Source organism: uncultured Eudoraea sp., assembly GCF_947258925.1.
In the GTDB taxonomy this organism is placed as follows: domain Bacteria; phylum Bacteroidota; class Bacteroidia; order Flavobacteriales; family Flavobacteriaceae; genus Eudoraea.
In genome coordinates, this window is sequence record NZ_CAMYKG010000028.1 from 1 (window position 1) to 54,569 (window position 54,569).

Below are 54,569 nucleotides of genomic sequence, written 5' to 3' on the forward strand. Positions count from 1 at the left end.
GAGAATATATTAATAATAGGCCCCGTGGCGCAACTGAATAGCGCATCAGATTTCGGCTCTGAGGGTTGGGGGTTTGAATCCCTCCGGGGTCACGAATAAATAAAAATCCCAAACGGCAAATCAAGCTCGCTTGAATTTGTATGTTTGGGATTTTTATTTTCAAGGCGGAGCCTTGTAGGGAAGAACGCCAGTTAATCCCGTTCTATTTTCAAGGCGGAGCCTTGCAAGGAAAAACGCTCGTTGATCCTGCTTATTTTTTGGGATTCTTCAATTTCAATTTACGGTTAAAAACAGATGTCGGCAATAGTCTTATTAATTTGCTTTAAGCAAAGAAATTAATTCTGGTAGTGAGAGAATGCTTCAGAAAAAAAACTTACACCAGCATTTTTGTCCACTCCTGTTGCAGGCAGGATGGCTCCATTAAACCCATTTACTCCCCAGTTTCCATGGGATAAGGGTTTGAATTCTAAAATATTTACTTCATCATTCCCTTGATAACCACTTATATAAAAATAGTGGTCGCTACAAATAGAATCGGGAACGGCAAGACCTAATCCCACAGCCCGACCGGAATTGTCATTAAAATTAGCATAGGCACCCGTATCAAAATGATGTGGCCATATCCGTATTTCCGAAGTTAAACCATGGTCTTTTAAAAATTTTTCTAAAATTAGTTGAGCTGATATGCGGAGTTTTAATAATTCCCGGAGTCTTTGGGTATCTAAGAGGCGGAATATATAGTTATCATCTATTTCGTAGGGAAATTCATAATGAAAGGAATACTTATATGGTGACCTAAGACCTGCCTTGGTTGCCATTCTTTCGATCCATTCCAGAATTTCGGAATGACTAATGCCTTCTAAGCGCAATGGAACGGATACGTTATTCGAATTCCAGTGCAACTCAAATTTTTTATAGCTGACAGATAATGTATCCCCGTTTTTATTTAAAGGTCCGGAATAAAGACTTTCATTTTCGATTGAAAAGGTAAGATTTGTATGGCTGTCATCATCTTTTTTAGGCAAAAAACTGATTCCGGTTGCCGCAAGATACTGTGCAAGCAGATACATCTTTTCTTCCATATTGCAGGTTTACCTTTTATGTTCCGGGCTATCAAATCCTGCTTTGCAACCAGCGGCCCACTCATCCGGTTGGTTACCATGAGCAGGAATACCTCCCTTATCCTTTAACATTCTGGCTAAGTGTAAACAATTCCAGACCAGGAAAGTTGTGTTTCTATTAGTAAAGTCATTCTCAGGACCTCCGGATCCTTCATCCCTGTAAGAGGGTCCCGGGCCTGCTTCACCCATCCAGCCGGCATCGGCTTGTGGAGGTACAGTATAGCCAATATGAGAAAGCGAAAACAGTATATTCATGGCGCAATGTTTTACGCCATCTTCGTTTCCTGTAATCAAGGTTGCACCCACTTTTCCATAATCCCTGTATTGACCTTTTTCATTAAACATATGCGTATACCCATACATACGCTCTAAAACCCGGTTACACACAGAAGATTTCTCTCCCAACCAGACAGAAGTACATACGATAAGAATATCACAGGCGTCCACTTCCTTTTGAAGCATGGGCCAGTCATCTTTCTCCCATTCCGGGGTTTTAGACATATCCAACCCCAGTCCGGCAGGAATCTCATAATCCACGGGCCTGATTACTTTGGTAGCCACGCCATTGGCTTCAAAAATTCGCTGTGCTACACCAATTAATCCTTCCGTATGAGACAGAACCGGAGTTCTGTTTAGTGTACAATTGAGGAATAATACTTTTAAATCATCATACTTAGCAGGGGGATTGGAACAATGTTGTTCCGTCATTTTTGAAAGTTGTTTTGACATTATTGATTGTTTAGATTTTCGGTTAGAATTATTCTTTAAAGGATATTTTACAAGTAGGACATTCCGTGCCATGGACAGCACTTTTTAGTTTTATACCGTCTAAGTTGGTGACGACAAAATCCTGAATAAATGCGTACTTGCTTTCTTTATTATTTACTTTAATCTGAGTATCCTTATATTTTTCGCGGATAACATTGCCATATTCCTGGTCACCCCAGCAATTTGGACAAACACCCTTAGGTACAATGTCAAATTCATCTGATCTTTTCTTTTTGAAAAGTTTACTGAAAAAATTATTCATGAGTGTACTTTTTTATGAATAGAATTCTATTGCGTTCTCTATCTAAGAGTCTGCTTTTTCTTAGAATACTTACAGTTTGACTAAATATTTGATTTACTCAAATTATGAGCATGCACAAATGATTGTCTAACAACAAATAGTAGTTCGCAAAGGGGTTTAAGTACATCCTTAAATTAATTCACCCCTGGCTTCTTTGTCTTTAAAATGCTTTACCAGATCTAGTGCGTCTGGCACCACATCGCTACATAGCACAATAAGGGAACCTTTTTCAGCATGTGTCACCGCGTGTGTAATGGCTTCTTTTTCTGAAGGAATGATGGTCGTTTTTTTATTGGGATCGTGTTTTTTAATACCCGCATCCAGCATGTTAATAAGTTCATTCTCCGATTTTCCGCGAAGGTTTTTATCCTGTCTGATAATAATTTCATCAAACATTTCTGCTGCAATACTGCCCATCTCAGTGTTATCCTCTTCCCTTCTGTCGCCAATTCCTGCAATAATCCCAACTTTTACTGTTGCATCAAGATTGTCTGTAAACTTTTGGAGTGCACGCATTCCGGCGGGGTTGTGTGCATAGTCCAATAAGATATTAAAATCATTAAACTTAAACAGGTTTAAACGGCCTGGGGTACTTGAAGCTGATGGGATGAAAGTCTCTAAGGCTGCTTTAGTATCCTCAATACTTATTCCCTGTACATTGGCAGCAATAATAGCTGGAAGAATATTCTGAATCATGAAAAGTGCCTTACCACCATAAGTGAGGGGTATATTTTCGGCTTTCATCAATCGCATTTTCCACTCACCTCTGCATAAGGTAACATAGCCATTTTCATAAATGGCCGTTATTCCACCTATTCTTTGTAAGGCCTGAATCCTGGGATTATTTTCATCCATAGAGAAAAGTGCGAGATTACAATTTATGTTTCTGCGCATTTCGTAAACTAAGTCGTCATCCGCATTTAAGATAGCATAACCATCAGGCAATACAGTTTCAGGAATAACCGCCTTAACCCTGGCAAGTTTTTCTATAGTATGGATGCCTTTTAAACCTAAATGATCTGCTGAGACGTTGGTGACAATGGCAACGTCACATTTCTTAAATCCCAATCCTGCTCTTAACAAACCTCCTCTTGCACATTCCAGAACGGCAAAATTTACAGTAGGATCTTTTAGTACAAACTCTGCACTTGCCGGTCCGGTGCAATCTCCTTTCATCAACATTCTATTTTGGATATAAACGCCATCACTGGTTGTATAACCAACCCTTTGTCCATGCATTTTGGCTATATGGGCAATTAGCCTGCTCGTGGTAGTTTTACCATTTGTTCCTGTAATGGCAATAATGGGTATTCTACCCGTATCACCTTTCTGAGGGAATAGTTTATCTACTACCGGAGCAGCAACATTTCTGGGTAATCCTGTGGTGGGAGCCAGGTGCATCCTAAACCCGGGACCTGCATTTACTTCCAGAACCGCACCACCTGTATCTGAAAGTGGCTGGCTAATATCACTGGTCATTACATCAATACCACAAATATCGAGGTCAATGATCTTTGAAATCCGCTCTGCCATTGATACATTGGCCGGATGAATAATATCCGTAACATCTTCTGCAGTGCCTCCCGTACTTAAGTTGGCCGTATCCTTTAAAATTAATCGTTCCCCATCTTTTAAGACGGAGTCTACTGTATAGCCTGCATCGGCAATAATCGTCTTAGTTAAATCGTTTATGGTAATCGCTGTAAGAACTTTCTCGTGGCCATAACCCCTTCGTGGATCTTTGTTCACTTCCTCAACCAATTCCTGTATGGTAGATTTTCCATCACCAACAACATTGGCCGGGGTACGTTTTGCTGCAGCAACGAAATTATGATTAATGACTAAAAGGCGATAATCCTCACCTGTAATATATTTCTCTACAATGACTCTCCTTGATACTTCTTTTGCTACTTTGAAGGCCTCAAGCGCATCTTCATAAGAATTAATATCTACTGTAATTCCTCTACCGTGATTACCATCTATAGGTTTAATTACAAGTGGATACCCCACATAATGGCAAGCATCTTCTAAGCTGCTTTCACGACTGATTATGTCGCCACGGGGGACTTCAACTTCAGCCTGTTCCAATAAATATTTAGTATCTTCCTTATCACATGCTAATTCAACTCCTATACTACTGGTCTCACTGGTTACGGTGGCTTGTATTCTTTTCTGATTAGCACCATAGCCAAGTTGCACAAGCGAATACTTATTTAATCGAATCCACGGTATTCCGCGACTTTGCGCTTCCTGAACTATGGACCCTGTACTTGGTCCAAGTCGTTCAGATTCTCGAAGTTCGCGCATCCTCTGAATGTCATCTTCCATATCATAAGGCTCAGCCGCAATCAGGGCTTCACAAATACGAACAGCAGCTTTGGCAGCATATCTCCCTACAGATTCTTCAATATAGGAGAAAACAACATTGTATACCCCTTTCTCCCCATATCCACGGGTTCTTCCAAATCCGGTATCCATATCAGCCAATGTTTGGATTTCTAATGCAATATGCTCAATTACATGACCCATCCACGTGCCTTCATCCACCCGCATAAAAAAACCTCCTTCGCATCCTTCTGAACATCTATGCGAATACATACTGGGAAACATCTCTCGGATACGATCTGCAAAACCATCTATTTTATTGGTCGGTAATTCTTCCATTTCTTCCAAATCGAGTACCATCACGATAAGTTTGTGACGCCGAATTGACCAGAAATTCGGTCCCCTCATTGCATTTATTTCTCTTATTTTCATGACCTTAAGTTTTTATGGTTCTCAATCCTCGATTTGTCGTCTGACAAGGAGTTTCAGAGTGCTATTTTAGCTGTTAAAATGAGTTTAATAAGTTATGGGTAATTTCATAAATATATGACATTTTTTACAACATTAGCTGTATTTTTGCCTCCTAGACAATAAAAATTATGACGGAAAAGGGAACCTTGATTCCAATAGGGGGAAATGAAGATAAAGGGATAGAAACAGGCGAGCAATATCACCTCGAATTTATTCAGGAGAGTATCCTCTCCAGAGTAGTAAGCGAGAGCGGGGGCAAAGAGGCCCAAATTGTTGTTATCCCAACAGCCTCCAGTATACCAAAAGAAGTAAGTGATAGTTATCTTAAGGCCTTTGCTAAATTAGGATGCAGTAAGGTCCATATAATGGATATTCGAGATAAAAAAGAATCTGAAGATCCAAAGAATATTGAATGGATTGGAAAGGCACAATGTGTTATGTTTTCAGGAGGAAACCAATCTAAGATTACAAAAGAAATCAGGAGTACCAGTTTACATAAAGTTCTGATGGAACGGTACAAAAAAGATTCATTGGTAGTAGCCGGTACAAGTGCGGGAGCGATGTGTATGTCGAGTGAAATGATCGCAGGTGGCAGCAGCACTGAATCTTTTATTAAGGGAGCAGTAAAAATGGATATGGGAATGGGTTTCATTTCCAATTTAATCATAGACTCCCATTTTATTCGTAGAGGTCGTTTTGGCCGACTTGCGGAAGCTGTGGCTAAATACCCTGAAATGATGGGCATTGGACTTGCAGAAGATACTGGACTGGTTATCAAAAATAGTAGTACTTTCGAAGTAATAGGTTCCGGAATGGTTATCATGTTTGATCCAAGAAAACTAAAGCATAACAATGAAAAGATTTTAGAAAAAGGAACTCCAATGTCTCTGATTAATCTAAAAACTCACGTGCTCGCAAATGGGGATCGATTTAATTTAAAAAGAGGAAAGGTGAAAGTATTACCTCTTAATGCTCCCTTTCTGACCTCCTAATCCTTATAAATGGCGGTATAACCTGGAACATCAGATGATTTACAGGCCCTGTACATCCCCTCTGTGTTAAAAGGCATTGCAATATTACATTGGGCGTCGACAGCAATTATGCCACCATCTCCTCCAATTTTCAATAAGCGATTTTGGATTACTTCCTCTGCAGCATCCTGAAGCGATAGATTTTTGTATTCCATTAGACACGATATGTCATAGGCCACAACACCTTTTATAAAAAATTCACCACTTCCTGTGCATGAAACTGCACATGTTTTATTGTTAGCATAATTCCCCACTCCAATCATTGGGCTGTCTCCAACTCTCCCATATTTTTTGTTTGTCATACCGCCGGTAGAAGTTGCAGCTGCCAAATTTCCAAATCTATCACAGGCTACAGCGCCAACAGTTCCAAATTTTGAATCTTTATTTACAGAATGATCTAGCTGAAAACTATCGGTATCTTTGATCTCTTGCCACTGCCGGAAACGTAATTCGTCATAGAAATATTTTTCGTCCTCCAGTTGGTATTTCATTTTTTCAGCAAATTCCATAGCGCCCTTAGAAGCAAGGAATACGTGATCACTTTTATCCATAACATCCCTGGCAAGGCATATAGGATTTTTTATTCCATGCACTAAGGATACTGCTCCTGCATTTAGTGTTTTTCCATCCATAATGGATGCATCCATTTCGTGTTTCCCTTCAGAAGTGAAAACACTTCCTTTTCCGGCATTGAACAAAGGTGAATCTTCAAGTTCCTTAACAGATAGCTCCACTGCCTCAACAGCCGATGATCCCAACTCCAAAGATTGATACCCTTTCTTTAAGGCCCTATTTAAAGCAGCTTTGTAAGCACTTTCTTTTTCCGGGGTCATCATTCCTTTAACAAGCGTTCCGGCACCTCCATGTATGGCAAGGGCTATTTTTTTCATTAGTGGCTAAAGCTCTTATTTAGTAGTTATAGATTTGTTTTTCCTTAAAATATCATTGATAATGATCTTAGCATGGATACGAGAATTTTCAATAAACCATTTATGTGTTTCCATACCTCCGCAAATTACACCTGCGAGGTAAACTCCTTTTACATTAGTTTCCATAGTTTCTGGGTTATAATGGGGTAATTTTTTGTCATCTTTCGATAGTTCAATTCCAATGTTCTCCAGAAATTCAAAATTTGGGGTATATCCTGTTAAGGCCAGGACAAAATCATTTTCCAGAATAACTTTTCCTTCCGCGGTTTCCAATACAATTTCCTTTTCTCTAATCTCTTTTACAGTTGAGTTATAGTATGCTTTTATACTCCCTTCTTCAATTCTGTTCATAATATCTGGTCTTACCCAGTATTTGACTCTCTTGCCTACTTCAGGTCCTCTGATAATCAGGGTTACTTCCGCACCTTTTCGCCAGCACTCAAGTGCAGCGTCGATGGCGGAATTACTTGCACCAACAACAGCCAGCTTTTGACCGGCATAGAAATGAGGGTCTTTATAATAATGAGATACTTTTGGAAGATCTTCTCCCGGAACTTCAAGGAGGTTTGGAAGGTCATAAAATCCTGTAGCTATAGTAACATTATTGGCATAATAGGTATTTTTACTGCTAACCACTTCAAAATCATTTATTCTTTTGACTATAGTCTCCACTTTTTCGAAAAGGCGAATATTTAGCTTGTTGGACGTAACAATCCTCCTGTAATATTCTAAAGACTCATTGCGCTTGGGCTTTGCCTCATTACTTATAAAGGGAATATCATCTATTTCCAGTCGTTCAGATGAGGAGAAAAACTGCATATTCACCGGATAGTTAAATAAGGAATTAACTATTGGGCCCTTTTCTAAAATCAGGTAGCTCAATCCCCTTTTTTGAGCTTCTAGTCCGCAGGCTATGCCAATTGGTCCGCCACCAACAATCAAAAGATCCAATTTATCCATGTGTATTTTAATAATTGAAGTAAAATATTATGCCTATTCTGGTAGGGGCAAAGCTATGTAATTTATTCCTAAAGTAATAAATGAAGCTTAATCAAACTTGTGGTATCAATTGAATTAAGTAGCGGATAGTGGACATAGAATAAGCAATTGAAATTTAATCTTGTAGTAACATGACTTTTATCATTCTTTTTGTTTTTGATAAAACTGATCTTTATTTAATAATATTTAAATCGATAGTCATGAATGTGCAGATTGAACTACCCGTTTCCAGTATAATGACCACTAACCTTATAACCCTTGATGTAAAGGAAGGCCTCGAAAGAGCTGAACATTTATTGAAAAAATATAAAATAAGACACATCCCGGTAATTGATAAAGGCAAGATAGTTGGTATGATAAGTTTGAATGACATACTTCGTATCAGTTTTGCAGATGGTGCTTACAGGGAAGAGGATAATATAGCTTCCTCTATTTATGAAATGTTCACTATCCGGCAAATGATGATAAGTAACTTAGAAACAGTTAGACCGGATACAACAATTAAAGAAGTTGCAGAACTACTTATAAAAAGGGAGTATCATTCATTACCCGTTGTTGAAGATGGTATTCTAAAAGGGATGGTCACTACCACAGATTTAATTCAGTACCTTCTTAAGCAGTGTTAAGTATTTGCAAGTTTAGAAATATTTGAAATTGTAGCAGTAGGATCCTGAGCGTTGAATACAAAACTTCCTGCAACCAATACATCTGCACCCGCCTCAACAAGAGCTTTGGTATTATCTGCATTTACGCCCCCATCAATTTCTATAAGGGTGCTGGCTTTCTTATCCACAATCAAAGCTTTTAAAGCACGCACTTTTGAAAATGTATTTTTAATAAACTTCTGACCTCCATAACCTGGATTTACACTCATAATACAAACCAAATCTATATCCGATATGCTGTCTTCCAGCAGGCTGATACTGGTGTGCGGATTAAGAGCAACACCTGCCATCATACCTTCTGCTTTAATAGCTTGAATTGTCCTGTTTAAATGCGTGCAGGCCTCATAATGTACAGTAAGGACATTTGCTCCCAGGGAAGCAAAAGTTTTTATGTACCTATCCGGATCAATAATCATGAGGTGAACATCGAGCGGTTTGCTTGCGTGGGCAGCAATACTTTTAATCACAGGCATTCCAAATGAGATATTGGGCACAAATACACCGTCCATGACATCAATATGGTGCCAGTCTGCCTGACTTGAATTAACTAGCTCAACGTCTCTTTGTAAGTTTCCAAAATCGGCCGCAAGCAGAGAGGGTGCTATTTTTATATTGTTCATTATATGATCCCGGATTATAGTTTATTGCAAAAATAAGTATTCATTATGGTTTTGTCAGGCGCTGCTGCCCATTACTTTACGGTTTATTATAAAGTTCATGAGTTCCATCGGCCCCGCTCAGCAGATAGGTAAAAAGATCTGCTATTTCTTTCTCGTTTAGTCTGTTTAATAATCCGGATGGCATTGGCGAAACAGGAGAAAGTTCTTTTTTTATTACCGCGGATTTCGCTAGTTGCACGGTATATGAAGTATTAAGTGGATTCGGCATGATTTGTATGGAGTCTGAAGTTTCCGAAAGAATTCTTCCCGCTATTTTTTTATCATTTTCCAGATGGAAAAGTGTGAATGCATATTGATCCGAAATGTCATCATTTGGGCTGTAAATGGAGTATAGCAAATCGTATTTGCCAAATTTTGTACCTATCTGGGTCAAGTCTGGCCCGGTAGCCCCTCCTTCACCCCTCATTCGGTGACAGAGGATACACAATGCTGCTTCATATGCACGTTTACCATCCGATATTGAGCCTTGATAATCATTCATTTTATCACCCCACAAAAACTGGTTTATCGTACTTCCGGAATAATTTGCACCTGGTCCAATAGGTTGAGGTAGATCTTCCACTACTGTATTTGGTGAGTAAATACCTGAAAGTTCTTCAAAATAGGCTTTTTCCTCATCGGGTACATGAGTCATGGCCTGTAGCCTTACATTTTCCATATAAGCTTTAAAACTCATACCACCTTTAGCGCTTAAGACATCATAGAACCAAAGAAAATATTTTTCTCGTAATTCTTTATTCCAACCTTCTGTGGCATAGCTCAACAGCATCCCATAGTAGATGGCTTCGCTAGGGGGCATTTTAGCGATTACCTCCCTAATTAATGGCCCATACTGTTCACTTCTTAATGTAGTTTCCTCCGAAAGCATGGGGCCTGAGGTATTGGTCCTTTCTTTCGTATGTTTTTCCAACAAATCACAAAGAATTTTAACGGTTCCATCTGCATTTAAAAACAGCATGATTGGAGCTAACTCCCTGTTTATTACATTGCTTGAATTGGGGAAATAAGGTTTTAACTTTTGAACAATCGATTCTCGCATTGGCCATTCTGGTTCTCCCATACGAATAAACAGCAGAGTATAGGTTCTTAAAAGATCTATTTGCTGTGATTCATCAAGATCTTCCCAGATAATTTTATTTAATTTATCCAAAATGTCTGTTTGTGCCCTTTTATCACCTTGCCTTGCCATTGCGATACCCGCCCCAATAATTTTTGTTGGAGCTATTTCGGAATAATACATTTGCTCCCATTCCTTCGCAGGAATATTTTCAAGGGCAATACGAGACGTATAGCGAATAAACCTGTCCTGATGATCAAGATTCTTCCAGGCCTTCGATAGCGCTCCTTCTGAAGTAACAACCGAATAGCTTTCTAGTTCATGTCTGAGTTTCCTTAATTCTTTTCCACTTTCATTAGGCATATTCTCTGATTCAGTAACTTCACCATTATAGCTCAGCCTAAAGATTTGCGAATCCAGGCCTCTGCCACCTGTTGCAAAATATAAATTACCATCAGAACCGGCTATCATATCAGTCAGTGGTAACGGAGTTCCTGATAAAAATTCTTCTCTTTTTGCGGTATAACTGCTTCCCTTTGGTATTAGGTCTACGTAGTAGATAGTCCCAAAACTCCAATCCATGATAAAAAGCCCGTCGTGAAATTTTGTTGGAAACTTTAACTTTGCCCCGGATAATATTGCAGTGGGTGAACCTTGCTCCAGATTATGGACGGCAGGCAGATTATCCGGATAATACTCGGGCCATTTGCCTGATCCTGTTCTCCAGCCATATTCGCTTCCCGGTGTAACATGGCATATTCGTGTAGGCCTGTACCAGGGCATTCCAATATCCCATTCCATATCCGCATCATAAGTAAACAATTCACCGTCACCATTAAAAGCCAGATCAAACGGATTTCTATAGCCAGCAGAAATAAGTTCCCAATTTTCCCCTGTTGCGTCAAATTTGGCTACCCATCCGCCCGGTGCTTTTATATCATTGGCATGTCCACGTGCATCTAAATAAGGAGGGAACAAATTATCTTCTCCCCAGTTTGTGGGTAGCCGGCTATTTTTTTTCAATCGCTCAGGAATAAGGACATGATTTCCCGCAATAAAATAAATAGTTTCTCCATCGGGACTCAAAACAAAACTGTGAGGCCCGTGTTCACCAGACCCTTCCAATCTTAAAAGCATGTTTACATCATTTAGGCGTCCATCACCATTGGAATCTGTAATTCTATAGATTCCACTTCCTGTTGTGGTTTCATCTTCTTCATCCCATTCTTTATTTACAGCCACATAAAGACTATTAAAGGCCCATAACAGGCCGTGGGCTTCTCCAATATTTAGATCAAGGCTGTCTATTTCTGCCCTCTTTACCATACCTCCTTTTACAGGCATTTTGAAGTAATAAATCTTGCCACGTTGGTCGCACCCATAAATTGTTTTGTCTGGACCTTCTGCAAGGGCAACCCACGAACCTTGATTGTTAGCACTGGGATGGTATATTTTTTCAAGTTCAAAGTTTTCGGGTAAATTGAATTTTATTTCAGAAATGATACCTGTTTCATCGGGAGATTTATTCTGATTACATGAAACCATTAAGAAAATAAGTCCAACGCAGATAATCCTGGTGTTCAATGAGGAAAGGGTTTTCATATAATAAAAATTAATTGATTATTGATTTTAGGAGGTTGTATACTATAAATATACTGAATTGATTTGGCTAAATTATTCAATAGTGAAAAGTAACCAATTGTTGCTTTGGAAAATAGGACGAATTAGGAATCCTGATGAGATATTCATCTATGAGAAATTTGAAATAATAATGGGGTTATTTTTTCTGAAGAATTGTTCAAAAATGAAAAACTCCGGTAATCAGCCGGAGTTTATTCATCAATCAAAAAACGAACAGTCATGATAAACTGTTGTTGCTGTCACAAATTACAATTTTTATCCTATAATTCCAATTTACGGAACAATTGGCTTGTAATTGGTCCCGGTTATTTATCCGAGATATGTCTTTAAAATTTTACTTCTTGAAGTATGTTTTAATCTTCTTATAGCCTTTTCTTTTATCTGGCGTACCCTTTCTCTTGTTAGGTCAAAAGTCTCTCCAATTTCTTCAAGGGTCATGGAGTGTTGTCCTGCCAAACCAAAATACAATCGAATAACATCAGCTTCCCTGGGAGTAAGGGTTTCTAAAGCCCTCTCAATTTCTGTGCGCAAGGATTCATGTAATAATTCCTTATCCGGATTTGGTGATTCTCCACTTCTAAGTACATCATAAAGGTTAGAATCTTCCCCATCAATTAAAGGAGCATCCATAGATACATGACGCCCTGAATTCTTCAGGGATTGCTTAACATCTTCAACGGTCATATCCAGTTCCTTGGCGATTTCCTCAGCTGAAGGCACTCTCTCATGAGCTTGCTCTAGAAATGCAAAAGTCTTATTAATCTTATTTATAGAACCAATTTTATTGAGGGGTAACCTCACAATACGGGACTGTTCTGCTAAAGCTTGCAAAATGGACTGACGAATCCACCATACAGCATAGGAGATAAATTTAAAACCCCTGGTTTCGTCAAAACGCTGAGCGGCTTTTATAAGACCAAGATTACCTTCATTAATTAAATCGGGAAGTGTAAGACCCTGGTTTTGATATTGCTTCGCCACGGATACTACGAATCGAAGATTAGCTTTCGTAAGTTTTTCCAAAGCTAATTGATCTCCCGCTTTTATGCGCTGGGCTAATTCTACTTCCTCATCGGCAGTAATTAGATCTACTTTACCAATTTCCTGTAAATATTTATCTAAGGAAGCTGTTTCCCTGTTAGTAACCTGTTTTGTAATCTTTAGCTGTCTCATCCAAGTTTTGCTTTATATGTTAAGTTCAAAGTACATGGGCTGCATATACTTATACGTAAAAAACACATAAATGTTACAATAAGGATATAGAAATTTAACTTTTTGGTAATATTCCATTAAAAAACCCCTTAAAATAAGGGGTTTTGAAATATCATAGAACTAAAAATAAAATTAGTCTCTCCTCGGTTTACGATCTCTATTTCTATCGTTTCTTCCTCTGCCGCGATCGCGATTTTCCCTTGGAGGTCTTTCTTTATATCCTTCAGGTTTTTGCAATAAAGCTTTACGAGATACTTTTTCCTTTCTCGTTCTGGGATCCGTGCCAAAATATTTTACATCAAATACGTCGCCCATGTTCACAACATCGGTAACTTTTTCGGTTCGTTCCCAGGCTATTTCAGAGACATGAAGTAAGACTTCATTTCCAGGCGCTTCAACATATTCCACAACAGCACCAAAATCTAAAATCTTTATTACTTTGACTTCATAAACACTACCAACTTCCGGTTTAAACGTAATGGAGTCTATTTTAGCCAATACAGCGTCAATACCTGATTGATCTGTTCCAAGGATCTCTACCAGGCCTTCTTCAGTCACCGGATCTTCATTTATCACAATAGTGGTGCCTGTTGTTTTCTGTAATTCCTGTATCACTTTTCCACCCGGACCTATAAGTGCGCCAATAAAATCTCCCGGTATTGTCGTTGTAACCATTTTTGGTGCATGGGCTTTTACACTTTCATTAGGACTGGCAATTGTATCGGTTAATTTTCCAAGAATGTGGAGTCTCCCATCTTTTGCCTGCATTAATGCTTTTACCAGTATTTCATATGATAGCCCTTTAACTTTAATGTCCATCTGACAGGCTGTTATCCCATCTGAAGTTCCTGTAACTTTAAAGTCCATGTCTCCCAGGTGATCTTCATCACCAAGAATATCAGATAAAACGGCATAATTACCAGTCTCAGCATCCGATATTAATCCCATAGCAATTCCGGAAACCGGTTTTTTCAATAATACACCAGCGTCCATTAATGCCATTGTACCAGAACATACAGTTGCCATAGATGAGGAACCATTACTTTCCAATACTTCGGAAACAACCCGTACAGTATATGGGCAGTCTTCCGGGATCATCCCTTTTATTGCTCTTTGCGCTAAATTTCCATGACCTATTTCTCTTCGTGAAGTTCCTCTTATAGGTCTTGCCTCACCGGTAGAGAACGGAGGAAAATTATAATGTAAATAGAATGTTTCTTCGCCTTCATAAGACGGCATATCTATTTGATTCGCTTCCCTTGAAGTTCCAAGGGTAACTGTCGCCAATGCCTGTGTTTCTCCTCTTGTAAATATAGCTGAACCATGGGTTGAAGGTAAATAATCTACTTCGCACCAAATTGGTCGTATTTCATCGGTCTTTCTTCCATCAAGCCTTAGGCCTTCATTGAGTGTTAGGTCCCTAACCGCAGCCTTTTCAGCTTTATAGTAATATTTGCTGATCAGGTCACCAATTTCTTCAAGTTCCTCTTCAGAGTATGCAGCTTTAATCTCTTCTTTTATCTCTGAAAATGCCGCACTGCGTTCATGTTTGGAGGAACCTGCCTTAGCTACTTCATATACTTTATCATAAGCCAGGTCGTGAATTTTTTTCATCAATGCTTCGTCTTCGGCTTCCGAATCGTACTCACGTACTTCTTTTTTACCGAATGCTTTGGCTAATTTGATCTGGGCTGCACATTGAACTTTAACGGCATCGTGAGCAAACTTAATCGCTTCAACCATTTCTTCTTCAGAAATTTCATCCATTTCACCTTCCACCATCATTACGGAATCTTCAGATGCCCCAATAACCATATCAATATCAGATTCAAGTAGTTGCGCCCGAGTAGGATTAATGACAAATTCACCATTTACCCTGCCTACACGAACTTCCGAAATTGCACATTCAAATGGAAAGTCGGACAGTTGAATGGCTGCAGATGCAGCAAGACCTGCCATTGCATCTGGCATAACATTATCGTCATGAGACATTAACTGTATCATTACCTGTGTTTCAGCATGGTAGTCCTTTGGGAATAATGGCCTTAAAACGCGATCTACTAATCGCATAGTCAGGACCTCACCATCACTTGGCCTGGCCTCCCTTTTAAAAAATCCTCCGGGATAACGTCCTGAAGCTGCAAATTTCTCCCTGTAATCTACTGTTAAGGGAAGAAAATCCACATCACTTTGTTTGTAGTTGGAAACTACTGTACATAGTAACATACAGTTTCCAGATTGCACAACGACCGAACCATGGGCCTGTTTTGCAAGTTTTCCGGTTTCGATAGAAATCTCTCTACCATCACCAAGGTCAATAACCTCTTTAAATGTTTTTGGAATCATAAATTTTAATTAGAACCTGAATTTTTATCAGGCTGTTAAACAATGGTCGACCATCTTACATAGATGGTCTGAGTTGTGTTGTTGTGTTGTTGACCAATGAAAAACTATGTGTAAGCTTTTTGTGTTCTCCCCGGAATCGAGGATTTTGTTTAAAAAAAAGGGGAAGCAATGCCTCCCCAATATATTATTTTCTAATATTCAGTTCTTTAATAAGGATTCTATATTTTTCTATATCCTTTTTCTTCAAGTAATCGAGCAAACTTCTTCTTTTACCAACAAGTCTTACCAGGGATCTCTCTGTATTATAATCCTTTTGGTTATTTTTTAAATGACCTGTCAAATGATTGATTCGGTGTGTGAACAACGCAATCTGGCCTTCAGTGGACCCGGTATTACCTGCTGAACCACCGTGTTTTTTGAAGATTTCTTCTTTAACTTCTTTTGTTAAATACATTCCAATATTATTTTAAATGATTTTTATGTATCTGATTGATTTTCAATCGAGCGCAAAGATAGTAATAAATTTAAAGTAATAAATTTAAATAATGCGGCGGTCATTTATTTTTTTTGATAGGCAATTAAACCTTTCTGAAGTAAAAGGGTCAAAGGAGGGTAATATTAAAAAATAATAGTATGAAAAATTATTTAAAGAATTTGAATTTAACAGGAGCCTTGCTTTTGGGAATTGTATTAATAGTTTCCTGCAACAAAGAAGATTCTCCTGAATTTAATGAGACAGAAACTTTCGATGTAGCAGAACTTAGGGCCAGCGATGAATCGGAATTAATTTCTGAAGAAATCATTGGTATTGGAGAAGATGTTTATTCAACGGATGAAATCCAGACTACCTCAAAAGGTTTTTACGCCTCTGATTATTTGCCGGATTGTGTTACAATAACCACTGTGGTGACTAGTACCAGTAAGGAAAAGACTATTGATTTTGGCGAAGGATGTGAATTACCCAACGGGAATGTTTTAAGTGGAATTATTATGTTGAGCTATCTCAAGGACATGGAAATGGCTACAAAAATGCTTAGTCTTTCGCTTGAAAACTTTACGTTTAATGGAGTGTCAGTAGAGGGAAGCGCTGAAGTAGAGCGTGTGCGTTCTAATGAAAATGGAAATCCTCAGTCAGATGCGGTAGCAAATTTTTCAGGGGAATGGCCCGATGGGAGTACCGCCAGTTTTTCCGGGAATAGAACCAGGGAATGGATTGAAGGCTATGGAAGTGGCTTCTGGGGTGATAATGTTTATCTCATCTCAGGAATGGGTACCTATACCGGGAAGTTTGATAATGTTTTTGTAAAAGAAACAATAAGTCCGCTTAGAAGAGAATTATCTTGTAGATTCCTGGTAAGTGGAATACTCGAAATTTCACGCAATGATACGACGGTGAGCCTTGATTTTGGAGATGGCAGTTGTGATGCTACAGGTATTCTGACCTATCCAAATGGAGATACAGAAGAAATATTTTTGAGAAGGTTTAAGAATTGATGAACCTTTCAGTGAAGGTATTAGGCCCTGACTTTTAAAATTCAGGGCTTTTTATTTTCTAACAGGAGTGTTCTGGATTAGATCTATATAGAGATTAATATTCTTTTTTAGATCTCTTCTATGAGAGATAAAATCTAAAAATCCATTTTCCAAAACAAATTCTGATGTTTGAAAACCTTTGGGCAAATCTTTTCCTGTTGCTTCTTTAACAACTCTCGGCCCTGCAAAACCAATTAATGCGCCAGGTTCAGAAATATTAATATCACCCAGCATGGCATAAGAAGCCGTCGTACCGCCAGTTGTTGGATCTGTGCAAAGGGAAATATATGGGATTTTTGCTTCAGCTAGCTGTGCCAATTTTGCGGAAGTTTTGGCCAGTTGCATTAATGACAAGGCCGCTTCCATCATTCTTGCACCACCGGATTTTGAGATCATAACGAAAGGAATGCCTTTTTTAATGGAGTAATCTATTCCCCTTGCAATTTTTTCACCAACCACACTTCCCATTGAACCGCCAATAAAGCTAAAATCCATACAGCAAACTACCAGGGTTTTCCCCATTGATTTACCGACTGCTGTTTTAACGGCATCTTTTAACCCCGTCTTTTTTTGAGCTGCTTTTAACCGGTCAGAATATTTTTTAGTATCCTCAAATTTTAAAGGATCCTTGGAAGTCAATTTAGGATCCAATTCCTGGAATTTGTTGTCGTCAAACAGAATTTCAAAATATTCTTTGCTACCAATTCTAACATGATAATCATCTTCTGGACTAACGTAGAAGTTTTTAGCCAGTTCTTCAGATTCAACAATCTTCCCGGTAGGTGATTTATACCATAAGCCTTTCGGTGTATCTTTTTTCTGCTCTGTTGCAGTTTGTATTCCTTTTTCTGTTCTTTTGAACCAAGCTGTCATTGAAATGGAATTTAATTCTAAAAGTTACCTACAAGGTATTAATATTGTTTAGATCCTCAAAGGCTTTTTTCAACCTTTCAACAAAAGTCTTTTCTCCTTCACGAAGCCAAACTCTTGGGTCGTAGTGTTTTTTATTAGGCTGGTCCTCTCCATCAGGATTTCCAATCTGAGATTGTAAATAAGCCGATTTTTCCTGGAAGTAATCACGGACACCGGCCATGAATGCATATTGTAAATCGGTATCAATATTCATTTTTATTACCCCATACCCAATTGCTTCACGTATTTCCTCAACAGTTGATCCTGAACCACCATGGAATACAAAATCAATATGATTATGCTCAACCCCGTATTTTTTAGTCACATACTCCTGTGAATTCCTAAGAATTTTAGGAGTTAACTTAACATTACCTGGTTTATAAACGCCATGAACATTTCCAAACGCAGCTGCAATAGTGAACCTGGGGCTGATTTTGGATAGTTCTTCATATGCATAAGCTACTTCTTCTGGCTGGGTATAAAGTTTTGAATCATCAACATCAGTATTATCCACGCCATCTTCCTCACCTCCTGTTATTCCCAGTTCAATTTCCAGGGTCATATCCATTTTGCTCATCCTTTCAAGATATCCTTTACAAATAGAAATATTTTCTTCTATAGGTTCTTCTGATAAATCTATCATATGGGAACTAAAGAGTGATTTTCCGGTTTCTTCAAAATGCTTTTCACTGGCATCCAAAAGACCATCTATCCATGGCAATAACTTCTTTGCGCAATGATCTGTATGAAGAATAACGGTGGCCCCATAAGCTTCAGCTAGCTGGTTAACATGTTTGGCCCCGGCAACTGCACCTTGTATTGCTGCAAGCTGTCCTTCATTAGACAAACCTTTTCCTGCATTAAATTGGGCTCCCCCATTGGAAAATTGAATTATTACCGGTGAATTTAAAGCGGCCGCTGTTTCCAGTACACCGTTTATGGTATCTGAGCCTGTTACATTAACGGCTGGAAGTGCAAATCCTTTTTCCTTGGCGTATTTAAAAATTTCCTGTACTTCGCTGCCTGTTGCTACTCCTGGTTTAATTGAATGGGACATAATATTTTGGTCTAGTGTTTTTAATTAAGATGTCGCAAATGTAGTAAAATAATTATAGGCTTAAAAAGGATAGTTTATACCAATCTGTACAACTGCATTTCCAAAATTATAATCCCTAAACCATCTTTTGCTGGGTATTTCTGCCGGATTATAGGTTTTGAAACCCACATCAAGACGAAAAACGAAATAGGTAAAATCGTATCGGACACCAAATCCCGTGCCCAGGGCAATTTCTGATAAGGACTCAAAACCTTCAAAAACGGCATCCGGATTTTGCACATTATCCCAGACATTCCAAATATTACCTGCATCTGCAAAAATAGCGCCCTTAAAATTTCCGACAATAGGAAAACGATATTCTAAGTTTAGCGCTATTTTCATATTTGCCTCATTAAAATCATTAACATTATCAGTTTTACCCGGGCCTAAAGAATAAGGAAACCAGGCTCTGTTGTCATTAGAACCACCGCCAAAATAACTTCGGACAAATGGAACACTATTAGAGTTGCCGTAGGGGACGGCAATACCGAAAAAACTTCTGAATGCAAGTACGTTCGATCTGGACAGATCCCAATGCTTTATGTAATCAAATTCTGTTTTTATATATTGGGAAAAAGGGACGTTGAAGACTGTGCGATCTCCATTTTCGTTTTTATCAAAGGTTATGATGTTAGAAATTGCGGATAATATAATTCCGGCACTTTCGACTTTGAATTTAAAGGAATAAAAACTATTGTCATTTATATTCGTCCTGTTGTTTTTATTAAAAGTGTAATTACTTGCAAAAATTAGATTATTTTCCGTTAACCTAATTCTTCGTTCTTCAATACTGGACACATCTTCAAAATCTTCTGGGGCAGAAGGTACTTGCATATCCAAAATGGCATTCGTAAAACCGGTCGTACCATCAGGTATTAGTAGTTGTGGGCCATCAGGGCTTTCAGGCATAACATAAAAGTCTTCCAAGGCTGGATCATTGGAATATATCTCATCTGAAGCAATATCATTTAATTGTTCATAGGTACTTTGATATACATTATAAAAACGGTCTGGGTTAAGATTATTAACAAATTGAATGTTCAATAATTCTACATTATTCTTATTTAAATTATTTGTTGACCAGTTATATCCCAATATGGTATTAAAAGTTTGTTTATTAAGTCCTATATTTCTCTGAAAACTGGTACCCACCGAAACTCTTGACTGTGGTAGTTTATAGTATGGAATTATCTTTTCCCATTTAACAAATGGAAACCATATTCGCGGGAAGGTAATTGCTACATCCGCGCCTATTTCCGAAAAGAAATCTTCCGTAGAGCTATCATCACTTAACAACCCGAAGGTTCCCCCAACAGAAAGGCTGAGTGTCTCCGCACCCCGAAAAATATTTCGTGAAATCAAGGAAGTACTAAATCCAATTCCTATGGTCTGAATATTAGAATGTGTAATATCAAAGTCAAAAGCCCATGAAAATTTAGGCCTGGTTGCTAAAAAAATGTCTGCAGTAAGCTTCGTTTGGGTGCTATCTTCAACGAATAATATATTGGGATACTTAAAGGTATTCAAATTGGTAATTTGTCTGTAAGTACGAAGTTTATCAATGTCTCTGTATAGGCTATCCTTTTCAAGGAAAATGGCACTCGTTAATGCCTTTGGTTTATAGCGAAGTTTATCTTTATAGTAAATGGTATAGTTATCATATTCAACAGATTTTAGGGTCGACGCATCATCATCAAAACCATAATCTGCATAAATATTGATTTTATCAAAATGATAAACTCTATATTTTGCTGTTGTGATGGCTGTATCTCCACGTTTTCTAAGATTACCAATACTTAGTTCTACATTCATTTTTTGATCATCATTGACTCTTGATGTATCCCGCAGAATATTATAAGCTATAGAGCTTTCCTGAAAATTATATACCCCGGTATTTCTAAAAAGTTTTGTAAGTCTTTCCCTTTCATTGTTAAAGTCAACCAAATCAAATTGTTTATTCGGTTGTATAAATGATTGAGCCTCATTTAGTCTGTAAATGGAATCGATGCTCGCCGAACCTATTTGTCTTGAAATAGAATCTATTATAAACGGTTTCCCCAGGGCTACCGCATAATTGATTTCGGCTCGTTGTTTTCTTTTTGTACTATCTATGGTATAAGATGTAGTATTGTTAAAGTATCCTTTACTTCCATAATAGATACTTAAGCGCTCCAATGATTTCTCTGTAATTAGACTATCTACTATCGAAGGAGGTTCACCAATTTTTTTAAGCCACTCACTATATCCTTTTACTACAAAGGATTCCCCCAATCTGTTGACTTGTTTTTGAGATAAAAAATTGGCTAGCTTTTCTTCTCTGTTTTCTTTCTTATTAAGCCATACCTGATATGATGAATCAGGATCTTTCTTAGCTAAGTTGTAGAGGTTGAGCCTCAAGGGAAAACCTAGTAAAGTGCTGTTAGGTTCCTGTAAAAGAAGATCTTTAATATCTTCGGCCTTGACTTTTTCACTGTTTACGAAGATGTTGTTTTTTGTTAATAAAAGTTCGTCATCTTCAACCCTTTTTAGGGTATTACACGAAGTGAATGCAATTACAAACAAGAATAAACCTATTTTTGCAACACTCTTTTCGTAATTCCAAAGGGTCTTCATAGAAGCCAAAAATACATTATTTGAATGGTTGTTAAAAGTCAATTAAAATTTATAAAAAGCTTATATCAAAAAAAGTACCGAATTGAAAACGGACTTTTTATTGCAGAGGGGAAAAAGATGGTTTCTGAGCTTTTAAGGTCAAAAATCAAATCTCACAGTATCTATACAACAGATTCTGAATTCACTACTAAAAAGGAGACTGCTATATACTATATAACGGAAAAAGACCTTCTGCGAATAAGTGCTCAAAAAAGTCCAAATAAGATGTTGGGCATTTTTGAGATTCCTTCTCCTGAAGCCATAGACTATTCAGATTGGGTAGTTGTACTTGATGCAATTCAGGATCCCGGAAATTTAGGAACCATTATAAGGTTGTGTGACTGGTTTGGGATAGAGCATTTAATATGTTCCAGGGATACAGCAGATTGTTATAATTCTAAGGCACTGCAGTCTACAATGGGTTCCATAGCAAGGGTAAATATTGTATATGCCGATATTGCCGAAGTCCTCAAAAAAAATACAACCCCTGTTTTTGGCACATACATGAATGGTAGTTCTGTATATACGGAGAGCCTTCCGGAAAAAGGGATTTTAATATTGGGAAATGAAGGTCGTGGTATATCGGAAAAAGTGGGAAACTTAATAGCCTATGAAAACAGATTAGGAATCCCTCAGTATGGTAAGAGGGCCACAGAAAGTTTAAATGTAGCCACTGCGACGGCCATTTTTTTGAGTGAAATAAGACGACAACAGCGAACTAATTAAAAATCCATAGGTATAGATTCTGAAGGATAGGCTGTAACTTTTTGGATTATTCAAAAGTAAAATTCACAAAAATACCCCTTGTTTTCATGGCATCAATATTTCCTGTCCAGGGACTATCTGGATCCATATCAGGTATAATTTCATCACTGATTGCGAAAATACCACGTATGGAAGGGGAAAATTTAAAATATTCTGTGTAGAAATCAATACCGAATCCAATTTCCCAATTAAAGACCGTTTTCGTCATACGAAAAGTACCACTGCTATTATCATCGAGGCTATCTTCATTACTGCCCAAATTTAAGGAAGCGGATGCTCCCCCTATAATGAAGGGTTTCCAGTTGCCCAATCTTCGGGCGCTTATTTTTAAAAGCAAAGGAAAGTTGATATAAGTAGATTTTACCTCTCTGATCGCATCACTTTCATTGGCAAAACCTTTATAACCCAGTGTCCTGTTGGTGTAGAACAAACCAGGTTCAAAGCGAAGGTCCAAAAATTCGTTAATCCTTAATTCACCAATCAAACCAACATTAAAGCCAATAGACTTATCTACCAGGACATCATCCAGGTCGTTCTTATATTCAAATTTGAAGTCATATTGATTAAATCCAAGAAAGTACCCCCAGTTTAATAATGCCTTATCTTCATTTTCAAGATTTAGAATTGGCTTTTCTTTGAACTGAGCATGAATTGGACAAGTGATAAACAGCACGAAACCTATCAATAAAACTAAGATATATTTCATTCTTCTATTTTGTAGCTATATATATAGATGCCACCCCAAATGTCTGTGGCTTGTTCTCCATAGCTATAAACCCAATTTTTCCTAAAATATTGTTGAATGCCCGGCCATATGGAAAAACTGCAGCAGATTCTGAAAGATAGGTATATGCAGAGCGGTCTTTAGAGAAAAGTTTACCAATAAGCGGCAGGATGTTTTTGGTATAAAACCAGTAGCCCTGTTTAAAAGGAGATTTTGTAGGTACAGAAGTCTCCAGCACTACAAAAGTTCCGGAAGGTTTTAACACACGATAGATCTCTGACAATCCTTTTTCAAGATTTTCAAAATTTCGAACCCCAAATGCCACAGTAACGGCATCAAAACTATTGTCCTCAAAAGGAAGGTTCTCACTGTCTCCTACTATCATTTCGATAGTCTTATCTAACCCTTTGCCTGCAATCTTCTTTTTCCCTACCTCGAGCATTCCATGAGATATATCCAAACCTATAATCTGTTCTGCTCCGGTTTTTACTAAATTTATTGCTAAATCCCCTGTGCCCGTTGCGATATCCAGAATATTTGTTGGATTCTTCTTTTTTAAAATAGCAACTACCCTATTTCTCCATTTTATATCTATGCCAAATGATATCACCCTATTTAAACCGTCATAACTACCGGAAATGGCGTCAAACATTTGTGTGACTTGCTCTTTTTTTCCCAGCTTTGATGTCTTGTAGGGTTTGACTTTTTTAGACATAAGTTAAATTTTCCGGCAAAGATAGATAAAGCTGGCTTTAGAAGGGGGTCCTAAAGCAGATTATCTGAATTCATACAACGCCTGCTTTGCATGTTGAGTTGGATACCAATCAAAATAAATTTCCTTAATTTTGCCACTGCAAACTTTGCAAACTAATTGTACATGAGCTTTATTGGCTTACATTATTTAAAAACAGCTCCTTTGCAGAACATTTGGACTCCAGATAATTTTTAAATATTAAAGATGAGAATACTTATTGCGGGGGCTGGCGAAGTAGGGTTTCATTTAGCAAAGCTATTGTCTTATGAATCCCAAAACATAACCTTGATTGATTCGAACAAGGAAAGTTTAACTTATGCAGCCACTCATTTAGACATAAAAGTACTCAAGGGTGATGCTACTTCAATAGCTGTTTTACGAGATGCCAAAGTTGAAAGCACAGACCTCGTAATTGGGGTAACTTCTTCTGAAACAACAAATATTACACTTTGTTTATTAGCCAAACAAATGGGCTGTAAGAGAACCATTGCAAGAATTTCAAATATTGAATTCGTTGAAAACAGGGAGCAGATTAAATTTTCGGAATTAGGTATCGACGAGTTAATTTCCCCTGAAGAGCTGGCTGCTGCGGAAATTGAACTTTTATTAAATAAATCAGCTTTTTTTGACACCTATGAATTTGAGGAAGGTGCCTTAATCATGGTTGGGGTGATCTTACCCAAAGGTGCTCCATTTATAGGTAAATCGGTTAAAGATGCTGCCGGAATATTTCCGGGATTGCATTTCATGCCTATTGCGATGCAGCGGGCCGGCACTCATTATACCCTTATACCAAGGGGGGATATTATATTTAAGGTCAATGATCAGGTATATTTTGTAACCGACAAAGAAGGAGTTGATGAGCTTTATAAGCTTACGGGCAAGAAGAAGGAGGAGATAAAAAATGTCATGATTTTAGGTGGTAGTAAAGTTGGTTTTAACACTGCGAGGGCCCTTTGCGCTAAAAAGTTCAACGTTAAGCTTATTGAAAAAAACAAAGAAAAAGCGTTTGATATAGCCGATAGCCTCCCTAATGCTCTGGTAATTAATGGTGATGGAAGGAATGTGGAGCTCCTGGTAGAGGAAAGTTTGGAATCCATGGACGCATTTATTGCAGTTACCGGAAATTCGGAAACGAATATTATGTCTTGCCTTATGGCCAGATCCAAGAATATCAAAAAAACCATCGCTTTAGTTGAAAATATGGACTACTTTCAACTATCACAATCCATTGGCGTTGATACGCTAATAAATAAAAAGTTGCTTGCAGCAAATAATATCTTTAGATATATCAGAAGGGGTGAAGTGGTTGCTCTGACTCGATTAAATAACCTCAACGCTGAAATCCTGGAATTTGAAGTAAAAGCTACCTCCAAGGTTAACGGGCAAATTATTCGTGAAATAGAATTTCCAAGAGCGGCAATCATCGGTGGAATTGTAAGAGAAGGTAAGGGAAATATAGCACTTGGAGATTTTAGGATTCAGGAAGGGGATAGGGTAGTGGTATGTTGCCTGCCCGATTCCATTTCAAAAATTGAAAGGCTTTTTATATAATGACCGGGTTAAATTATAGAATTATTATCCATTTGATGGGATCACTGTTATTATTTAATGGGGGTTTCATGCTAATTGCAGCTTTAGTAAGTGGTATATACGATGATGGCGCTACCCTTGATATTACATTAGCCGCAATATGCACTTTGTTGCTGGGTATTCTGGCTATGTTTTATACAAGAGGCCATTCAAAAGAAGTACAACGGAGAGAAGGTTATATTATAGTTACACTTGGTTGGCTGGTAATGTCACTTTCAGGCGTAATGCCTTATATTTTTTCCGGGGCAATTCCCGGTATGACAAATGCCTTTTTTGAAACTATTTCAGGTTATACGACCACGGGGGCCTCAATTCTGGATGATATTGAAGTGCTTCCCAAAGGAATTCTATTCTGGCGCAGTCTGACGCATTGGATTGGCGGGATGGGTATTATCGTTCTTGCAATAGCCATTCTTCCTTTATTGGGAATTGGAGGAATGCAATTATTTTCTGCCGAAGCTCCCGGGCCTAATACTGATAAACTCCATCCGAGGATTACAGATACTGCCAAAAGACTTTGGCTAATTTATTTTGGATATACTGCGGCAGAAACGCTCCTCCTAAGTATAGCCGGAATGTCTTTTTTTGACGCCATAAATCATTCAATGGCAACCTTATCTACGGGCGGTTTTTCTACCAAAAATGCCAGTCTTGCGTATTGGAGTAACCAACCCCTTATTCAATATATTGTTATTTTCTTTATGTTCCTGGCGGGGAGCAATTTCGTCTTGAGCTATTTTGCCTTCAAAGGCAAGATTCAAAGGGTGCTAAGAGATGAAGAATTTAAATTCTACGGAATTATCATGGTTATTTTCACATTGGCTACGGCATTAGTAGTCTATTTTATGGCCAATTTTGAAATTTCAGATTATTATCCCATGCCTTTTGGCTTAGCCGAAAGTTCTTTCAGGCACGCATTATTTCAGGTAGTTGCGGTGATTACTACGACAGGATTTGTCACGGCAGACTTCACGGCCTGGACCCCTTTTTTAACAGTTTTCTTTTTTGGGTTGATGTTTATTGGCGGTTCAGCAGGTTCCACTGCCGGTGGCATTAAAGTAATGAGACATATATTGATCATTAAAAATGGACTGTTGGAATTTAAAAGGACCTTGCATCCCAGTGCTATAATTCCTGTAAGATTTAATAATAAAACTGTAAGTGAACATATTGTGTATAACATAATTGCCTTCTTTGTTCTTTACATGTTACTGTTCATCATTGGCTCTTTGGTGCTTAGTTTTCTGGGCTTAGATTTTGTTTCTGCTATTGGTGGAGCGGCATCTTCACTAGGAAATGTTGGACCCGCCCTGGGTGATTTAAACCCGGTGAGTAATTACAATAGTTTACCAATGATGGGAAAATGGTGGTGTAGTTTTCTTATGCTGGCAGGTAGATTGGAATTATTTACTGTGTTGATACTTTTTAATCCATATTTCTGGAAAAAGGTATGATACCGCAGCAATTGAGAAGCAATAGAAAAGAAGACTTAAACCACGGCTTTTATTCTTTTTACAGCTTCCCTTAATTCGTCTTCAGAGGCAGCGTAGGAAATTCGAATACAGTTAGGGTTCCCAAAGGCTTCGCCCGTTACCGTGGCCACATTGGCATTTTCCAAAAGGTACAAAGCAAAATCAGAAGCATTTTGGATGGTTGTTCCATTCAGTGTTTTACCGAAGAAACCGGATATATCCGGAAATACATAGAAAGCTCCTTCCGGTACATTTAAATTAAAACCATTTATTTCACCTAAAAGCTGTAATAAAATATCACGTCGTTCATGAAATTCATCAATCATGAATTGAATTTTACTAACCGGGGCATTTAAAGCTTCAATAGTGGCACGTTGTGCAATTGCGTTGGCACCGCTGGTAATTTGTCCTTGAAATTTGGTACAGGCTTTCGCAATCCATTCGGGTGCTCCAATATAGCCTATTCTCCAGCCTGTCATTGCAAATGCTTTAGAAACACCGTTTACAGTAATGGTTCTATCATACATTCCGTTTATAGTTGCGATGCTTTCATGCTTACTCCTGAAATTAATATGTTCATAGATTTCATCAGACACCACCAGTATACCCGGATAGTTTTTTAATACCCCTGCAAGTCCTTCTAATTCTTCTTTACTGTAAACAGATCCACTGGGATTACAAGGCGAGCTGAACCATATCATTTTTGTTTTGGGAGTAATCGCAGCTTCTAATTGCTCAGGGGTCATTTTAAAATCTGTTTCTATACTTGTGGGCACCTCTACGGGGACGCCTTCAGCTAGTTTAACAATATCACTATAGCTCACCCAAAATGGAGCAGGTAAAATAACCTCATCCCCTTTATTTATAATAACCATTGCCACGTTGGCAAGTGATTGTTTTGCGCCTGTTGACACCACAATTTGGCTTAAACTATAGTCCAGATTATTATCGCGCTTAAATTTGTTGGCTATGGCCTGTTTAAGCTCGGCATACCCATCAACCGGAGAATAACTGCTATAGTTTTCATCCACAGCTCTCTTTGCCGCTTCTTTAATAAAATCAGGAATATTGAAATCAGGTTCTCCTAAACTCAGGCCTATGATATCTTTCCCCTGAGTTCTTAATTCTCTTGCTTTTGCTGCCATAGCCAGGGTGGCCGAAGTAGACATGTTATTGATTCTATCGGATAAAAGGTTGCTCATGCTAAGATAAATTTATTGGTATTGCAATGCAGGCTTTTTGCCTAATTCTTTTAAATGCCTGAAATGCGAAATTATGGCTTTTCTTGTAGTTCTATATTCATTGTAGGGCAAATTAAATTCCTTAGCTGTCTGTTTAACAATTTTGGAGATTTTTGTGTAATGAATATGGCTGATATTTGGAAAAATATGATGTTCCACCTGATGGTTTAAACCTCCGGTAAACCAATTTACTATTTTATTTTTGGTGCCAAAGTTCACCGTAGTTAATAATTGATGAATTGCCCAGGTATTTTTCATGGTGCCGTCTTTTTCGGGTAAGGGAGTTTCAGCTTCATCCACTACATGAGCTAACTGGAACACAACACTAAGAATCACTCCGGCTACATAATGCATAATAAAAAACCCAAGTAAAATTTTCCACCAGGCTATGTCCAAAATTAGCATAGGTAAAACGATCCATATCGTTATGTAAATCATTTTTGTAGCCACTAATACACTCCAGTTCAAGAATGGATTTGGAAATTTACCATAAGATAATTTTCTTTTTGTGTAACGGTACATTTGCATGAAATCTGTTGTTATGGCCCAGTTAAAGGTTAATAAACCATATAAGAACACAGAATAGTAATGCTGAAATTTATGAAATTTGTGCCACTTGGCATGCTTTGAAAAACGTAATATTCTTCCTGCTTCAAGATCTTCGTCATGGGTATGAATATTGGTATAGGTATGATGCAGTACATTGTGTTGAACCTGCCAGTTATAAACATTTCCAGCCAGGATGTATATGCTACTCCCCATTAGTTTGTTTACCCATCTTTTAGTAGAGTAAGAGCCATGATTTCCATCGTGCATCACATTCATACCCACTCCTGCCATACCCACTCCCATGGTAATGGTAAGCAATAAATTGGCCCAGTTAGGCAAATTCAAAGTCAATATTAAAAAATAAGGAGCCAGAAAAAGACCAAACATTATGCCTGTTTTGACATATAAGCGCCAGTTACCGGTTTTTTTGATTTCATTTTCCTTAAAATAATCATTTACCCTTTTGTTAAGGGTTTTAAAGAACTTGGCTGAATCTTGTCGTGAGAATTTAATTGTATTTGCATCCATATGCTGAAATCATTTCTGTAAATATAACGTAATATCTTTCTATTTTATGCGCTTCATATGAGATAATACGATCTACATTCCTAATGAATGTATTATTTTTGATAAGCAACAAAGGTACATATGCAAGCTGAAATAATCTTTAAATATTTTCCCAATTTATCTGAAATTCAAAAAGATCACTTCATTCGCCTGGAATTTCTTTATAAAGATTGGAATAAGAAGATAAATGTAGTTTCCAGAAAAGATATAGATGAACTCTATATTAGACATGTACTTCACTCTTTAGGGATAGCTAAGGTACAAGCGTTTAAAAAAGGTGCCACTATTTTAGATGTCGGCACTGGAGGGGGATTTCCGGGTATTCCTCTGGCAATATTATTTCCGGATTCCAATTTCACATTGGTAGATGCAATTGGTAAAAAGATAAAAGTAGTTGACGAAGTAGTTAATGGGCTGGATTTAAAAAATGTGACCACATATCACCGCAGGGTTGAGGAGTTGGATATTCAATTCGATTTTATTGTTAGCAGAGCTGTTGCTGCTATGCCAACTTTCGTGAGATGGGTACAGGGTTGTATCAAAAAAAAATCTGAACATGAACTCAAAAACGGAATCCTCTACCTGAAGGGAGGTGATTTGTCAGAGGAACTAAAGGACTATAAGAATGTACAGATATTTGAATTATCCGACTTCTTCGACGAGGACTTTTTTATAACCAAAAAAGTAGTTTATTTACCTATGAAATATAAAGGTAAAATCAAATGAGTAACATCATATTAAAAGAATACCTACAATTTTGAGCATAGGTTTTGATGTATTCAATGCATCTTTTTAACTTGGTTTTTTTTGTCTTAACACCAGTGCTTCTATCCATTTCAAAGATTTAGAGTACAGTTAATAATCTTAAATTTACAATTACTTAACGTTAAATTTACATATATCTTATGAAAAAAGCACCTTTATTAGAGTTAAAGTGCTGGTTTTTAATTGTTAAATGAGTTTTTTATGTACCAGGAACCCAATTTTTTTAGGATTTAAGAAGGGGACCAAAAAGAGATAATTGAAAAGCTAAATAACTAAAATTTTAGTTTAAGTCCGGAAGAAGAATTCGTATTCATTTGGGCCGCTTTCATAATGTCGGTCTTATATTTTGCAGGCACACCCTGCCATCCTTCATAGACTTGTCCATTTATATAATAGCGCTGGGTATTTTCGGTCATAGTGGTTTCGGTCATCAATTTATAATACGTCACGGGAGCATTTTTTCCTGCGTGATCCCCATCCAGCACGAGTTCAAGTACTCCATCACCGTCTATATCGGATTGTATCCAATTCAATTCCAGTATTTTATTATAAGTGCCATCAATCATCATACTCTGAATATTGTTATTAAAATCAGCTATGATTTTTTGTGCATCAGGTATATTCTTTAGAATGGCCAGGTGTAGTGGTTGTACCAAAAATGCTTCCTTTCCAATTTCAAGAAACTTGCTTATATCATTCAATTGATAGGTTAATAAATAAGAAATCAGCAACTCATCCACCAGCATATAATCTGCCTTGAAGGTCAGGAGTTTCTCCAGATTTTCCTGATCACTTTTACCCGGAATTAGCAGCACGTCCAGATTAGTGTAAACCGATGCTCCATATGCATAGCCGCTAATAATGGCAATGCGTTTGTTTTTTAATTCACTAAGGGATTTTGCACTGACATCACTACCTTTTCTTCCCACTAAAATAAGGCGGTTTTCAAGATAGGGTTCTGAATAAAGTAAATAGTTTTCCCGGTCTATAGTTTTCCATAAAGTGGGACTACCCTGGTATGTCCCGGAGATTATGCCTTCCATAACCGGATCAAATCCGGTTACAGTTAAACCCATTTCAATACCTCCCCTTTCAAGAGCCTCTTTTACTAATTCCAAAGCGAATCCTTTTTCCCCTTCTACGTTAGAGAATGGAGGCCATATATCAGCAGCCAGATTTAGGGTGTTATTCTGTGAATATAAAAAAATAGAGGGTATGGCTAAGAATAGCAAAAGCAATTTTTTCATGGTAGAGCTGCTTAAATCTTAATTGGACTCTTAAAATAGTTGATTCAAGTCAAAAGGTATGTTAAAAATGCGTCAATACCAATATCAGCGGGAAATTTTTGGAATAACTGCATAAGGCCCTTCCTTTTTTCTAAGCAGAGCTTTATGGGTTGAAAAAAAGTTTTGTTTGTCTTTATTTAACCTAAAAATGGATAACGATAATCCTCCGGGGTTACAAAAGTTTCTTTGATTAATCTGGGCGAAACCCACCGTAGTAAATTTTGAGCAGATCCGGCTTTATCATTGGTTCCTGAAGCCCTTGCGCCACCAAATGGCTGTTGCCCTACTACAGCTCCGGTAGGTTTATCATTGATATAGAAATTCCCTGCACAATTCTCAAGTGCTTTCGTAGCCTCATCAATGGCATATCGATCTTTAGCTAAAACAGCACCGGTAAGCGCATATTCAGAGGTAGAATCAACCAATTTCAAAGTATTGGACCATTCCTTATCATCGTAGATATAGATTGTAACCACTGGTCCAAACAATTCAGTTTCCATTGTTGAATAATGGGGATTTGTGGTTAAAATAACCGTAGGTTCTATGAAATAACCTTTGGACTTATCATAATTTCCACCTACAACTATACGGGCATCTTTGTCTTTTTTGGCCTGATCAATATAGGAAGCCAATTTGTCAAACGAACCTTCATGGATTACCGCTGTAATGAAATTGCTCATATCTTCAGGTGATCCTGGTGGATTAAACGATTCCACATCTTTTTTCACCAATTCCAATATTTCTGCTGAAGTAGACTTTGGTAGATATACCCGAGAGGCAGCGCTACACTTTTGACCCTGAAATTCAAAGGCACCACGAGTAATTGCGGTGGCTACCTGCTGAGGTTTTGCAGTGGGATGTGCAATAATAAAGTCTTTACCGCCCGTTTCACCAACAATCCTTGGATATGTTTTATAACGATCTATATTATTTCCTATTTGTTTCCACAAGGCTTTAAAAACATGTGTGCTGCCGGTAAAATGAATTCCTGCGAAGTCAGGGCTTGCCAATACAATATCAGAAATCATTACCGGATCACCGTATACGACATTTATCACTCCGTCCGGAAGACCGGCTTCTTTGAAAATATCTACAATTACTTTTGCTGAAAAGATCTGACTATCGCTGGGTTTCCAAACCACCACGTTACCCATCATTGCTGCACTTGCAGGAAGATTCCCGGCAATTGCTGTAAAATTAAAAGGAGTTATAGCATAAACAAATCCCTCTAAAGGTCTGTACTCGACCCTATTCCAGATTCCCTCTGATGATTCTGGTTGCTCGGCATAAATCTGAGACATATAGCTTACATTAAATCTAAGGAAGTCTATAAACTCGCAAGCAGCATCTATTTCAGCCTGATGTATAGTTTTTGATTGTGCCAGCATTGTTGCGGCATTAATTTTTGCCCTATAGGGCCCGGCAATGAGATCTGCGGCTTTTAAGAAAATACTGGCTCTTTGTTCCCAGGTTAAGGATGCCCAGGCATCACGGGATTGAAGTGCATTTTCTATGGCCTTCTTAACATGATTTTCTTCTGCAACATGATACCTGCCAAGAACGTGCTTATGGTCATGGGGAGGTGTCATAATTCGGGTCTTGGATGTAGTTATTTCTTCGCTGCCAATGAACAGAGGAACATCTATACTTCCATTGAAGTATTCCTGATATTGTTTTAAAACTTCATCTCTTTCAGGAGTACCCGGAGCATAACTCTTAATGGGTTCATTAATTGCCATTGGGACCTCAAAAAAACCTTTACCCATAATCTTTTTTATTAAATTTTTTACGGATCAAAGGTAATAAATCCCCAATCGTTTATAAAATTAAAACAAGTGAAAACGGAGGATTAATTCAAGGCGAAAGGAGCAAAGAATTTAAAAGAAGGAATATAGACTCTGAATTTTTCATTAGTGGTAAAATTCACCATATTATAATGGCCTTTCATAGCTCCAATTGGCGATGCAAGAAGGCATCCGGAACTGTATGTATGAGATTCGCCCGGACGTATTACCGGTTTTTTCCCGATTACACCTTCGCCATCCAAAACTTCCAGATCGTTTAATGCATCATAAATCTGCCAATGTCTCGAAGTTAGCTGAACCGAATCTTTACTTTGATTCTCAATGGTAATAGTATAACCGAAAGCAAAGTGCATTTTATAGTTTTTAAAGAAGGTGCCTTCAAAACTAGTATTCACTGAAATTTTAATGCCTTTGGTAACTTGTGTAATCATCTTTTTCATGTAAAATAAATAACGGTTTACCTATGCATGAGCAGGATATCCGCTAAAGCTGCTAAAATAAAAAAAATCGATTCAGTCCATCTCTATTTAACAATAGTTTAAAATCGGGGCTAATGTCCATCGATTACACTTATGCTAAATTATTTTGAGATATGGGGAAACCTATGGGGGCAAGATAGATAATAGAAATTGATTATGAAAACGTACGATTACTTTATCGGTGTATGACTGTTTTTTCTGTTGAATTTCTGGGCTATAGCTCTTTATATATAGGCAATTGACAATTTTTTACGTGACAAAAACAGGATGGTGCAGAGCCAGAATCAAGGCATTGCAGAACTTAAGTTGGGGTAAGGTTAAACTTTAATGAATTTGACAAATGCAATTTAGTTCGTAATATTTTCAGAATTTGCAGACCCTATACCAATTATTGTGTCATACAGATCTCCAAAATTCCTGTAATAAACCAGAATCAGATATTGGTTCTCTGTAAAATTGAAGTTGCCGCCAACCTTATTGAGGTCTACAATTCCATCTTCGTTTTTTAGCACATATTTATAGTTGTAGAACCCTTGTTTTAGTTTTATGGCGGCTTCCATATTCCCGTTATTGGAATTGTAAATCATTTTATTCTGCTCCTCGAGGGCATAATTGTTAAATTTACCATATACATATACCTCATTTAATCCAATGTCCATGGTGTAGGGAAGACTGAAATGTACAATAGTATATTCTGATTCCCTGGAAAAGTCATCACCCTGCAGGGTCCGGATTGTAAAATCACCATTGATATCAGGGAAATAAGTGTACTCCTTATCATATCTGTAAGAATTTGTAAAAAGGTAGTGGTGGTATAGCTCTTTATATTCGATGTGTGAAATGGCTGAAGAAGGTGCTCTCAAATCACTTGTATCAAAATTCAGAAATTCATTTCCTCCAAAAAAACTGGTCTCGGCATCGTACCTATATGTTAAAGTGTTTCCTAATACGAATTGAGGAGGAACATTAGTTATTGCATTGGACCATTGGTAATTCTGGATTATGGCAACCTTCACTTCTTTTAAAGGATTTACCAGTTGAAGACTGAAAGGAACAATCGTGAATTGCACGGATTGTTTTTGGTTTAGAAAATCAAAATTCCTGGAATTTCTGGTCGTGGCCCCTACGGTTACCAAATCTTTATAAACTACAAATCTCCTTGAAAATTGAAGTTCGTAGTTCGCATTATAAATTTCAAGGACGTAATTACCGCTTACTTTTAAGCTCACTTCCGCATTGGGAATAGTTAAGCGATAGTTGGAGTAGGTTTCAAGGGTGTTATAGCTGTTGGTATAATTAATAATCCTTTGATTGTCAGTGCCCCGAAGATATTGTGATTTTAGAAGTTCGGAGGGAGTCCAGTCATAATCACAGTAAACAATCTTATAATAGTAGTCTTGTTCGCTAGCCGTCAAATCATCAAACTCCAAATAAACAGGCTCTCCAAGGGTAATAACCGGAAACTGATCATCTGTTGGCCCCTTAAAGATTATAGTCTTAATATTTTCTGGTGGGTTAACTTCTTCCTGAACCTGGGAATACAAGTGGCAGCTAAGCAAAAAGAAAAATATTTGTTTAAGAATTAAGCGCATTTTTAGCCTGTTTTTCAGGTAAAGGTAAACAAAATGCATACCCAAAAAAGTCATATCGGTGTATTACCTAAAATTATAGTTAATTATTATGATAACAGTGTCATAAGTGCTATTTTTACGCGAAATTTTGATAAACTAAAGGTTTGTAATCTATGTCTAAAGACATTCGTATTAAGAAGGGCTTGAACGTTAATCTTGTAGGTTCTGCAGAACAAAATACATCCAAATCAGTTTTAAGCAATATTTACGCGATTAATCTTTTGGATTTTTATGGTATCACGCCAAAATTGCTCGTAAAACAAGGTGCAGAGATTAAAGCAGGCGAACCATTGTTCTTTAACAAGGATAATGCCGATATGCTTTTTGTTTCTCCTGTAAGCGGCGAATTAGTGGAAATAATCAGAGGAGCTCGAAGAAAAATACTGACCATAAAAATTCTTGCCGACAAAACCCAGGTTTATCATGAAAATGAAACTTTAAAAGCTAATGCAAATTCTGAGGAAATAAAGTCTATCCTTCTCAAATCCGGCTGCTGGCCATTCATAAAACAACGACCATACGATGTAATTGCGGACCCGGCGGTTACGCCAAAGGCTATTTTTGTTTCGGCTTACATAACAGCACCACTTGCCGCTGATATAGAGTATACTTTAAAGGGTAAGGAGCGTGAATTGCAAACAGCACTGACCGCTCTGGATAATCTTACACCCGGTAAAGTACATGTTTCTGTGGCCAAGGGTTCAAATTCTATTTTTTCCGATCTAAAAAATATTGAACTACACAGCGTTTCCGGTCCTCATCCTGCGGGATTGGTTGGAACTCAGATAAACAAAATTGATCCGATAAATAAAGGTGAGGTCGTTTGGACTGTATCACCCCAGGATCTTGTTATAATTGGGGAGTTGCTTTTAACGGGCAGATTTAATGCCGATCGCATAATCGCCCTTGCCGGGTCATCTGTAAAATCGCCTAAGTATTTTACAACAAAAATAGGAGCGGAGATAGCTACTTTTCTGTATTCCAGCGGTGTTGTGGACAAAAGATTTCGCGTAATTAACGGAGATGTACTAACAGGTAAAAAAACAGGTCCCGCCGGATACCTCGGTTTTTATAATAATACGGTGAGTGTTATTCCTGAGGGAGATGATTATGAATTCTTTGGTTGGAACAAGCCTGTTTTTGATAAGGTTTCTTCAACAAGAGCGCTTACATTTTCCTGGTTGCAACCCAATAAGAAATATAAATTAGACACCAATACCAACGGCGAACACAGGGCATTTGTGGTTACAGGGATGTATGAAGAAGTATTCCCATTAGACATTTATCCGTTGCAACTCTTAAAAGCATGCATGGTAAAAGATCTTGATGAGATGGAACAGCTCGGATTATACGAGGTAATTCCGGAAGATTTTTCTTTAACTGAATTCATTTGCATTTCCAAACAACCGCATCAGCAGATAATCCGTGAAGGGTTGGATTTATTACAAAAAGAAATAGGATAAACATGAGTACTAAACGATTGACTTTTAAGAAAAGGTTACATATTCTCAAGCATAGATACAGGGGTAAGAAGATGGCTCCTGCATTCAATGCTTTTCATACGTTTCTGTTTTCTCCTGATGAAACTACTCATTCGGGATCTCACATCAGAGCAGCTGACGACCTAAAGAGGACCATGAATACTGTGATTATGGCATTGGTTCCCGTTTTGGTGTTTTCTTTCTTCAATACAGGCTATCAACACTATTCGGCAATAAACGGTTTTCCGGAAAATTTTTCGGTGATTGATCATTTCCTAACCTTTGATAATTTCTGGTTAGGTTTCGTCCAGGTTATGCCTCTGGTGGTAGTTTCCTATGGTGTAGGATTATTAATTGAGTTCATATTTGCAGTAATAAAAGGTCATGAAGTAGAGGAGGGATATCTCGTTACCGGAATGTTGGTGCCATTAATTGTACCTGTTGATACCCCACTATGGATGTTGGCCGTTGCAGTAGTATTTGGCGTAATCATTGGGAAAGAAGTGTTTGGAGGAACCGGAATGAATATTCTTAATCCGGCTCTTACCATCAGGGCCTTCTTATTTTTTGCTTATCCAACCTGGATGAGTGGAGATAAAGTCTGGGTGCATGGAGCTGTTGAGCGTGCGGGTACTGCGGATGCGATTTCAGGAGAAACAATTCTCGGATATCTGGCTCAGAATAACGCAAGTGAATATTCCTATTCTGTTTCCGATATGTTTTTTGGGTTTATTCCCGGTTCTGTAGGGGAAACTTCAGCTTTTTTAATATTATTAGGTGGACTTTTCCTGGTATTTAGTAAAATCGCAAGCTGGCGAATTATGTTGAGTGCCGTGATCGGGGCATTGGTAATGGGACTGATCTTTAACGGAGTAGTTGAAGCTGGATGGATTGTTGAAGGAAGCACATTTTACAGCTTAATGAATTTTGAATTTTGGCAACATCTCCTTGTAGGTGGTTTGGCTTTTGGTATTGTATATATGGCTACAGATCCTGTTACCGGGTCTCAAACGAACAAGGGAAAATGGATATACGGATTCTTGATAGGTTTTATCTCAGTAATGATACGCGTATTTAATCCGGCTTATCCCGAAGGTGTTTTCCTTGCAATTCTCTTAATGAATGTTTTTGCTCCTACAATTGATCATTATGTTGTGAGAGGAAATATCAAAAGGAGAATGAACCGTTTAAAGCAGGCAACTGTTTACCCCAAAACTACAGATGGGAAAGCAAAAGAACTAAAAGTAGAAACAATATAATTATGGCATTTAATAAGGAAAAAAACAGTTATACCGTAATCTTTGCCGCTATTATGGTCATTGTTGTTGGATCAGTCTTAGCATATCTTGCCTCTGCATTAAGTGATAAAATTAAAGAGAACGAGAGATTTGAAAAGCAGCAGAATATTCTGTATGCCATGGGTGTCAACGAAAACTCAAATCAGGGGAGTGTAAATTTTATACCAACTGATAAAGTTGAGGCTGAATTTTCCAAGTTCATTACGGAACAACTAGTCATAAATGGAGATCAAATAACTCAAAATGACGAGGCATACCTAATAGACCTCAAAAGGCAAATCGCTGCCATTAAGAAAGGTGAGGCTGCGGAGCTTCCTTTGTTTATTGGAGAAAAAGAAGGAAAGAAATATTATATCATACCTATGTACGGGAAAGGCCTGTGGGATGCTATTTGGGGTTTTATAGCCCTGGATGAAAAAATGGTTGTCCAAGGGGTTTATTTTGATCATAAGGCTGAAACCCCGGGTCTTGGGGCCAATATTAAACAGCGCTATTTTATGGACGATTTTACAGGAGAATCAATTTTAAGCAATAATCAATTCAAAGGGATTGCCGTGGCAAAAGGGAATAATGATCCTGCTAATGCTATTAAGGATGATAATGAGGTCGATGCCTTGGCCGGGGCCACCATTACGGGTAATGGTGTTTCAGCAATGATTAAGGAAAGCGTAAATTTATATAAGGACTATTTAGAAACAATTAGAGTTAACTAAGAATGGCACTACTTTCAAAAAAAGACACAAATCTTATTTTAGATCCACTGGCAGATAATAACCCTATTACAATTCAGGTTCTTGGTATATGCTCAGCCCTGGCAATTACAGCAGAATTACAGGCGTCAGTAGTTATGGCCATTTCCGTACTTTTTGTTTTAGGAGTAGGGAATGTTGTTATTTCCCTTTTACGAAATATTATTCCTACCAAGATCAGGATTATTGTTCAGTTAATTGTTGTGGCAACACTCGTAATTATTGTTGACCAGGTTCTGAAGGCTTTTGCTTATGAATTAAGTAAGACACTATCTGTTTTTGTAGGGTTGATAATCACGAATTGTATCATAATGGGAAGGTTTGAGGCCTTCGCATTGGGTAACGGACCGTGGAAGGCTTTTTTGGATGGGATCGGAAATTCATTGGGGTATGGAGTAATTTTGATTATCGTAGGATTTTTTAGAGAATTACTGGGATCTGGAACATTGTTTGGAATTCAGGTCATGGGAGATCCTGTAACAAAAACAGGACTATATTCCACAGGATACGAAAACAATGGTTTTATGATTATTCCTCCTGCTGCTTTGATAGTTGTTGGGATTATTATTTGGGTACAGCGCTCAAAGAATAGGGCACTTATAGAAGAAAACTAATTTACTTATTAAAAGAAGATTATGTTAGAACATATTGAATTGTTTTTTAAATCCATCTTTATAGATAACATGGTATTTGCTGTGTTTTTAGGGATGTGTTCATATTTGGCAGTGTCCAAAAAAGTAGCAACAGCGGTTGGGTTAGGAGCAGCGGTAATATTTGTACTTGCTGTAACAGTCCCGCTAAATTGGTTATTGGACCAATATTTATTAAGGGATGGGGCCCTTGTTTGGCTTGGCCCGGAATATGCTGATTATAATTTAAGCTTTTTGTCATTTATTCTATTTATAGCCACTATAGCTACGATGGTGCAGTTGGTGGAAATTGTAGTTGAAAAATTTTCGCCTGCTTTATATAACTCACTCGGGATATTTTTGCCTCTGATTGCTGTTAACTGTGCCATCCTTGGAGGTTCCTTGTTTATGCAGTCAAGAGAGATTGAAACATTGGGATTGGCCTTTAATTATGGTGTGAGTTCAGGAATAGGCTGGTTTTTGGCTATTTTGGCAATTGCTGCCATTCGTGAAAAAATAAGATACTCCAATGTCCCTCCGCCTTTAAGGGGGTTAGGCATCACCTTTATTATAACAGGTTTAATGGGGATTGGCTTCCAAAGTTTCGGAGGAATGCTTACAGGAGGAGATGACGCGCCGGCCGTTGTGGAAGAGACTACTGCCGAGAAGAGTGAAGAGAAGAACGCAAAAGTGGCGGAAGAAATAGACGAGAAAGAGATTTCTTATAACGATTTAATAAAAGACGAGGAATGATTTTAGCTACAAGCACCCTTGGTACTATAACAATTACGGTTATTGCATTTATGATATTATTGTTATTATTGGTGACACTTTTACTTTTCACAAAAGAAAAGCTTTCTCCTTCGGGTCCCGTAACAATAACAATTAATGGCGAAAAAAAGATACAGGTTGCCTCAGGAAGTTCTTTACTTTCTACCTTAGGGAATCAAAAAGTTTTTCTTCCGTCTGCATGTGGTGGAGGTGGTACCTGCATTCAGTGTGAGTGTCACGTACTATCCGGTGGTGGAGAAGCCCTTCCCACGGAAACACCGCACTTTTCAAAAAGGGAATTAACAGAAGGTGCCAGATTAGCATGCCAGGTTAAAGTAAAACAGGACATGGAAATAACTATTCCTGAAGAAGTTTTTGGCATCAAAAAATGGGAAGGAACAGTGGTTCGTAATTACAATGTGGCATCCTTCATCAAAGAATTTGTAGTTGAGATTCCTGAGGATATGGGTTATAAAGCAGGGGGTTATATCCAAATTGAAATACCTGCATGTGAGATTAAGTATTCCGATATAGATATTACGGCTCATCCTGAAGAACATGAAACTCCGGATAAGTTTCAAAATGAGTGGGATAAGTTTAATCTCTGGCCTTTGGTAATGAAAAATACAGAAGTTGTTGAGCGTGCTTATTCTATGGCTTCTTTTCCTGCAGAGGGCAGGGAGATAATGTTAAACGTTCGTATCGCTACTCCTCCATGGGACAGGTCTAAAAACAGTTGGATGGATGTAAACCCCGGTGTGGCTTCCTCTTTTATTTTTGCTCAAAAACCTGGAGATAAGGTAACCATTTCCGGACCTTACGGTGAATTTTTTATAAATGAATCGGATTCGGAGATGTTATATGTGGGTGGAGGTGCCGGCATGGCTCCGATGAGGTCACATTTATATCACTTGTTCAAAACTCTGAAAACCAATCGTAAAGTTACCTATTGGTATGGTGGACGTTCAAAAAGAGAGTTATTTTATATAGATCATTTTAAAAGATTGGAAGAGGAGTTCCCTAATTTTAAATTTTATATGGCACTGTCAGAACCTCTTGAAGAGGATAACTGGAAGGTAAAAGAAAACCTTGATGCTCCCGGTGATGGCTTTGTTGGATTTATTCATAATTGTGTTATAGATAATTATTTAAATGACCATGAATCTCCGGAAGATATTGAGCTTTACTTTTGTGGTCCGCCACTAATGAACAAAGCGGTTCAAAAGATGGGGGAAGATTTTGGTATCCCTGACGAACATATACGTTTTGATGATTTTGGCGGCTAATTATCTAAAAGGCATATAATATAAAAACCGATATTAATCAATATCGGTTTTTTGATAAATGACATAAAATGCAAGCGCTTACAGTACAAGAATTGCACAACCTGGCAATGAATATTGTGGGGAGACAACTTGAATCTGATGGATATGAATTCATGGGTGTAAATAGTAAACCCAAGAAGAATCCTCAGTTTGTGTGTCTTAAAGAAAAACAGCTGCATTTTATTGTAGTTCGGAGCATTATCTATCCAAACAACCCCAGAAATTATAGTAAGGCACTTATGTCCAAAATCAAAGAGCAGGCATCCAAGTTTGAAGCGCGAACCTATTATGCAGGAGTTGGCTTATCTAATGCCCGGGATCAGAACCTTCCGGTTTACCTTAATGAAGCATATATTGTAGATTATGATGGCCTTATTGAAATTTAGAATCCAAGTAGTTGTTAGTTTTCTGATTGGGCTGGCAATGGGTTCTTGTGTACTTGATTCTGGCCCTTATCTTAAAAATACATACTTCGGAGGGGCCTTAGGGACTTCATATAGCATAACAACGCTGTATCAAGGTGAACTAAATCTGGAGAAAGAAATAGATTCTGTATTTGCTGTCATAAACAATTCTATGTCTACTTATATACCCGATTCAGATATTTCAAAAATAAACAGGGGAGAATCTGAAATAGTGGTAGATCAGATGTTTCGCGATGTATTTGAACTTTCTAAAGAGGTATATTACAGTACAAATGGTTCTTTTGACCCAACTGTGGGGGCTCTGGTTAACGCATGGGGTTTTGGTCCTGCAAAGCAACAGGAATTGGATAGTACCAAAGTAGATAGTATTCTCCAATTTGTGGGTTTTGAGAAGGTTAGTTTAACAGAAGAAGGAACTGTTATTAAGAAAGACCCAAGGATATTTTTCGACTTCAATGCAGTGGCCAAGGGATATGCAATAGATCGGTTGGCAGTTCTGCTCGATCAAAAGGAAATTAAAAATTATTTGATTGAAGTAGGAGGGGAGATTGTTAGCAAAGGTGAGAATAAATTAAAAAATAAGTCCTGGATTGTTGGTATTGATGATCCGCAGCTAGAGGAGGGTAGACGATTAAAATTAACACTTCAACTTAGGGATAGGGCTTTAGCCTCTTCTGGTAATTATAGGAAATTTAGGGTTGATTCTATAACTGGTAAAAAATACGTCCATACCATTGATCCAAAAACAGGTTACACCAAAAATGGGAGGATTTTATCTGCAAGCGTTATTTCAAATACTTGTGCCAGGGCCGATGCATATGCTACCGCATTTATGGTAATGGAACTAGCAGAAACCAAAGACCTTTTGGACTCAATTGAGGAGCTTGAAGCCTATATCATCTACTTTAATGAAAATGGAGAGGTAACTGAATTTATGACCCCGGAATTCAAAAAACTTATCGTGCACTAACTATTTCGTAACCACCGGAATTATTTCGCCTTTGGCCAATCGGTATTTTTCAATATCGGCAATCGGCATCTTTGCAGTATAATCCACCTCATTTACTATAAACCCAACTTCTTTTAATCTGTCAAAATAATCACGTCCGTAAATCCTAACATGATCATATTGTCCAAAAATTTTCGTGCGTTCACTTTTGTCCGTAATAGAATCATCTTCAAAGGTTACTTCTCTTTTCAGATCCTGAGGAACCTGGAAAACACCCCATCCGGAAGGTTTTAATATTCGATAAAGTTCACTCATGGCTTTTCGGTCATCGGGGATATGCTCCAAAACATGATTACATAAAATTATGTCAAAAGTGTTATCCTGAAATGGAAGTGCACAAATATCCGCTTTCACGTCTGCCAATGGGGAATTTAAATCGGTTGTGGTGTAATCCAAAAGTTTTAGTTTTCTGAATTTTTTATAGAAAGCCTGCTCCGGGGCAAAATGTAAAACCTTATGAGGTGCTGTAAAAAAATCGGTTTCATTCTTCAGATATAGCCATAATAGCCGATGCCTTTCCAAAGAAAGGGTAGAAGGGGAAAGTACATTCTCCCTTGGGTTTTCATATCCATACGGAAGGAAACTTCTAAACTTTCTACCATCAATAGGATCTGTGTATTTATTACCCTTGAGGGTGAGAGACAGGATGGGTTTTGCCAGGTAACTCAGTTGAATTAAGAGGGGTCTGGGGATACTATTAAGGACATATTTGAATAATTTTTTCAAAGCCTCCTGATTAGAGTTGAAGTTTTTTTGTTCTAAACTCTTCTTCCTCATTACTTTTTATCCCAAGGGCCTCATAAATATATTGAAAGGTGGAAAGCAATTCTGGCTTTCCATTTATAAGGGCAACATTATGTTCGAAATGAGCACTGGGTTTTCCATCTGCTGTGAGGATGGTCCATCCATCGCGCAACTGCTTTATACGTTTTGTCCCCATATTAATCATCGGTTCAATGGCTATAACCATTCCATTAGCAAATTTCTTGCCTCTTCCCCGTTTACCATAGTTGGGAATTTCCGGTCCTTCATGGAGTTTTTTACCGAGACCGTGACCAACAAGTTCGCGAACTACTCCATACCCGTGACTTTCGCAGTAGTTTTGTATGGCAAAACCAACATCGCCAACGCGATTCCCAAGCTTGAACTCTCTTATCCCTTTGTAAAGTGATTCCTTTGTAACCTTAAGAAGATTTTTAGTATTTTCATCAACGGATCCCACCTCAAATGTATATGCATGATCACCATAAAATCCATTTTTCAATGCGCCACAGTCTACAGAAATAATATCTCCGTCCTTTAAAGGTTCTTTGCTTGGGATACCATGGACTACCTGGGCATTAGGACTCAGATTGAGTGTGTTCGGAAAATCATACATTCCCAAAAAACCTGGCTCCGCTCCATGATCGCGAATAAAATCTTCTGCCAATCTGTCCAGATAAAGACCATCAATACCGGGTTTAATTTCAGAAGCTAGCATTCCCAGGGTTTTAGATACTACTAAGGCGCTTTCTCTAAGAAGCTCTATCTCTTCTAATGTCTTTAATACTACCATAGGGTAAATTTACTATTTTAAGGCTATATAAGGGAGTGCCGAGTCATTTGTGAGGGCTGGGCGATACCCATCAATTTAAGAATAGTTGGAGCTAAATCGCCAAGTACACCATCATTAATTTTTTTAATATCCTTGTCAACTAGAATCAAAGGCACCGGATTTGTAGTGTGAGCGGTATTGGGTGATCCATCGGGATTGATCATTGTATCACAATTCCCATGGTCTGCAATTACCAATGTACTATATCCATTCTCAAGTCCTGCATTAATAACATCCTTAGCACAAATGTCAACCGTTTCACAGGCTTTTATCGCTGCCTGCATATCTCCTGTATGACCTACCATGTCGGGATTTGCGAAGTTGAGACACACAAAATCCGTTTCCCCTTTATTTAATTCAGGAATAATAGCATCTCTAATTTCATATGCGCTCATTTCGGGCTTCAGGTCATAAGTTGCTACTTTAGGGGAAGGACATAGGATTCGATCTTCTCCCTCAAAGGGTATTTCTCGGCCACCATTAAAGAAAAAAGTAACATGAGGATATTTCTCTGTTTCGGCTATGCGGATCTGTTTTTTGCCATTAATAGCCAGGATTTCACCCAACGTCTCCCTGATATTTTCTTTGTCATACACGACATGCACTCCTTCATAGGAATCATCATAATTGGTTAGGGTCACGTAATAAAGATCCAGTTTATGCATGTTATATTCGTGAAAATCTTTTTGACTCAGTACCTGGGTAAGTTCTCTGCCCCGGTCTGTCCTGAAATTGAAAAAAATTACAACATCACCGTCCTTTATTTTTGTCAATGCTTCGCCTGATTGATTTACCATAGAAATTGGTGTGATAAATTCATCGGTAATACCTTCATCATAACATTTTTGCATTGCCTCGGAAATGTCTCGGTTTTGTTCTCCTTTTCCATTTACCAATAAATCATATGCTATTTTAACACGTTCCCATCTTTTATCCCTATCCATGGCATAATATCTGCCGACTACAGACGCCAGTTTTGTGTTTTTTTCAGAACAAAAATCGGTCAGATCCTTTAAGAAAGTAATCCCGCTTTTTGGATCCACATCTCTTCCATCAGTAAAAGCATGAATAAATGCATTTTCAACGCCATAACTCTCACTTACTTCAATTAGACCTTTTAAGTGATTAATATGGCTATGTACCCCTCCATCACTGACAAGACCAAGAAAATGTACATCCCTATTATGTTCTTTAGCATAGGTGAAAGCCTCTTTGAGTTCTTTTTCATCCTTCAATGTATTTTCCTTAACCGCAAGATTAATTTTAGCCAAATCCTGGTAAACAATTCTTCCGGCTCCCAAATTCATATGTCCTACTTCACTGTTCCCCATTTGTCCTTCAGGCAGGCCAACATTCATTCCATCCGTGAGCAAGTTTGCATTTGGATAATTTTTATAAAGCGAATCTACATAAGGTGTATTGGCATTGTCTATGGCTGAAACTTTAGGGTCCGGAGATTTACCCCATCCATCCAATATCATAAGGATAACCTTTTTGTTCATGATCTTATATTTAAAGAGTTAGCTAAAATACAGCGATTTACTAAGGTTTACCACTATTCTTCACAGCTTTTTTACAATTCTGCGCATCACTTAATTTCACATATGCAAAAAAAGTAATCCGGACATGGAGATGTTAAAATTACGTTATATAACTGTTAATACTGAAACATTTGTCCATAGTTGGCGTCTATTCTAATATAATCAAAATCTATTCATCAATTAAAATCAAAACATCATGAAAAAAACAATCCTGATTGTAGCCACGGCATTTATGTTTGTGGTAAATGGCGTTTATGCCAACAGAACAGCGAATGAACTTAAATTTACTGAAACTCCCGTAACCGTTAAAAAACTGGCTATCAATTCCTTTTGTAAGGCCATTCTGCAAGGCGATTTAGTAACTGTAAAAAAATTAATTGAACTAGGAGAGGATGTAAACAAAAAATCTTTAGGCATGACCCCTGCTATGTACGCCGCCAGGTATAACAAAGCTGAAATATTAGAGTTGCTTATTGAAAATGGTGCGGATTTATCTATCAAAAATGATAAGGGCTATACTGCCAAGAAGTTGGCAAAACTTTCTAATGCAAAAGAAGCCCTTGCGGTTTTAGAAGGACAGCAAACCTAGAAAGAAATGTTTATTCATCAATCAAAAAAAAAGCCCTGGCCAAATTGCCAGGGTTTTCGATTTAGATTGGTTTACAACCTTTAGTGTTCTCGTAAAAGAGTAAACAAAAATTAAATTAATCAAAATTCAAATCCCGTAAAAGCCCTATACAAAAATGCATAGATGGCCATGAACAACATTAAAACACAGAAAAAAGAATAAATCTTTAAAAGAATTACTAAAAATTCCGGTTTGCAGTCGTCAAATGCCTCCAAATAAAGACTTTTAAAATGCAATAGCGTTCCCATATAGTTTCATTTATGATAAAAATCAAAGCTATAAGGGTTAAATTAGGGGTATAAATCAGATTCGGTGGTAAATCAAATATACAAAAAAAAGAATAATGACCTAAGACAACTGTATTTATCTCACTGAGTCTGTTCTTCGTATTTTTTAATTGATTCTTTAATTTTTTGAATTCTGTTATCCGGATCAGGATGGGTACTTTGAAATTCCGGAACTCGGTTGGAACCTGCAGAAGCCTTTAAGACTTCCATTACATGGATCATTTCTTCCGGATCATAATTACTCTGCATCATAAAGAGGACACCCAGGTCATCACTTTCCAGTTCATCTTCGCGACCATTTGTCAACAATGTGTTTTGACCAATGCTGCCCACAATGCCACCAGCATCTGCCCCCACACTCGCACCCATGGAAATTGTTTTCCAAAAATTACTTTCTGCAATTCGCTCAGCTGAATGCCTGCCTATAACATGACCTATTTCATGCCCTAGTACACCTGCGAGCTGTGCCTCATTCAGTTGTTTGAATAAAGCATATGTTATAAATACCTGGCCACCCGGTAAGGCAAAAGCATTTACTGTTGCATCATCGGCAAGTAGATGAAACTCATATTCATAGGGCGTTTCTCTTGCTATGCTGTTTTCCACCAAGCGGTTCCCGATGGCATCAACAAGGGTCTGAAGGCGTTCATCGGTATATAACCCACCGTATTGTTGCGCTATTTCAGGGGCACTTTGGAGGCCTATAGCAATTTCCTGTTCCGATGTCATATTGATGTTTTGAACTCTCCCCGTATAAGGATTTTCTTCCTTATTATTCCATCGCTGGATGACCGCAAATGCTACTATTATCAAGCCAATAACTATTCTGATTTTCCAACTACCTCTTCTCATAGCATTATATTTATCTAAATAAATCTAAAACATATTGATTGCTCACAAAAGTGTCTGATTGATATCAAGAACATTATCTTCAATATAGGTCTTGATAAACTCTGTTGTTAAATGATCACTACCTAAAAATTCCTCTTTTTTTATTTGCTTTAAAATGTTTTTAAGCCTGAATGTTTTCAGCATTGGTTTAGATAGCGGAGCGTAGCTATAATGCCAGGGCTCATATTTAAAACCTCTCCTTTTGGGATTATCCGTGTAAACAATATAATACCCATATTTTTCAGAATTTTCGTCCATCCATTTTTTGAAACTTTCAAAAGGCCCGCCTGTTTTAAATTTGTCGGGATCTAAAACATCACCATCAACATCTTTCTTACCATCAATAATATCAATATCTGTTCCCCAATGGTGCCTGCTAGTGCCTGGAATTGTGGAATACTCTATTATTTTTTCAATAGCATCCAGCGGTTCCATCCCATCTTCATCTGTATATTTTAAATATTTGCGTTCAAAAATAGCAGCTTGCCTATCAAAATTACGATAACTCGAAACAATTTTCAATTGGATACCATCTGCTGAGGCTGCCTTTTTCATTTCAATAAATGCATCATGAGCTTCCTTCCTCAGGTTAATGCCATCTCCATATAGTTCAATATCTTCTTTTCCCATTAATTCCTCGATGGAATATTTAATGTCCTGAAGAATCAATGTACTCGGGACAATAGTCAGAGCCAGTCCACAAAATCCACTCCTTTTAACAAACAACCTTCTATCCATAATTTTTTATTTAATCCGGGACATATATGATTTCAAATACTAAATCAAAAAAGATACCATTTATAAAATTTAGATTAATAAGTAGGGTCGATTTTCCATAAGTTGATTGCTGATAGAAAATTTAGCCATACTGCCTACTCCAAAGTTAATAAGTATTTTGAGATAACAGATACTCCTAAGAATGTTTATAGGTGGATACTGCCCAAGGTTTAATGTGCAAGTTGGAAAAAATCATTAATGGGAAGTTGAGAGTTCTGGACTAATTTGAAATGTAAAGATACCCCTGATGTTTTCGGCGCAAATCATTAAGCGTGATAATGTAGAAGTAAATCCCATTTTCTAATCCGGAGTTTCTTTGAATCGCAGTTTCCATGTTTGAATAACCATTAAACTGGCCGTCGTAGTTATCCATACTATATACCAAAACCCCATAACGATTAAAAATCTGCAGGGAATTATTCGGGGAATTTTCAATGCCCTCAATAGTTAATACATCATTTTGACCATCACCATTTGGGGTCATATAATAGTTGTCCAGTTCTATGGTATCGAAAGTTTCCAGCATGTCATCATTGCCACCAATCGTAATAATCTCATAATCATTGGGGACAAAAAGATCTGAAGTAATTGTACCGTAGTCTATACCTCCCTCAACACCAGTATTTCCCAAATTCACCCATTGGCTTTCAGATTTACTCCAACCAACAACTTTTAGATCACTAATAAATTCACCTAAAGCGGCAATATTACTATAAACATCCCAGCTAAGGGTTACATTTGAAGGCACATCACCTTCAAGTCTCCAAAATTCTTTGTCAGACACGGACATATATTCTGAAGACCTTTTATCTGTGCTGTAAGTTGCGTTCAAAGTTTTTGAATTATTGGGATCTTCAAAAAAGTATGCACATTTCGCCAAAGAATTTATTGCCATGGATGTTATGGTTAATGGCCTTAGCCTTTGATCGTCCCCAACGGGAAATACGAAAGAATCTTTATTGGTCATTGCGGCATAACCATATACTTTAGAAACGCTACTTTCTCCTGTATAAAAAGAATTGTCAAAGAAATTTGAATAAATCCCTGATTGTGTTCTTGGGGTAATGATATCACCTGTAATTAAATTCCCATTATTGTTTACTCCTAAAGAGGTCTGGAGTACCAACCCGTTTTCCACGGCGACTTCAGCATCAAAAAAGATAGGGGTAAAAGCTCCGGAAACGGTTAATTGGCCAAAATCACTGTAAAAGCCAACAAGTCCCATATTCTGGTCAAAAGTTCCATCATTAATCAGGTCTAGATGTAATCCAACCATTGCAGTTTCATGGATTTGAATGTTGCCATAGTTGTGTAATGCTTCTTGAGCATACATCGGCGTACCCAAAACAATTATGCTTAAAATAAACCCGGATTTCAATATTTGAAAAATATTTTCCATGATTACGGTTTGTTTACTTTCTCCAAGCAATCTCAATTAAAGTCTGAGGGTAGTCTATACTGTTCCCATTACAATACGCCTGTATAAAATCGCCTTCACTTATGTCAATGTTCAGAGTATTGTTATGATTTCCAGCTTGTGCGGCCATGCTGAGGCTGGTAATAACGGTTCCCGAATCATTTTTTCTAATTTCCAGTGTCCATGTTTGGGCGATGTTGGTTTGTGCGGTGATTGCGGTTATCGTTCCGTCCCTTACCATGCGCCAACCGCTGAGATTTGATTGGGCACCATTGAATTGTCGTAGGTACTGATTAGAGGTATTGTTGCTATTTCGTCCCCAACCGACCATGGTTCTGTCAACACTCAACCACTTACTTCGGGTTCCATCATAGATATATAATATGCCATCATCTCCAACGAACATTTGACCACCTGAATTTCCTGTAGGTGTAGAAGTACTTGGTTTGATTCTCAATGGTACGCCAGTACTTTCGATATCGACCTGGGCCGCTGGAGTGGTTGTTCCCACGCCAACCTGACCCGAGGCGTCGATTCTGAAAGCTTCCGAACCGTTGGTTGAAAAACCAAGTTCGTCAGTGGCTGCTTTATATATTCCCGTGTCATTATCGTCTGTAAACCGATATGAGGGTGAACCGGCAGTACCGTCTGAATTATTCAATCCGGACGTTTTGGTCGTCCCACTAACAGTCAATTTATTGGTCAGTCCCGAATTGGTTCCAATTCCCAATCGATTGTTGGTATTGTCCCAGAATAATTGACCATTGTTTTCTGTGATCTTTGTATCTCCACCTGCAAAGAAAATTGATCCAACGGTACCTGATACATCAGTGCCATCAGCACCGTCAGCACCATCGAGACCGGGTATTCCCTGCGGTCCTGTTAAATCGGAAGTTGTAAAACTTGACCCGTCTGTAAAATTCAGTGTAAAAGTTCCGTCACCGTTATCGGTTGTAGAAGCGATCCCGTTACCGTCAGCTCCGTCCGCTCCATTGGCACCGTCAGCCCCGTCAACACCATTTGTTCCATCAGCTCCATCAGCTCCGTCAGCACCGGGAGCGCCCATAGGTCCTGTTAATCCTATTGGTCCTTGGGGTCCGGTTAGATCTGAAGAAGTAAAAGAGGTACCATCCGAATAATTTATTGTAAATGTTCCATTTCCGTTGTCTACAAATGTGAAGGTTCCGGGATTAGAGCCTGACCCACTGCACAGGTCTTTCCATTGTGCGCCATCATAGAGATAGACACATTGGGCTTCTATGTTATAGACTAAAGCTCCGCGCAATGGCGTTATACCTTGCATTTGAGCGGTTGTAAGACGAGTTAGTACGAAAGCCTTGTTGCTGCTTTCTAATTCTAAGATTGAAGCACTGTTTATATTATTGGGGTTTTCACCGATTTTTACCTGTGCAGTCGCTATTGTAGAAAAGACGACTAACAGAGCAAAAATTAACTTTTTTGGGGTCATTTTAGTAAGATTTGGGCCGAAATCAATAATTCAACGTAAAAATAGCCCTTAGATGAGGTCAGGGATAGAAAATGTTGTGTAGTTCTATAAAAGTGTTGTGAAAATTACCTGTGCCACCAATTAGCGGGAATAATTACTTTTTATCGACTTTCCAAAGATTTCAGAATAAGCGATTCAAATACAAGTAACCCGATAAGATGCTTTCGGTTCTTAGAGCGTGTTTTGGAAGATGGATTCCTTATGGAATAAGAATTAGCCAAAAAGGCTTCAATTATTCAAAAGTAAGATAGAAATAACCCTGATACTTCAGATTAAGATCCTTTAAATCAATAATATAAAAATAAACACCTTCCGGTAAATAATTATTTTTTTGATTGCCATTTCTATTTGAAATACCTTGAAATTCATTCAGGTAATTCGTTTTGTCATATACTAATAAACCGGACCTATTAAATACTTTTAATTCATTATTTGGTGATTGCTCAATAATCTTTAGACTAAAAAAGTCATTAATTCCATCCCCATTGGGCGTTATGGCATAGTTGCCAGGTTCGTTGCCTTTGGTATTAAACAAAAAACCCAATGTAAAGATTTCATAATCATTGGCATTGAAGATATTGGAAGTGACGCTACCTTCGCTTACAGTCCCTTCATATTTGGCATTTCCCAAATTATTCCATTGTTCATTTTTCTTGTTCCATCCTGCAACTGTTATACTTTCTCTGTTATTAATCGAAGTATCCATAATGGAGCCGGAGTTCCAATTTAGCGTTATTTGAATCCTGCCGGTTGTAGTCAAATTCCAGAATTCCTGGGTATTTATGCCTCCCAGGCTGTTATCCCTATTTTTACTGTTAAAACTTTTAGCAAAACTTCTGGGATAGTCAGGATTTTCAAAGAAATAAGCACATTTTGCAAGGAATACATCGTCAATAAATTGTACTTGTAGTGGTCTTAACAGGTCATCATATCCAACCGGAAAACTAAAAACCTTTTGCCCTTCAACCCCTACCTGGCCATCAATCTTGGAATGGTTGGCAATACCTATATAATCTGCTTTTGCCGTAAACTTTGTGTAGATATTTTTATTAGCCCTTGACGAGATAATATTGCCATATATAATACCCAAAGAGTTGTCTATATGTATTGGAATGTCCAGATAAAGATTCTTTTCAACTGCTAATTCCAAATCGTAAAATGTTGGACTAAAAGCTCCTGAAATATAAAGCGATTCCTGGTCCTGATAAAACCCAATTAACCCTGAATTTCTATCAAAACTCCCGTCATTAGTAAAATCAGTATGGAAACCCACATGACCTTTGGAATGCAGCTGTAAATTTCCAAAATTGTGTATTCCTGCCTGTCCAAAAAGGGAATAATTAGTTACTACAAGCAGGATGACCAAACGTATTTGAAACATATTATTGAATATTTATTTGCTGCCAATTGGTTCCGTCACTTTGTATCCATACGGCTTTATTGCGCTTTAAGGAATTATTTTGATACCCCCTATTGCATATGTATTTTGTGGTAGTCTTGTTGTTGCCATTACTGATGTTTTTTAGGATATAGATTCTCCCGGGACAACTACTTGCAGATGGAAGTCCAATATTGAGGTTGCTTTTTTTCATAACCAGGGTATAATCATTTTCATTTAGTGTAGTATTTGAGTTTGTTGTTCGGATAGGTGCTGCAATGGCTCCGCCTACATGCAATGTAGATGATGGGGACGTTATCCTTATGCCAATATTTCCATTGGTGAATGCCAGATTTTGATTATTTATGTTATAAGTCCTGTTTTCATCACCTTGTGTAATGTTGCTTGTTGCCAAGGTTGTATTGTCATCTAAATCTATACCGGGGGGACCTGTATCACCTTTGTCTCCTTTATCCCCTTTCTCTCCTTTAGGTCCTTGTTCACCCTGGGGTCCTGTGTCTCCTTTTTCACCTTTAGGACCTGTTTCTCCTATGGGTCCTTGTGGCCCTGTCGGTCCAGTTGCACCATCAGCTCCGTCTGTACCTGCCGGTCCTGAGGGTCCTGTGAGTCCTATTGGTCCCTGGGGACCGGATGCTCCTTGTTCACCTTGCATTCCTTGATCGCCTTTCTCTCCTTTAGGTCCTTGTTCGCCTATTGCACCTTTTGCTGCGGTAGCACCTGCGGGTCCTTGGGGTCCTTTATCCCCTTTTTCACCTTTCTCTCCTTTAGATCCTGTTTCACCGGTATCGCCTTTCTCACCCGTGTCACCTTTAGGACCTGTTTCACCAATGGGTCCCTGAGGCCCGATTGCTCCATCTACGCCGTCTGCGCCTGATGGTCCTGTATCTCCTTTTTCACCTTGAATTCCTTGCGGTCCCATTTCACCAGTCTCACCTTGCTCTCCCTTAGGTCCTTGTTCACCTCGATCACCTTTTTCACCTTTCGGACCTGTTTCTCCTATGGGTCCTGATGGCCCCATTGCGCCATCTACGCCGTCTGCACCTGCCGGTCCTTGTGGTCCTGTCGGTCCGACTTCACCATCTACACCGTCAGCGCCCGCTGGTCCGGTTAATCCTATGGGTCCCTGAGGTCCAACTTCACCATCTACACCGTCAGCACCTGCTTGTCCTGTTAATCCTATAGATCCTTGAGGACCAGTATCTCCTGTGTCTCCTTTTTCACCTTGCATCCCTTGAGGTCCCGTTTCACCGGTTTCACCGGTTTCACCTTTTGGGCCTTTTTCTCCAATGAGTCCCTGCGGCCCAATTGCGCCATTCGTACCTGTAGGTCCTTGTGGTCCTGTAGGTCCGACTTCACCATCTGCTCCGTCAGCACCTGCTTCCCCTGTTAATCCTATAGATCCTTGAGGACCAGTATCTCCTGTGTCTCCTTTTTCACCTTGCATCCCTTGAGGTCCCGTTTCACCGGTTTC

At 38.2% G+C, this 54,569-nt stretch carries 48 protein-coding genes and 1 tRNA gene; 17 read left to right on the forward strand and 32 right to left on the reverse strand.

What is annotated here, in order from left to right; all coding sequences use genetic code 11:
• Nucleotides 1-18: 18 nt before the first annotated feature.
• Nucleotides 19-92: transfer RNA gene (locus Q0X77_RS10790), tRNA-Arg, on the forward strand.
• Nucleotides 93-335: 243 nt separating this feature from the next.
• Here Q0X77_RS10790 and Q0X77_RS10795 read toward each other — a convergent pair.
• From Q0X77_RS10795 to cphA, 4 genes are all read right to left on the reverse strand, one after another.
• Nucleotides 336-1,082, reverse strand: a complete 747-nt coding sequence (locus Q0X77_RS10795; RefSeq protein ID WP_297797176.1) for a hypothetical protein — start codon at nucleotides 1,080-1,082, stop codon at nucleotides 336-338.
• A gap of 9 nt (nucleotides 1,083-1,091) precedes the next feature.
• Complete coding sequence (locus tag Q0X77_RS10800) at nucleotides 1,092-1,850, reverse strand: NAD(P)H-dependent oxidoreductase (protein ID WP_297797179.1); 759 nt, start codon at nucleotides 1,848-1,850, stop codon at nucleotides 1,092-1,094.
• Nucleotides 1,851-1,878: 28 nt separating this feature from the next.
• Nucleotides 1,879-2,151 (reverse strand): hypothetical protein, encoded by a 273-nt coding sequence (locus Q0X77_RS10805; RefSeq protein WP_297797182.1) that lies wholly within the window; start codon nucleotides 2,149-2,151, stop codon nucleotides 1,879-1,881.
• 168 nt (nucleotides 2,152-2,319) lie between these two features.
• The gene (gene cphA / locus Q0X77_RS10810; protein ID WP_297797186.1) at nucleotides 2,320-4,947 is read right to left on the reverse strand and encodes a cyanophycin synthetase; all 2,628 of its coding nucleotides are present in this window, start codon (nucleotides 4,945-4,947) and stop codon (nucleotides 2,320-2,322) included.
• Nucleotides 4,948-5,114: 167 nt separating this feature from the next.
• Between cphA and Q0X77_RS10815 the strand changes: the two genes are divergently transcribed.
• Nucleotides 5,115-5,978, forward strand: a complete 864-nt coding sequence (locus tag Q0X77_RS10815) for a cyanophycinase (RefSeq protein WP_297797190.1) — start codon at nucleotides 5,115-5,117, stop codon at nucleotides 5,976-5,978.
• Here Q0X77_RS10815 and Q0X77_RS10820 read toward each other — a convergent pair.
• Nucleotides 5,975-6,907, reverse strand: coding sequence for an isoaspartyl peptidase/L-asparaginase family protein (locus Q0X77_RS10820; protein ID WP_297797193.1), 933 nt, complete (start codon nucleotides 6,905-6,907; stop codon nucleotides 5,975-5,977). The two genes, Q0X77_RS10815 and Q0X77_RS10820, sit on opposite strands and share 4 nt — an antisense overlap.
• A 15-nt stretch (nucleotides 6,908-6,922) precedes the next feature.
• Nucleotides 6,923-7,906 carry a YpdA family putative bacillithiol disulfide reductase gene (locus tag Q0X77_RS10825; protein WP_297797196.1) on the reverse strand — a complete coding sequence of 328 codons (984 nt, stop codon included), beginning with the start codon at nucleotides 7,904-7,906 and terminating at the stop codon, nucleotides 6,923-6,925.
• Nucleotides 7,907-8,145: 239 nt separating this feature from the next.
• On the opposite strand from Q0X77_RS10825, the gene Q0X77_RS10830 reads away from it, so the two are divergent.
• Nucleotides 8,146-8,571: a CBS domain-containing protein gene (locus tag Q0X77_RS10830; RefSeq protein ID WP_297797199.1), complete on the forward strand. Its 426-nt coding sequence runs from the start codon at nucleotides 8,146-8,148 to the stop codon at nucleotides 8,569-8,571.
• On the opposite strand, the gene rpe is transcribed toward Q0X77_RS10830, so the two are convergent.
• From rpe to rpsO, 5 genes are all read right to left on the reverse strand, one after another.
• The gene (gene rpe / locus Q0X77_RS10835) at nucleotides 8,568-9,230 is read right to left on the reverse strand and encodes a ribulose-phosphate 3-epimerase (RefSeq protein ID WP_297797202.1); all 663 of its coding nucleotides are present in this window, start codon (nucleotides 9,228-9,230) and stop codon (nucleotides 8,568-8,570) included. The two genes, Q0X77_RS10830 and rpe, sit on opposite strands and share 4 nt — an antisense overlap.
• 76 nt (nucleotides 9,231-9,306) lie before the next feature.
• On the reverse strand, nucleotides 9,307-11,949 hold the full coding sequence (locus tag Q0X77_RS10840; protein ID WP_297797205.1) for a c-type cytochrome: 2,643 nt from the start codon (nucleotides 11,947-11,949) through the stop codon (nucleotides 9,307-9,309).
• 348 nt (nucleotides 11,950-12,297) lie between these two features.
• Nucleotides 12,298-13,161 (reverse strand): sigma-70 family RNA polymerase sigma factor, encoded by an 864-nt coding sequence (locus Q0X77_RS10845; RefSeq protein WP_297797208.1) that lies wholly within the window; start codon nucleotides 13,159-13,161, stop codon nucleotides 12,298-12,300.
• Between the two features lie 171 nt (nucleotides 13,162-13,332).
• Entirely contained in the window at nucleotides 13,333-15,546 is a 2,214-nt protein-coding gene (locus tag Q0X77_RS10850) for a polyribonucleotide nucleotidyltransferase (protein WP_297797210.1), read from the reverse strand.
• A 184-nt stretch (nucleotides 15,547-15,730) separates the two neighbouring features.
• On the reverse strand, nucleotides 15,731-16,000 hold the full coding sequence (rpsO, locus tag Q0X77_RS10855; protein ID WP_297797213.1) for a 30S ribosomal protein S15: 270 nt from the start codon (nucleotides 15,998-16,000) through the stop codon (nucleotides 15,731-15,733).
• A gap of 179 nt (nucleotides 16,001-16,179) precedes the next feature.
• On the opposite strand from rpsO, the gene Q0X77_RS10860 reads away from it, so the two are divergent.
• Complete coding sequence (locus tag Q0X77_RS10860; protein ID WP_297797215.1) at nucleotides 16,180-17,040, forward strand: hypothetical protein; 861 nt, start codon at nucleotides 16,180-16,182, stop codon at nucleotides 17,038-17,040.
• Between the two features lie 51 nt (nucleotides 17,041-17,091).
• Here Q0X77_RS10860 and accD read toward each other — a convergent pair whose 3' ends face one another.
• Genes accD through Q0X77_RS10875 form a run of 3 tightly spaced genes read right to left on the reverse strand, consistent with a single transcriptional unit; the run spans nucleotide 17,092 to nucleotide 21,700 of the window.
• Nucleotides 17,092-17,952, reverse strand: a complete 861-nt coding sequence (accD, locus tag Q0X77_RS10865) for an acetyl-CoA carboxylase, carboxyltransferase subunit beta (protein ID WP_297797217.1) — start codon at nucleotides 17,950-17,952, stop codon at nucleotides 17,092-17,094.
• 28 nt (nucleotides 17,953-17,980) lie between these two features.
• Entirely contained in the window at nucleotides 17,981-19,048 is a 1,068-nt protein-coding gene (fbaA, locus tag Q0X77_RS10870) for a class II fructose-bisphosphate aldolase (protein ID WP_297797219.1), read from the reverse strand.
• A gap of 60 nt (nucleotides 19,049-19,108) precedes the next feature.
• Nucleotides 19,109-21,700 (reverse strand): BamA/TamA family outer membrane protein, encoded by a 2,592-nt coding sequence (locus tag Q0X77_RS10875; protein ID WP_297797221.1) that lies wholly within the window; start codon nucleotides 21,698-21,700, stop codon nucleotides 19,109-19,111.
• 24 nt (nucleotides 21,701-21,724) lie between these two features.
• Between Q0X77_RS10875 and Q0X77_RS10880 the strand changes: the two genes are divergently transcribed.
• Nucleotides 21,725-22,465, forward strand: a complete 741-nt coding sequence (locus tag Q0X77_RS10880; RefSeq protein ID WP_297797223.1) for an RNA methyltransferase — start codon at nucleotides 21,725-21,727, stop codon at nucleotides 22,463-22,465.
• A 46-nt stretch (nucleotides 22,466-22,511) separates the two neighbouring features.
• Here the strand turns inward: Q0X77_RS10880 and Q0X77_RS10885 are convergent, their stop codons facing one another.
• Complete coding sequence (locus Q0X77_RS10885) at nucleotides 22,512-23,210, reverse strand: porin family protein (RefSeq protein ID WP_297797225.1); 699 nt, start codon at nucleotides 23,208-23,210, stop codon at nucleotides 22,512-22,514.
• A 4-nt stretch (nucleotides 23,211-23,214) separates the two neighbouring features.
• The gene (gene ubiE, locus Q0X77_RS10890) at nucleotides 23,215-23,943 is read right to left on the reverse strand and encodes a bifunctional demethylmenaquinone methyltransferase/2-methoxy-6-polyprenyl-1,4-benzoquinol methylase UbiE (protein WP_297797228.1); all 729 of its coding nucleotides are present in this window, start codon (nucleotides 23,941-23,943) and stop codon (nucleotides 23,215-23,217) included.
• Between the two features lie 243 nt (nucleotides 23,944-24,186).
• Here ubiE and trkA point away from each other — a divergent pair, with 243 nt between their 5' ends.
• Complete coding sequence (trkA, locus tag Q0X77_RS10895; RefSeq protein ID WP_297797230.1) at nucleotides 24,187-25,536, forward strand: Trk system potassium transporter TrkA; 1,350 nt, start codon at nucleotides 24,187-24,189, stop codon at nucleotides 25,534-25,536.
• 35 nt (nucleotides 25,537-25,571) lie between these two features.
• Nucleotides 25,572-27,029: a potassium transporter TrkG gene (locus Q0X77_RS10900; RefSeq protein ID WP_297797232.1), complete on the forward strand. Its 1,458-nt coding sequence runs from the start codon at nucleotides 25,572-25,574 to the stop codon at nucleotides 27,027-27,029.
• A gap of 35 nt (nucleotides 27,030-27,064) precedes the next feature.
• Here the strand turns inward: Q0X77_RS10900 and Q0X77_RS10905 are convergent, their stop codons facing one another.
• Together Q0X77_RS10905 and Q0X77_RS10910 are read right to left on the reverse strand one after the other, a co-directional pair.
• On the reverse strand, nucleotides 27,065-28,249 hold the full coding sequence (locus Q0X77_RS10905) for a pyridoxal phosphate-dependent aminotransferase (protein ID WP_297797235.1): 1,185 nt from the start codon (nucleotides 28,247-28,249) through the stop codon (nucleotides 27,065-27,067).
• Nucleotides 28,250-28,261: 12 nt separating this feature from the next.
• Nucleotides 28,262-29,365 (reverse strand): acyl-CoA desaturase, encoded by a 1,104-nt coding sequence (locus Q0X77_RS10910; RefSeq protein WP_297797237.1) that lies wholly within the window; start codon nucleotides 29,363-29,365, stop codon nucleotides 28,262-28,264.
• A gap of 120 nt (nucleotides 29,366-29,485) precedes the next feature.
• Here Q0X77_RS10910 and rsmG point away from each other — a divergent pair, with 120 nt between their 5' ends.
• Nucleotides 29,486-30,130: a 16S rRNA (guanine(527)-N(7))-methyltransferase RsmG gene (gene rsmG / locus Q0X77_RS10915; protein WP_297797239.1), complete on the forward strand. Its 645-nt coding sequence runs from the start codon at nucleotides 29,486-29,488 to the stop codon at nucleotides 30,128-30,130.
• Nucleotides 30,131-30,441: 311 nt separating this feature from the next.
• Here the strand turns inward: rsmG and Q0X77_RS10920 are convergent, their stop codons facing one another.
• The 4 genes from Q0X77_RS10920 to Q0X77_RS10935 all read right to left on the reverse strand — a co-directional run bounded on the left by Q0X77_RS10920 (nucleotide 30,442) and on the right by Q0X77_RS10935 (nucleotide 35,331).
• Nucleotides 30,442-31,416, reverse strand: coding sequence for a transporter substrate-binding domain-containing protein (locus Q0X77_RS10920; RefSeq protein ID WP_297797241.1), 975 nt, complete (start codon nucleotides 31,414-31,416; stop codon nucleotides 30,442-30,444).
• A gap of 176 nt (nucleotides 31,417-31,592) precedes the next feature.
• Nucleotides 31,593-33,221: an L-glutamate gamma-semialdehyde dehydrogenase gene (gene pruA, locus Q0X77_RS10925; protein WP_297797243.1), complete on the reverse strand. Its 1,629-nt coding sequence runs from the start codon at nucleotides 33,219-33,221 to the stop codon at nucleotides 31,593-31,595.
• An 83-nt stretch (nucleotides 33,222-33,304) separates the two neighbouring features.
• Complete coding sequence (gene apaG / locus Q0X77_RS10930; RefSeq protein WP_297797245.1) at nucleotides 33,305-33,691, reverse strand: Co2+/Mg2+ efflux protein ApaG; 387 nt, start codon at nucleotides 33,689-33,691, stop codon at nucleotides 33,305-33,307.
• Nucleotides 33,692-34,086: 395 nt separating this feature from the next.
• Nucleotides 34,087-35,331 (reverse strand): DUF5103 domain-containing protein, encoded by a 1,245-nt coding sequence (locus Q0X77_RS10935; protein WP_297797247.1) that lies wholly within the window; start codon nucleotides 35,329-35,331, stop codon nucleotides 34,087-34,089.
• A 152-nt stretch (nucleotides 35,332-35,483) separates the two neighbouring features.
• On the opposite strand from Q0X77_RS10935, the gene Q0X77_RS10940 reads away from it, so the two are divergent.
• From Q0X77_RS10940 to Q0X77_RS10975, 8 genes are all read left to right on the forward strand, one after another.
• Nucleotides 35,484-36,833 carry a Na(+)-translocating NADH-quinone reductase subunit A gene (locus Q0X77_RS10940; protein WP_297797249.1) on the forward strand — a complete coding sequence of 450 codons (1,350 nt, stop codon included), beginning with the start codon at nucleotides 35,484-35,486 and terminating at the stop codon, nucleotides 36,831-36,833.
• A 2-nt stretch (nucleotides 36,834-36,835) separates the two neighbouring features.
• Nucleotides 36,836-38,110, forward strand: a complete 1,275-nt coding sequence (locus Q0X77_RS10945) for an NADH:ubiquinone reductase (Na(+)-transporting) subunit B (protein WP_297797251.1) — start codon at nucleotides 36,836-36,838, stop codon at nucleotides 38,108-38,110.
• Between the two features lie 2 nt (nucleotides 38,111-38,112).
• Complete coding sequence (locus Q0X77_RS10950; RefSeq protein ID WP_297797253.1) at nucleotides 38,113-38,862, forward strand: Na(+)-translocating NADH-quinone reductase subunit C; 750 nt, start codon at nucleotides 38,113-38,115, stop codon at nucleotides 38,860-38,862.
• 2 nt (nucleotides 38,863-38,864) lie between these two features.
• A complete protein-coding gene (locus tag Q0X77_RS10955) occupies nucleotides 38,865-39,512 on the forward strand; it encodes an NADH:ubiquinone reductase (Na(+)-transporting) subunit D (protein WP_297797255.1) in 648 nt (215 codons plus the stop codon).
• 21 nt (nucleotides 39,513-39,533) lie between these two features.
• Nucleotides 39,534-40,280 (forward strand): NADH:ubiquinone reductase (Na(+)-transporting) subunit E, encoded by a 747-nt coding sequence (nqrE, locus tag Q0X77_RS10960; protein ID WP_297797257.1) that lies wholly within the window; start codon nucleotides 39,534-39,536, stop codon nucleotides 40,278-40,280.
• On the forward strand, nucleotides 40,277-41,584 hold the full coding sequence (nqrF, locus tag Q0X77_RS10965; protein WP_297797259.1) for an NADH:ubiquinone reductase (Na(+)-transporting) subunit F: 1,308 nt from the start codon (nucleotides 40,277-40,279) through the stop codon (nucleotides 41,582-41,584). Before nqrE ends, nqrF begins: the two co-directional genes overlap by 4 nt.
• A gap of 68 nt (nucleotides 41,585-41,652) precedes the next feature.
• Nucleotides 41,653-42,009: a Na(+)-translocating NADH-quinone reductase subunit F gene (locus Q0X77_RS10970; RefSeq protein ID WP_297797261.1), complete on the forward strand. Its 357-nt coding sequence runs from the start codon at nucleotides 41,653-41,655 to the stop codon at nucleotides 42,007-42,009.
• The gene (locus Q0X77_RS10975) at nucleotides 41,990-43,018 is read left to right on the forward strand and encodes an FAD:protein FMN transferase (RefSeq protein ID WP_297797284.1); all 1,029 of its coding nucleotides are present in this window, start codon (nucleotides 41,990-41,992) and stop codon (nucleotides 43,016-43,018) included. The genes Q0X77_RS10970 and Q0X77_RS10975 overlap by 20 nt, the downstream gene beginning before the upstream one ends.
• Here the strand turns inward: Q0X77_RS10975 and Q0X77_RS10980 are convergent, their stop codons facing one another.
• From Q0X77_RS10980 to gpmI, 3 genes are read right to left on the reverse strand one after another with little or no spacing between them, the layout of a single operon-like run.
• Nucleotides 43,019-43,783: a class I SAM-dependent methyltransferase gene (locus Q0X77_RS10980; protein ID WP_297797263.1), complete on the reverse strand. Its 765-nt coding sequence runs from the start codon at nucleotides 43,781-43,783 to the stop codon at nucleotides 43,019-43,021.
• Nucleotides 43,784-43,793: 10 nt separating this feature from the next.
• A complete protein-coding gene (gene map, locus Q0X77_RS10985) occupies nucleotides 43,794-44,612 on the reverse strand; it encodes a type I methionyl aminopeptidase (protein WP_297797265.1) in 819 nt (272 codons plus the stop codon).
• A 23-nt stretch (nucleotides 44,613-44,635) separates the two neighbouring features.
• The gene (gpmI, locus tag Q0X77_RS10990) at nucleotides 44,636-46,153 is read right to left on the reverse strand and encodes a 2,3-bisphosphoglycerate-independent phosphoglycerate mutase (protein ID WP_297797267.1); all 1,518 of its coding nucleotides are present in this window, start codon (nucleotides 46,151-46,153) and stop codon (nucleotides 44,636-44,638) included.
• A 235-nt stretch (nucleotides 46,154-46,388) separates the two neighbouring features.
• On the opposite strand from gpmI, the gene Q0X77_RS10995 reads away from it, so the two are divergent.
• Nucleotides 46,389-46,781, forward strand: coding sequence for an ankyrin repeat domain-containing protein (locus tag Q0X77_RS10995; RefSeq protein WP_297797269.1), 393 nt, complete (start codon nucleotides 46,389-46,391; stop codon nucleotides 46,779-46,781).
• Nucleotides 46,782-46,900: 119 nt separating this feature from the next.
• On the opposite strand, the gene Q0X77_RS15385 is transcribed toward Q0X77_RS10995, so the two are convergent.
• From Q0X77_RS15385 to Q0X77_RS11025, 7 genes are all read right to left on the reverse strand, one after another.
• Entirely contained in the window at nucleotides 46,901-47,068 is a 168-nt protein-coding gene (locus Q0X77_RS15385) for a DUF6747 family protein (RefSeq protein ID WP_366939208.1), read from the reverse strand.
• A gap of 120 nt (nucleotides 47,069-47,188) precedes the next feature.
• A complete protein-coding gene (locus Q0X77_RS11000) occupies nucleotides 47,189-47,959 on the reverse strand; it encodes a M48 family metalloprotease (RefSeq protein WP_297797271.1) in 771 nt (256 codons plus the stop codon).
• 42 nt (nucleotides 47,960-48,001) lie between these two features.
• Nucleotides 48,002-48,736, reverse strand: a complete 735-nt coding sequence (locus Q0X77_RS11005) for a M15 family metallopeptidase (RefSeq protein ID WP_297797274.1) — start codon at nucleotides 48,734-48,736, stop codon at nucleotides 48,002-48,004.
• A 259-nt stretch (nucleotides 48,737-48,995) separates the two neighbouring features.
• The gene (locus Q0X77_RS11010; protein ID WP_297797276.1) at nucleotides 48,996-50,174 is read right to left on the reverse strand and encodes a gliding motility-associated C-terminal domain-containing protein; all 1,179 of its coding nucleotides are present in this window, start codon (nucleotides 50,172-50,174) and stop codon (nucleotides 48,996-48,998) included.
• A 13-nt stretch (nucleotides 50,175-50,187) separates the two neighbouring features.
• Nucleotides 50,188-51,660: a hypothetical protein gene (locus Q0X77_RS11015; protein ID WP_297797278.1), complete on the reverse strand. Its 1,473-nt coding sequence runs from the start codon at nucleotides 51,658-51,660 to the stop codon at nucleotides 50,188-50,190.
• 271 nt (nucleotides 51,661-51,931) lie between these two features.
• Complete coding sequence (locus Q0X77_RS11020) at nucleotides 51,932-53,080, reverse strand: gliding motility-associated C-terminal domain-containing protein (protein WP_297797280.1); 1,149 nt, start codon at nucleotides 53,078-53,080, stop codon at nucleotides 51,932-51,934.
• Between the two features lies 1 nt (nucleotide 53,081).
• Nucleotides 53,082-54,569, reverse strand: a 1,488-nt coding sequence (locus Q0X77_RS11025; RefSeq protein WP_297797282.1) for an exosporium protein, incomplete at its 5' end; no start/stop codon positions are given.

Bases quoted from the DNA above. Each gene is read 5' to 3' on its own strand.
- Q0X77_RS10860 (WP_297797215.1), top strand. From the start codon at position 16,180: ATGAAAAATTATTTAAAGAATTTGAATTTAACAGGAGCCTTGCTTTTG.
- rsmG (WP_297797239.1), top strand. From the start codon at position 29,486: ATGCAAGCTGAAATAATCTTTAAATATTTTCCCAATTTATCTGAAATT.
- Q0X77_RS11010 (WP_297797276.1), bottom strand. From the start codon at position 50,174: ATGGAAAATATTTTTCAAATATTGAAATCCGGGTTTATTTTAAGCATA.
- Q0X77_RS10995 (WP_297797269.1), top strand. From the start codon at position 46,389: ATGAAAAAAACAATCCTGATTGTAGCCACGGCATTTATGTTTGTGGTA.
- trkA (WP_297797230.1), top strand. From the start codon at position 24,187: ATGAGAATACTTATTGCGGGGGCTGGCGAAGTAGGGTTTCATTTAGCA.
- Q0X77_RS10970 (WP_297797261.1), top strand. From the start codon at position 41,653: ATGCAAGCGCTTACAGTACAAGAATTGCACAACCTGGCAATGAATATT.
- Q0X77_RS10885 (WP_297797225.1), bottom strand. From the start codon at position 23,210: ATGAAATATATCTTAGTTTTATTGATAGGTTTCGTGCTGTTTATCACT.
- Q0X77_RS10805 (WP_297797182.1), bottom strand. From the start codon at position 2,151: ATGAATAATTTTTTCAGTAAACTTTTCAAAAAGAAAAGATCAGATGAA.
- Q0X77_RS10820 (WP_297797193.1), bottom strand. From the start codon at position 6,907: ATGAAAAAAATAGCCCTTGCCATACATGGAGGTGCCGGAACGCTTGTT.
- gpmI (WP_297797267.1), bottom strand. From the start codon at position 46,153: ATGAACAAAAAGGTTATCCTTATGATATTGGATGGATGGGGTAAATCT.
- rpsO (WP_297797213.1), bottom strand. From the start codon at position 16,000: ATGTATTTAACAAAAGAAGTTAAAGAAGAAATCTTCAAAAAACACGGT.
- Q0X77_RS10910 (WP_297797237.1), bottom strand. From the start codon at position 29,365: ATGGATGCAAATACAATTAAATTCTCACGACAAGATTCAGCCAAGTTC.
- Q0X77_RS10825 (WP_297797196.1), bottom strand. From the start codon at position 7,906: ATGGATAAATTGGATCTTTTGATTGTTGGTGGCGGACCAATTGGCATA.
- Q0X77_RS11005 (WP_297797274.1), bottom strand. From the start codon at position 48,736: ATGGATAGAAGGTTGTTTGTTAAAAGGAGTGGATTTTGTGGACTGGCT.
- Q0X77_RS10800 (WP_297797179.1), bottom strand. From the start codon at position 1,850: ATGTCAAAACAACTTTCAAAAATGACGGAACAACATTGTTCCAATCCC.
- Q0X77_RS10875 (WP_297797221.1), bottom strand. From the start codon at position 21,700: ATGAAGACCCTTTGGAATTACGAAAAGAGTGTTGCAAAAATAGGTTTA.
- Q0X77_RS10845 (WP_297797208.1), bottom strand. From the start codon at position 13,161: ATGAGACAGCTAAAGATTACAAAACAGGTTACTAACAGGGAAACAGCT.
- rpe (WP_297797202.1), bottom strand. From the start codon at position 9,230: ATGAACAATATAAAAATAGCACCCTCTCTGCTTGCGGCCGATTTTGGA.
- Q0X77_RS11015 (WP_297797278.1), bottom strand. From the start codon at position 51,660: ATGACCCCAAAAAAGTTAATTTTTGCTCTGTTAGTCGTCTTTTCTACA.
- accD (WP_297797217.1), bottom strand. From the start codon at position 17,952: ATGACAGCTTGGTTCAAAAGAACAGAAAAAGGAATACAAACTGCAACA.
- Q0X77_RS10880 (WP_297797223.1), top strand. From the start codon at position 21,725: ATGGTTGTTAAAAGTCAATTAAAATTTATAAAAAGCTTATATCAAAAA.
- Q0X77_RS10955 (WP_297797255.1), top strand. From the start codon at position 38,865: ATGGCACTACTTTCAAAAAAAGACACAAATCTTATTTTAGATCCACTG.
- Q0X77_RS10950 (WP_297797253.1), top strand. From the start codon at position 38,113: ATGGCATTTAATAAGGAAAAAAACAGTTATACCGTAATCTTTGCCGCT.
- Q0X77_RS10940 (WP_297797249.1), top strand. From the start codon at position 35,484: ATGTCTAAAGACATTCGTATTAAGAAGGGCTTGAACGTTAATCTTGTA.
- nqrF (WP_297797259.1), top strand. From the start codon at position 40,277: ATGATTTTAGCTACAAGCACCCTTGGTACTATAACAATTACGGTTATT.
- map (WP_297797265.1), bottom strand. From the start codon at position 44,612: ATGGTAGTATTAAAGACATTAGAAGAGATAGAGCTTCTTAGAGAAAGC.
- Q0X77_RS10850 (WP_297797210.1), bottom strand. From the start codon at position 15,546: ATGATTCCAAAAACATTTAAAGAGGTTATTGACCTTGGTGATGGTAGA.
- Q0X77_RS10905 (WP_297797235.1), bottom strand. From the start codon at position 28,249: ATGAGCAACCTTTTATCCGATAGAATCAATAACATGTCTACTTCGGCC.
- Q0X77_RS11000 (WP_297797271.1), bottom strand. From the start codon at position 47,959: ATGAGAAGAGGTAGTTGGAAAATCAGAATAGTTATTGGCTTGATAATA.
- apaG (WP_297797245.1), bottom strand. From the start codon at position 33,691: ATGATTACACAAGTTACCAAAGGCATTAAAATTTCAGTGAATACTAGT.
- ubiE (WP_297797228.1), bottom strand. From the start codon at position 23,943: ATGTCTAAAAAAGTCAAACCCTACAAGACATCAAAGCTGGGAAAAAAA.
- Q0X77_RS10815 (WP_297797190.1), top strand. From the start codon at position 5,115: ATGACGGAAAAGGGAACCTTGATTCCAATAGGGGGAAATGAAGATAAA.
- nqrE (WP_297797257.1), top strand. From the start codon at position 39,534: ATGTTAGAACATATTGAATTGTTTTTTAAATCCATCTTTATAGATAAC.
- Q0X77_RS10795 (WP_297797176.1), bottom strand. From the start codon at position 1,082: ATGGAAGAAAAGATGTATCTGCTTGCACAGTATCTTGCGGCAACCGGA.
- Q0X77_RS10920 (WP_297797241.1), bottom strand. From the start codon at position 31,416: ATGAAAAAATTGCTTTTGCTATTCTTAGCCATACCCTCTATTTTTTTA.
- Q0X77_RS10840 (WP_297797205.1), bottom strand. From the start codon at position 11,949: ATGAAAACCCTTTCCTCATTGAACACCAGGATTATCTGCGTTGGACTT.
- Q0X77_RS10900 (WP_297797232.1), top strand. From the start codon at position 25,572: ATGGGATCACTGTTATTATTTAATGGGGGTTTCATGCTAATTGCAGCT.
- Q0X77_RS10945 (WP_297797251.1), top strand. From the start codon at position 36,836: ATGAGTACTAAACGATTGACTTTTAAGAAAAGGTTACATATTCTCAAG.
- Q0X77_RS10830 (WP_297797199.1), top strand. From the start codon at position 8,146: ATGAATGTGCAGATTGAACTACCCGTTTCCAGTATAATGACCACTAAC.
- fbaA (WP_297797219.1), bottom strand. From the start codon at position 19,048: ATGTCCCATTCAATTAAACCAGGAGTAGCAACAGGCAGCGAAGTACAG.
- pruA (WP_297797243.1), bottom strand. From the start codon at position 33,221: ATGGGTAAAGGTTTTTTTGAGGTCCCAATGGCAATTAATGAACCCATT.
- cphA (WP_297797186.1), bottom strand. From the start codon at position 4,947: ATGAAAATAAGAGAAATAAATGCAATGAGGGGACCGAATTTCTGGTCA.
- Q0X77_RS10975 (WP_297797284.1), top strand. From the start codon at position 41,990: ATGGCCTTATTGAAATTTAGAATCCAAGTAGTTGTTAGTTTTCTGATT.
- Q0X77_RS11020 (WP_297797280.1), bottom strand. From the start codon at position 53,080: ATGTTTCAAATACGTTTGGTCATCCTGCTTGTAGTAACTAATTATTCC.
- Q0X77_RS15385 (WP_366939208.1), bottom strand. From the start codon at position 47,068: ATGGGAACGCTATTGCATTTTAAAAGTCTTTATTTGGAGGCATTTGAC.
- Q0X77_RS10935 (WP_297797247.1), bottom strand. From the start codon at position 35,331: ATGCGCTTAATTCTTAAACAAATATTTTTCTTTTTGCTTAGCTGCCAC.